The organism is Denitrobaculum tricleocarpae, from assembly GCF_007004665.1.
Lineage (GTDB): Bacteria > Pseudomonadota > Alphaproteobacteria > Kiloniellales > Kiloniellaceae > Denitrobaculum > Denitrobaculum tricleocarpae.
Genome location: NZ_ML660062.1, coordinates 1 through 57,018 on the forward strand (window position 1 = coordinate 1; position 57,018 = coordinate 57,018).

A 57,018-nucleotide genomic window follows, 5' to 3' on the forward strand; every position below is an offset into this window, starting at 1 on the left:
TCTTACGCATAGTTGTGTAACACAAGATGCGCAAAGCATAGGCCCTAAATATGAGACAATACCACCCCACACAGACCGCCGACCGCGCATCCCTTCCAAATCATATTCACTATGTCAAAGAACAGGCAACACGGCGTCCAATCTCCTTGCCGGTTCGATCCGGCGAGGCGACCCAGCCCCGTGCTGCGGGGCGGGTTATATGCCTGAGGCCCTAGGGTGTCAAACCCTTTTGTTGCATTTTTTTTGCCCTCGTCAGACAAACCGAAGACAAGATATCAAAAGCCTAGGATTTATGGGCTTTTTCGGCAAAATCGCCATTCGGTCTAACAGCTTTAGGGCAGATCGGCACTGCGGAAACAGTGCCGCTTTTGTAGACAGTAGATGGCGACTCGCCGGGTTCTTTTCAAGACCGATTCCGGAACTCGCACCAAGCCTTCCCTTCCAGGTGGTCATATGTCGGAATTTCACGCCTTAAAGTCATTGTCCGGCGCGCAAATCTCTCCGGTGCATTCGAAGTGGGGCGTCTTTACTGCTAGATTGATCCGACAATCGCCATGAGGAGAGCCGCTGTGAGCAAGATCGACCGAATCGAGATTCATGAGTTCACCTTTGACGTCGAGAATCTCGGTCTCGAGAGCGAATCGGAGAAGGCCGTTTACAACATCGGCTACAAACCGGGCGGTAAAATTGAGCTCTCGAAGTATGCCGTGGTGATTCGCGCCGACGACGGGACACGCGGCGAGTACGTCACCCATTGGGTCGGCACCAAGGCGGCTTTGGCTCAAAGCCTGATGATGGCCCCAAACCTGATCGGCCGGGATCCGGAACAGCGCGAGGGCATCTTCGATGATCTCAAACGCGAGTTCCGGCAATACGACCACATGGGACACGGACCTCTGGACATTGCCCTTTGGGACCTCGCCGGCAAGAAATACGGAACCTCCGTCGCAAAACTGCTCGGGGGTTACCGCGAGCGCCTGCCCGCCTATGCCAGCACTTACCATGCCGACCGCCGTGGCGGTCTGGACAGCAAAGAAGCCTTCGTCGCTTTCGCCGAACAGTGCTTTGAGACCGGCTACCGGGCTTTCAAAATCCACGGCTGGCATGACGGTGACACGCGTGAAGAAGCCGACAACGTACGCTACATGGGGGAACGGATGGGCGACCGCATGACCCTGATGATCGACCCTGCCTGCGAGCTGCGCACCTTCGCGGATGCACTCTATGTCGGACATGCCTGCGACGACGCCGGCTTCTTCTGGCTGGAAGATCCTTTTCGCGATGCGGGCACCTCCGCCTTCGCGCACAAGAGACTTCGGGAGAAGATCAAAACACCGCTCTTACAGACCGAACATATCCGCGGTATAGAGCCCAAGGCCGACTTCCTGATCGCGGGGGGCACCGATTTCCTGCGCGCCGACCCGGAGTACGATATGGGCATTACCGGCTGCATGAAGATCGCCCACCTGGCGGAGGCCATGGGGGTCGACTGCGAGATCCACGCCTGTGGCCCCGCCCACCGGGCCTGTATGTCGGCGATGCGGAATTCGAATTTCTACGAAGTCGCCCTGGTCGGACCGGATTGCCCCAACGCCGTGCCGCCGGTCTACGCCTGCGGCTACAGCGACGAATTGGACGCGGTCGATGCCCAGGGCTGCATGCCCGTACCACAGGGCCCGGGCCTGGGTGTCGTTTACGACTGGGACTTCATTCAACACAGAAGAACCGCGCGGCATTGCTTCGAATAACCCGACCGGTGACAATCAACCGTCCGTTTGATCAGTAAAGATCACCCTACGACAAGCAGTTAGATCCCGCCAATTGAGCGCATGACTTGTGCCGCCAATCTGTCATGCCCCAACAATAACACAGGGCAAATAGAGAGCGTACGCGGGGAAAGAGCGCTAAGGCGTTGCTTTCAATCGCAATTAACCTTGAGCCTTCATCGAAAATTAATGTATATGGTTAACCTTACAACGGGGGCCGAAACTCGGATTCGGCTGTAGTTTTACGGAGAGTTCGAGTTTTGACGTTCCGCCAACCAACGAGCCCGTCTGTCCTGGGCAAAGCCACAAGTATTTTCAGCAACGGCACTTTTCAAACGAACGGCGCCTCGCAGTTCAACCGCAAGCTCCTCGCGAGCGGTATCGTCACTGCAGGTCTAGTGGGCGTTTTCACACTCGGTGTCGGCGCATGGACCATCGGCGGATGGGTTTTCGGATCAGGTTCAGCCGACACGCAAAGCACGGAAATTGCTTCGTCCGGTCAAACCGCTCCGAAAGCTGCCGGTGAACTGGTGGTGAAAGTCACCGGGGAAAACGCGGAAAACCCCGCATCCACCGCAAAGCCTGAAATCAGTCAGACGGCTGCGCTTGCCGAAGTGGCGGATACTGAGCGGAAACAGAACGTGGTGCAGAAACAGGACGCGGACCAAGAGCAGGACCGGGACCAGCTCAGCGATAATGTCATCGCCCGCGCATCGAACATCGCCTCGCAATATGCCGAAGCCCTGGTGGGAATTGGCAGCGGCGCGCACTCCATCGCAGCGACGCAGCGCCCGAGCGCGCCTTCCATGGCTGACAGCCCCGATACGCCGGCCCTGGAGCCCAAGACGGTGAAGGTCTCACGGGGCGATACTTTGATGGGTCTGATGGTCGGCGCCGGTGCAGGACGCTCCGATGCCCACGAAGCCATCACGGCATTGCGCGAGGTCTACAGCCCGCGCCGTTTGCGGCCCGGCCAGGAAATCGAGCTGACCTTCTCGACGATTTCAGCAATCGACGAGGAAGAAGCAAACGCGCAAGGCAGCGCCGACGACACCAACGCCGACAGCCTGCTGATGGGCCTTAGCCTGCAGAGCGCGGTCGATGAAATCGTTCAGGTGGCGCGCGCTGCCGCGAGCGACGATTTCGTCGCGGAAGCCATTGCCCGTCCGCTTGAACGTCAGGTTCTGCACGGCAGCGGCACCATCGAGAGCAGCCTCTTTGTCGCAGCCCGAAATGCCGGCATTCCCAACTCGGTCATGATCGGGCTGATGCGTGCCTTCAGCTATGACGTGGACTTTCAGCGTGAGATTCAGCCAGGCGACAAATTCGACCTGGTTTACGAGGCCTTCTACGACAACGAAGGCAAGATGGCGAAGACCGGAAACATTCTGGTCGCGTCGCTGTCCCTGTCCGGCACGCCACTCAATCTTTACAGCTTCACGCCATCGAGCGGATTTACGGACTTTTTCGATGAAAAGGGTCAGGCCGTCCGCAAGGCCCTGCTGCGGACTCCGGTGGACGGTGCGCGACTGTCCTCAGGTTTCGGAGTTCGCAAGCATCCGATCCTGGGTTACAACAAGATGCACAAAGGTCTGGATTTCGCGGCGCCCAGCGGCACGCCGATCTACGCTGCGGGTGACGGTGTCATCGAGCGGATCGGCCGGAACGGCGGTTACGGCAAGTACATCCGTATTCGTCATCACTCCGGCTACAAGACCGCCTATGCGCACATGAAGGGCTACGGCAAAGGCGTGAAGAAGGGCAAGCGCGTCAAACAGGGCCAGATCATCGGCTACGTCGGCACCACCGGCCGTTCGACCGGTCCGCATCTGCACTACGAGGTCCTGGTCAACAACAAGCAGGTCAACCCCCGCAAGATCAAGCTGCCGGCCGGTGAAAAGCTGAAAAAGCAGGACCTGAAAAACTTCCAGGCGCACCGCGCCGACATGGACCAGTTGCGTCAGGACATCATCGCGGGCAACGCCCAGATCGTTCAAGCCGCCCCGGCCAACTGCAACGCGCCGCAGTCGGTGGACGAGAGCGGCACCGCAACAGCCAGTGCCGCAAGCCCTAACGGCTGCTAATCGAGTCCTGCCGGTCAACGTGCGATACAGCTCAGCGTGCCGACTGTAGAGGCCTTGGCCGCCGGTTCTTGATCCGCGTGGTAGGGGCCAAACATGATCTGATTTCCGGCCAATCTGAACGTCAGATGAACGGCGCATTCACCAAGGGCTCAGCTCCAACTCCCTAACATCCCGATCACAGTCCTCGACGGGGATCGCGATGTTTTGGGAACGAGAACGATGAAGCGTATTAAAACACCTGTCCTTTGCCTTCTGCTGGGAGTCATTTTGGCACTTACCGCCCTGCTCGATGCGTCAGGCGCACGTGCTGATTCCTGGGCCGATTCCTGGGCCGATTCCTGGGGCGACGACGATGACCGGCCAGGCTACCGGCAGAGTGCGTGGCATCCTCACGAGACGCATCGCGGCAAAGAACACTTCCATAAACACAAACACGGCCATAAACATGCTCATAGGCACAAACACGGGCATGGCCATAAACACGGGCACGGGCCACACCACGGCCATTGGTCAGATGATACGGACTACGTCCAAGATAACTACGCGTACGACGAAGCAGACAGCCCCCCGCTTGATATCCGGCCGGAGACCGCGGCCGTCTGGCGCAATCCGCCAGAGCCTGTCAGGCCCGACCAGAGCGTCTCCATTCCATCTCAAGAATTCGGAGCAGGTCCCTGCCGGGAGTACACCGCCACGGCACGGATTGCGGGGCGCGAACAACAGATCTATGGCCGGGCCTGCCGCCAGCCGGATGGTGCCTGGAAGTTTGAGCCGGAATAACAGGCCTCCGGCTCAAACACCTCAGCTTGCGGGCGTTAAGCGGCTGCCACCAACTCGCCATTGATGGTCAGACCGCTTTCGTCCGTGGAGACATGGACCGTATCGCCCTCGGCAACCTTGCCCCCGAGGATCATTCCCGCAAGCGGGTTCTGCAGTTCGCGCTGGATCACGCGCTTCAGAGGACGCGCGCCGTAGACCGGGTCATAACCCTTATCGGCCAGCCAGGCCAGGGCCTGCCCGTCCAGATCCAGCGTGATCTTGCGCTCAATGAGCATCTTGTGCAGACGCGCAAGCTGGACTTCGACGATACCACTCATCTGATCGCGGGTCAGGCGGTGGAACAGCAGGGTTTCGTCCAAACGGTTCAGGAACTCAGGCCGGAAAGACGCCCGGACAACCTCCATCACCTGGTCGCGCACCTCATCGCTGTCATGGCCCTCGGACTGCGCCGCGAGAATCTCGCCACCCAGATTGGAGGTCATGATGATCAGCGTGTTCTTGAAGTCGACGGTCCGGCCCTGCCCATCGGTCAGACGACCGTCATCCAGGACCTGAAGCAGAACGTTGAAGACATCCGGGTGCGCTTTTTCAATCTCGTCGAGCAGCACGACCTGATAGGGCCGCCGACGCACGCCCTCGGTCAGGGCGCCGCCCTCTTCGTAACCGACATAGCCCGGCGGAGCGCCAATCATCCGCGCCACACTGTGCTTTTCCATGTACTCGGACATATCGATCCGCAACATGGCGGTCTCGTCATCGAACAGAAACTGCGCGAGTGCCTTGGTCAGCTCGGTCTTACCGACACCGGTCGGGCCAAGGAACAGGAAGGAGCCAATCGGACGATCCGGATCCTGCAGACCGGCCCGCGCCCGGCGGACCGCATTGGAAACCGCGGAGATCGCCTCATCCTGGCCAATCACCCGCGCGCCCAGCACGGATTCCATACGCAGAAGCTTGTCACGCTCACCTTCGAGCATCTTATCGACCGGAATACCGGTCCAGCGGGAGACCACGGCGGCAATATCGCTCTGCGTGACCTCTTCGTTCAGCATCTTGCGGCCCTCGGCGTTCCGCGACTCTTCCAGCTGCCGCTCGAGATCGGGAATCACGCCGTACATCAGCTCGCCGGCGCGCTGAAGCTGTCCCTGCCGCTGCGCAATCTCCAATTCGCCGCGCGCGTGATCCAACTGTTCCTTGAGCTTTTGCGCACCCGCAAGTTTGTTCTTTTCCGCGGTCCAGCGGGCGGTCAGTTCAGCCGACTGCTTCTCCAGATCGCCGATCTCGGTTTCGAGCTTCTTCAGCCGCTCCTTGGAGGCCTCGTCGCTTTCCTTGCCCAGGGCCGCTTCCTCAATCTTCAACTGAATGAGACGCCGGTCCAACTCATCGATCTCTTCGGGCTTGGAGTCGACCTCCATGCGCAGCCGGCTGCCGGCTTCATCGACCAGATCGATGGCCTTATCGGGAAGGAAACGGTCCGAAATATAGCGGTTCGAGAGCGTCGCCGCAGCGACGATGGCCGCGTCGGTCATCCGCACCCCATGGTGCAGTTCGTACTTTTCCTTCAAGCCGCGCAGGATGGATACGGTTTCTTCGACCGAGGGCTCGCTGACGACCACGGGCTGGAAGCGGCGCGCGAGCGCCGCGTCTTTTTCGATGTGCTTACGGTATTCATCCAGCGTGGTCGCGCCGACACAATGCAGTTCGCCGCGCGCCAGCGCGGGCTTGAGCATGTTGGAGGCATCCATGGCGCCATCGGCCTTACCCGCCCCGACAAGGGTATGCAATTCGTCGATGAAAACGACGATTTCACCACCGGCTTCGGCGATTTCGTGCAGCACCGCTTTCAAGCGCTCTTCAAACTCGCCGCGGAACTTGGCACCGGCGATCATGGCCCCGAGATCCAGAGACATGAGCTGCTTGTCTTTCAGGGTCTCGGGAACGTCGCCGTTGACGATGCGCTGAGCCAGCCCCTCGACAATCGCCGTTTTACCAACGCCGGGTTCACCAATGAGAACCGGGTTGTTTTTGGTCCGCCGGGAGAGCACCTGCACGGTTCGGCGGATCTCTTCGTCACGGCCGATGACCGGATCCAGCTTGCCTTCGCGGGCCGCTGCGGTCAGGTCCTGCGCATATTTCTTCAGCGCATCGTAGTTGTCTTCGGCCGAGGCCGACTCGGCCTTACGGCCCTTACGGATGTCGTTAATTGCCGTATTGAGTTTTTGCGGCGTCACGCCTGACTCTTTTAAAGCCTTGCCGCTCGCCGTTTCCTCCGACATAGCGAGCGCCAGCAGCAGACGCTCAACCGTGACGTAACTGTCGCCGGCCTTGTCAGCGACCTGCTGTGCCTGATCCATCAAGCGCGCAAATTCAGGTGTCAGATACATCTGACCTGAGCCGCTGCCCTCGACTTTCGGCATCTTGCCTAGATCGAGCTCAACCATCTCCAGACATCTGGCGGGGTCGCCGCCAGCGGAGGCGATCAGCTTCGCAACCGTACCTTCACGGTCATCCAACAGGGTTTTCAGCAGGTGTTCCGGGGTCAGACGCTGATGATTGCTGCGCAGCGCCAAGCCTTGCGCGGCCTCGATAAAGCCGCGGGCCCGGTCGGTAAACTTGTTCAAGTCCATATAAGGTGCCTCCCTCGTCCGTGCCCGGTCCATGCGGCCCACAGTCGACGATGCAAAGGGTTTCTCTGACCATGCCCGCAGGATAGCAGCACACGGTAACCACGACGTTGATCAACATCACCCGTCCCACAGCATATGGGACTGTTGCAGAAAAGACACAAGGTGTGAATCACACTATTTCACCCCAACGTCCCGTCTCAACCCTTGTCCCCGGCAGACATATCACAATTGGACCTTATCTCTTTGAATTGTTAGGGTTCCTACCTTCAGAAGGAAAATCCGGCATTTCAATGAGAATTCCAACAGATCGCTGTCCGCAGCAATGCCTGTAGCCGATCGAACGGGCTGGAAAGAGATGGCATCTCCACGCGGAATTTTTGTGAGAGAGCCGGCGTTTTGTGAGAGAAAAGACATACAAGGAGCGCCGTTCGATGGCGATCAAGATCACTGATATTGTCCGCTATCCGGTCAAGGGAATGTCCGGCGAACATCTCAACGATGTTGCCTTGACCACCGGCCTGGGTCTCCCCGACGACCGCCGCTTTGCGCTGTCCCACGGCTCTACAGCCTTTGATATCAAAGCACCGCAATGGATGCCGAAAGCCAACTTCCTGATGCTGGCGAAGAACGAGAAGCTGGCTCAATTGCAGACCAGCTTCGATTCGGACAGCGGTCAATTGACGATCGAGCGCGGCGGCAAGCAGGTGGTGGCCGGCAAGATCACCGAACCCATGGGCCGGACGATCGTTGCGCAGTTTTTCGCGGGCTTCCTGGGCGATCAGGCCCGCGGCGCACCGAAACTGATCGAAGCGCCGGGGCATATGTTCAGCGATGTGCGCGAAAAATGCGTCTCCATCATCAATATCGCCTCGATCAAAGATCTCGAGCGGGTCGCGCGCAGCGAGCTTGATCCGCTACGCTTTCGCGGCAATGTCATGATCGAGGGCGCGCAGCCCTGGCAGGAGTTTGACTGGGTCGGGCAGGAGATCGAGATCTCCGGCGTTCGCCTGAAGGTCCTGAGCAAGATCCGGCGCTGCCCCGCAACCAGTGTCAATCCCTCGACGGCAGAACGGGATATCAACGTCCCGCAGACGCTCCAGCGCGGCTTCGGTCACGTTCACATGGGCATTTACGCCGAGGTTCTGAACGACGGCAGGATATCGGTCGGCGACGGCCTCCAGCTATAGGGCAGATCAAGTAGAGATCGAACGCCTTCGGCAATCTGCCGGGCTTGTGAACCTGCACAACCGGTCAGACCCGGGCACGCCGCGGATCACTCGCCGCCCTCTGAACATCAAAAAAGGCTCCGTCGGGCCACCAATAGAGTGACATGACAGAGCCTTGAGAGCCTGCGCATCCGCGATCACGCGAACGCCGTAATTTTCGGGCCGTCAAGCGTTAGCGGCGTTCGGCCCCTCGGAGGTCGCGTCCTCGCCTTCCGCCGCGGGTGCGGCCTCAACCACGACCTTGCGAGGGCGTCCACGGCGCTTGGGAGCCGGGGCGGCTTCCGCAGCATCGGTCGGAGCGTCCGACGCGGGCGCAGTCTCGCCGGCGCTGTCTTCGGACGAGGCAGTGCTTTGCATTTCTTCGACGGGCCGCTTGCGTGGCCGGCCGCGGCGGCGCGGTGCGGGTGCCTCTTCAGCAGGACTGTCCAACGGTACAATCGCCGCCGGGATGCTGTCTTCAAGCGAAGGTGCCGACGCGTCCGGAGCCGGCGACGGCTCGTCCTGGCGTGAAGCCATTTGCCTCGGCGCAGCTTGATCCGGCCGTCCAGAGGAGTCAGACGACTCAGCGGATCTGGACCTGTTCCGGTCACCATAGCGGCCACCCCGGGACCTGCGTTGCCCCTCACGCCCGTCAAGCGGGAGCTCATTTTGTGAAGCACGCTCCGCCCCTGCCGCTCCGTTACTGGGCGCGATGTCCGGCTGCGGCTCGAGTCCCGGCACTTCGGCATCGTCCCGTGCGGGTCCACGGCTGCGACGATCCTGATGATTGCGTCCCGACCGGTCATGCCGCTCTTGACGATCCTGATGACTGCGCCCGGATTGATTGCCGTGCGGCAGAGCCTGATTGCCTTCGACATCGGCGGTTGGCTGCTGTGCCGTGCTCGACTGGGTGCCGTGCGCCCGCTGCGATCCGGGCGATTCAGGGTCAGTGCTGTCGTTCACGATGCGATAGTAGTGCTCGGCATGCTGATAGTAGGCTTCCGCAGCAATCCTGTCGCTGGCCGAAGTCGCATCCCGCGCCAGCCCGATATACTTCTCGTAGACCTGACTCGCGTTGCCGCGAATTCGGCCATCGGGACCGTTGCTGTCATATGTACCAGAGCGACTCTGGCCACCACCGTGCTGTTTGCGGTTGTTCGTACGACCGCGCGGTCGCCGACCGCCATTAGAATTTTGCTGTCTCATCGTTCACTTACTTAAGAACGGAATAAATGCCGCTCGCATCACTGTCTTCGCTTCGAAAGCTCAGTCTAGCGAGATTGAACCACGCACACTTTTCAGGATCGTGGGGCGCCCTTAGGACGCGAGAGCAATTGCTCGGCGAATTCAAACTAGCGGTCCGACTCACCATTTCCAACTACTTTTTTACCTTGACTGCAAAACAACAGCGCTCAACACCCGAAAGATCGCGTTTCCGCCAGGGAGAATTCAATCCGGCGGCCAGAAGCATCTCCTCGACGCTGTTTGCCTGCCCCCGCCCCACTTCAAGCGCCAGCAGCCCGTGTGCAGGAAGCAAGTCCGCGGCACCGGGGATGAGAATCCTATAATCACGCAAACCATCGACGCCGGCGATCAGGGCTGCGGGCGGGTCGTAATCCGACACTTCGGGTTCAAGGAGCGCCGCTTCACCCTCTGTGATATAGGGCGGGTTGCTCAAAACGATATCCCATGCGCCGGTCAGGCCCTTTGTCCAATCGTGGCAGGCAAAGTCGGCACGCCCCGAGAGCTCCAGATTGCCGGCATTGTCTCTTGCCACCGCCAAAGCTTCTTCGGAGATATCCACGCCGAGCCCGCAGGCCGCGGGCAGCTCTGAGAGAAGCGCCAGGAGCAAGCAACCCGTCCCGGTTCCCAAATCCAGTATTCTCAGCGGCTTGGACGTATCCTGGACCCATTCCAGAATTCCCTCAATGAGGGTCTCGCTGTCGGGACGCGGGTCAAGTGTATCGGGCGAAACTCTGAAGGGGAGACTCCAGAATTCCCGCACTCCGACGACGCGCGATACCGGCTCGCGTTTCGCTCGGCGGCCAATTGCAGCCTGAAAGCGGCTCAGTTCACTGCCGCTCAGGACTTGCTCGGGTTCTCGAAGCAACGCCGAGGCTCCTCCAGGCAGAATCGTCGAGAGCAAAAGGCGGGCATCCCGCCGTGCCCCCTCGATCCCGGCGGCGGTGAGCCGGGCCGTGGCCACCCGCAGAGCCGAAGCCGCGGTCACGTGCTTTGACAGGTCCCAAGACGCCGTCAGAGGCTCCCCGGCTTCTTCAGTCCTGGAAATCATTGAATCTCCGCGAGTTTTGCCGCCTGGTCTTCGGCAATAAGAGGAGAGATCAGCTCGCCAAGCGCCTCACCGGTGATGACCTTGTCCAACTTGTAAAGCGTCAGATTGATCCGGTGATCCGTCACCCGTCCCTGCGGAAAGTTGTAAGTGCGAATCCGCTCGGACCGGTCGCCGCTGCCGACCTGACTGCGCCGGTTTTCCGCCAGTTCGTCCTCTTGCTGCTGACGCATGTGGTCGTAGAGGCGCGCCCGCAGGACCTTCATGGCCTTGGCTTTGTTCTTGTGCTGGGATTTTTCGTCCTGGCACTGAACCACCACGCCCGAGGGCAAATGGGTGATGCGAACAGCGGAGTCGGTGGTGTTCACATGCTGACCGCCGGCGCCCTGGGAACGATAGGTGTCAATGCGAAGGTCCTTCTCCTCCACATGCACATCGACATCTTCCGCTTCGGGCAAGACGGCGACTGTCGCCGCCGAAGTGTGAATCCGACCGCCCGACTCCGTGACGGGCACCCGTTGGACGCGATGCACGCCCGATTCGAACTTGAGTTCCGCGAAGACCCCGCGCCCGGCGATCGATGCGCTGGCCTCCTTGAGACCGCCGATACCGGTCTCGGACATGTCCAGAACTTCAAACCGCCAGCCATGGGAGTCCGCGAACCGCTGGTACATGCGGAAGAGTTCGGCTGCAAAAAGCGCCGCCTCATCGCCGCCGGTCCCGGCCCGGACCTCCAGGATCGCATTGCGCTCGTCATCTCTGTCTTTAGGCAGCAGAAGGACCTGGACGTCATGTTGCAGTTTCGGAATCCGCTCCTTGAGCTCATAGAACTCCTGCTCAGCCAGCGCCTTCATCTCCGCGTCGGAGTCCGAATCCGTCATCATTTCGGCCAGATCGGCCAACTCAGTCTGCGCCTGCCGGAGTTCCGCAATCGCCTCGACCACCGGCGTTATCTCGGAAAACTCCTTCAGCATCGCCGTATAATCGCTGGAGCCGGGATCGTGATGGGTGGCCAAGACATCGCGCAGTTCATCATGGCGCGCCGAAACGGCATCCAGTTTTTGGTCCAGGTTCACGCCCAACTACTCCTTCACACTCTCGCCGCCGCATCCGGATGCATCCTTGGGATGGCCGGCAGCGTCTTCATCTTTTTTTATCTCACCCGGCACCAGGTCAGCACACTCGCCCAACCCGAAAAGGTGGCTCGCCGCCCTCACCAGGGCGTCATGGTCCGGACCTTGGGTAACCTCCGCCGCATTCTCACGCAACGCCTTCGAAGGCTCATGCAGCAGCCTGTTGATCAACAGGCGGGTCGCAGCATCGGCGTCCAGCTTTCCTTCGCTCAAAACCTGGTCGCGCACGGCTTCGAAGTGACGCCGGAGCTGAGCGACACTGGGTGCAGCCGCCCGCTCCGCCCATTTGCGCTCGAAACGCAAAAGCTCTTCGCCCAGAATTTTCCAGGCCGCCATGGTCGCTGTCTCGCGCGAGACCTTACCGGCCAGCGCCAGACTCTCCAGATCGTCGAGATCGTAGACGTAAACGCCATCCATCTCTCCGACCGCAGGCGCGACGTCACCAGGAACCGACGCATCAACCAGGAACATCGGCTTTTTCCGCCGTTTCCGGAGCGCCGCATCGATCATGGCCGGCTCCAGGCTGTAGCGCCCGCCGCCGGCAGCGGTGATCACGACATCCGCCGCCTCCAATGCCCGATCCAGCTCCTGCCAGGGGCGGGTATGGCACCCAAAGCGATGGGATGCAATCTCGGCGCGCCGGTCCGAACTGTGCAGCACCGTCAGTTCCGACAAACCGGCAGCCTGAAATTCAATGGCCAGCAGCTCACCCATCTCGCCGAGCCCCACCAGCAGTCCCGCGCAGCGCGAGAGGTCACCATGCAGGTCGCGGGCGGTCTGGAGCGCCGACGCAATGAGAGACACAGGCTGCTGCGCGACAGGTGTCTCGCTGCGGACCCGCTTGGCGGTTCCGAAGGCTGCCTGCATCACCGCCTCGAGCAAGGGGCCCGACATATTCTGCTCGAGGGCTTGCCGATGGCTGGCCTTGACCTGACCGAGGATCTGCGGTTCGCCGATCACCTGACTGTCAAGCGACGAGGTCACCGCAAAGACATGACGTAAAGCCGCCCGTCCCCGGTGAAAGTAGCCTTCTTCATCCAAGACCCGCGGATCCTCACCGATCCGGCGCGCCATGACCAGGCGCAGGCGGGCTTCTATTCCCTGAAGCGGCGCCTGCGCGCTTGAGGCCTCATCGGCGTCCTGCACCGCAAGGATATCGAGCCGCTCGCAGGTCGAGATCACAAGGGCTTGCGAAACACCGGCCTCGCTCAACTCCTTCAGGATTTGCGATTGATCGGCCTCTTCAGCGAAAAGACGGTCGCGCAGCGTCATGGACGCTGTCCGCTGGCTTACGCCAATCACGACAAGACGGTCGGAAGAACTTTGGTCCGGGCCGACCACAATCGGTCCGCTATCGGAAGCGGACGAGGTACTCTACAACCGCGTCAAGGGATACGAGCTCTTGTTCGCCCGTGTCCAGATCCCGGATTGTAGCGGATTGCTTCGCCAATTCGTCCTCACCCAACAGCACGGCGGCGCGGGCACCCAGTTTGTTCGCCCGCTTCATCCGCTTGCCGACATTACCACTGAATCCAAGCTCAATGCCATATCCTGCGTGCCGAAGCTTGTGCGCAAGCGGCTGGGCCACAGCTTCCGAGGCCTGGCCGACCGGAATGACGGCGATCGGCCTCGGGGCCGGGATTTCCTTGTCCATCAGCATGGAAAGCCGCTCGATCCCCGCCGCCCATCCGACACCCGTTGTCGCGGGACCGCCCATGGTCTCGACCAAACCGTCATAACGGCCACCGGCCAGAACCGCGCTCTGCGCGCCCAGCATATCGGTCGTAAACTCAAAGGCAGTGTGGCAGTAGTAATCCAGGCCGCGGACCAGGCGCGGATTCAGATTATAAGCGATCCCCAGGGCTTCCAGGCCTTCCTTGACGGTCGCAAAGAACTCCCCGCTCTCGGCATTCAGGTAATCGCCAAAGACCGGGGCCCCGGCAACAATCTTACGGTCGCCCTCGTTCTTGGAGTCGAGGATCCGCAGAGGATTGCGTTCAAGCCGGTCCCGGCTGTCGCCTGACAGGTCATCTCTGTGATCCGAAAAGTACTCCACCAGGGCCGCGCGGTAGGCGGTCCGGCTGTCGCTGTCACCCAGAGTGTTGAGTTCCAACGACGTATTTTCGTAGACGCCGAGCCCGGTCAGGATATGTGCTCCCAGGGCGATCAGTTCGATATCGCCCTGGGCTTTCGGAACCCCGAGCAACTCAGCCCCGAACTGGTGAAACTGACGCTGTCGGCCCTTCTGGGGGCGTTCATGCCGGAACATGGGGCCGGCGTAGAAGAATTTCAGGGGAAGTTGCTGGCTCAGGCCCCCGGACATCAGGGCTCGCGCGACCCCGGCCGTATTCTCTGGCCGCAGGGTGATTTGCTCCCCTTCCTTCATGGAGAAGGTATACATTTCCTTGGTGACGATGTCCGAGGTGTCGCCAAGCGTGCGCTTGAAGACCTCGGTAAACTCGAAGATCGGCGTGGCCATCTCCAGGTACCCATAGCGTTCGGCGATCTCGCGCGCCGTCTCGATCACGGCCCGTTGGCGCCGCATCTCCTCAGGCAGTATATCGCGCGTGCCGCGAACAGGTTGCAGGGCTGACACTTTAACTTCTCCGGAATTCTCTGAATTGCATGTATCTTCTGGGCGGTCGCTTTTTTAGACAAACCGCACGCTATTCGGCAGCGGCGTTCCGTTCGGCCTCGGCAGTCGTCTCCGCCTCGATCTGGGCCGCCTTGGCCTCGACCAGTTCAACCAGATGGTCGACGATATCCTGATTTTTCAGCCGATGGTCCGGCAGGCCCGCGATGTAGACCTGATGGGTGTCGTTGCCGCCGCCGGTAAAGCCGATATCCGTTTCCCGCGCCTCTCCGGGACCATTGACCACACAGCCGATCACGGACACCGTCATCGGCGTCGTGATGTGGGCCAGGCGCTTTTCCAGAACCTCGACCGTTTTAATCACGTCGAACTGCTGCCGGGCACAGGACGGGCAGGAAATCACATTGACGCCTCTGTGCCGCAGGTTGAGGGATTTCAGGATATCGAACCCGACCTTAACCTCTTCAACGGGATCCGCGGAAAGCGAGACCCGAACCGTATCTCCGATACCCGCCCAGAGCAGAGCGCCCAGGCCGATCGAGGATTTGATGGTCCCGATGCGCAGTCCGCCGGCCTCCGTCACACCGATATGAAGCGGATAGTCGCAAGCATCGGCCAGCCCCTGATAAGCGGCGACGGCCAGGAAGACATCCGAGGCCTTGCAGGAGATCTTGAACTCGAAAAAGTCGTTATCTTCAAGAATACGGATGTGATTGAGGGCCGATTCGACCATCGCCTCGGGGCAGGGTTCGCCATGCTTTTCCAGCAGTTCGCGCTCCAGAGAGCCGGCGTTGACCCCGATCCGCATGGAGCAACCGTGGTCCTTCGCAGCCTTCACCACCTCCCGGACCCGCTCGCTGCTGCCGATGTTGCCCGGATTGATCCGAAGGCAGGCAGCGCCGGCCTCGGCGGCTTCGATGGCGCGTTTGTAGTGGAAATGGATATCGGCGACGATCGGAACCGAGACCTGCGGAATGATTTTGCCAAGCGCCTCGGTCGACTCCTCATCCGGGCAGGAAATCCGGACGATATCCGCACCTGCCGCCTCCATCTCCCGAACCTGCGCAACCGTCGCCGCAACATCGGTCGTCAGGGTATTGGTCATGGACTGCACCGTGATAGGCGCGTCCCCGCCCACCTTGACATCGCCAACAGAGATCTGACGTGACTTGCGGCGGTAGATATCGCGATAGGGCCGAACACTCATGATTTCGCTCTTATGCCTGGTCCTGAAGTCTGACCGTTTCCCTCAAGAGCAAACCCGCTGACCTCTGCGGATGCTCACGGCAACAGGCGCAGGCCCCGGACGTCTGACCGCCCAAAGCCTCCGGCCTGTCGATGACCGTCTCAACTCTTGGCGTACAAAAACCTGCCACATGGCCTGCGGCTGTTTTCAAGGCGGAAAATGCGCTCTTTGCACCCAAACTTCAAGGGCGCAGGGAGCGCGGCACAAGATCGCTTGTTGAATAGCGGGTGCTACTGCTGCGTGGCGCCGGCCAGGAGAACCTGGGGATCAAGCGCGAGATCCCGTCGGACCGAGCCTACGGGTCCCAATGGGGCCATCAGCGTGCCGTCGACAAGAACCTCGATGCCACCGGCATTTCCGGTCAAAAGGGTCAGCCCCTCCTCGTTCGGAACCCGGTAGACGTCACCTTCCCGCAGAACCCGGGTGAGCAGCAGTTCGTCGGAACGATCCCTGACCTGGACCCAGGCATCTTGCGTCGCACGTAGGATAATGCGCGCATCGGCATTGTCCTCGCCGTAAACCTGCGGCTGCGTTGCATCGGGAACCGACACGGTCTGGGTCGGAATGGGTGCAGCGGGCGCCGCGGGAATCTCGGTCTCGCTCGAGCTCAGGCTTGTGACCGTTTCAGACGAAATGACCGTCGTACCAGTCTGCGGCACCGTGCTCCCAGCCGCGGTAGCCGGCTGACTTTGGGCCTGGGTCTGGGCGGGGGCCTGGGCCTGGGTCTGGGCGGGGGCCGCAGGCACAGCGGCGATGCTCGCCGTGGTTTGCGTACTGGAGGGTTCGGAAGTGGTCGCCGCAGGCGCAGGCGTGGCCGCCGGCGCGGCGGTCTGGCTGGTCTGAGATGGCTCGGGGCTCGGTGCGGGTGCCGAAGGCTGTGCCGTGGCAACCGCCGCGACGGCGCTCTCCGCAGCAGCCGGAGCGCCGCCCGTCCCGGATTCGGCTGCGCTTTCCCCCGACGCGTTCTCCTCGGATTTGTTCTCCGCCACCGGGGCCTCGGCAGGCGTGTTCTCGACAGTGGCTATGGCGCTTTCGGGCTCTGCAGACTCATCCTGAAACAGAGCCTGCAAGCGATCCGGCAGGGCGGGGATGAAGTCCACCAACCTTGAGTCGCGGCTGGAAAGCCCGTACCAGCCGCCATAGGCCAGCGCGCCCATGATCAGCGCGACCAGCAGGATCGCGCCGCCGGGCACCTTGCCCTCAGGGACTGGAGACGGAAACACCAGCTGTGTTTGATCGTCGAGGCCATCGACGTCCTCTCGGAATCTCTGGACAATTTCTTCTTCGTCGAGATCGAGATATTCGGCATAAGTCTTAATGAAACCAAGCGCGTACGTCGATCCGGGCAGGGCATCGTAACGGCCCTGCTCAATCGCCTCGAGGTAGACATAGCGGATGCGCAATGCCTGGGCGACCGTCTTGAGGTCCTGGCCCGTTTGCTTGCGGTGACGTCGAAGGAGCGAAGAAACCGGTTCAGGGGCGGCAAGGCTCGTCTCGCCGGCGTTCAGAATGGGTTCTTGATTGTCTTTTTTAGGCTTCACAACAGGATTCACGCCATGATGTTAGTGACATGGAAAAGCTAAGCATCACAGAAAACTAAATCATCTTGGTTAACAATGGGTTTTTATTTTCAGTGTCAAAACCTCTGATGCAGTTTTCGGAAATTTGTGCGGATGTCCCATTTGAGCCGCGTTTATCCGTCTTTGTGTCCGGAATTTACCACAAAACCTGCCGCAAAACGCGAAAATTTGCAAAGCGGGCACTCAAGGGCCTGCGCTCGGGACAGGTCTGGATCGAGAAGTCGTCACCTTGGCATTTGTTGAGGCCGTGTTGCATGGCTTCTTGAGGTGGAGATCGATCTCCTGCCTAGAGATCAACCCTCTGCTCTTCGGCGTAGCTTTTCAGGTGACTCCGCAAGCTGTGGTCCGGCAGTTCCAGCCACGACGGCAGCAGATCGCGTAAAGGATCAAGCTTCAAACTGCGGACCATCGTTTTTATGGGGGCGATACTCGGTGCGGGCATGGACAGACTCTCGAATCCGCAACCGAGCAGGGCCATGGCCTCCAGCGGGTGCGAAGCCATGTCGCCGCAGAGCGAGAGGCTTACATCCTTTTCCTGTGCCTGATTGGCAACGCTGTGAAGGAGCTTCAGGAAACCCGGCGCAAGCACGTCATAGCGCCGTGCAAGCCGCGGATTCCCGCGGTCGGCGGCAAAGTGGAATTGAAAGAGGTCGTTACTGCCCACGGACAGGAAGTCGACTTTTTCCAGGAGCGCCGGCAGTTGCCAGACCAGCGACGGAACCTCCAGCATCAGCCCGACTTTCACCACCGTCGGCAGCTTCTCGTCTTTCTTCGCGGCCCGTTCGATTTCGCGCTCCAGCAAGGCCCGGGCATCGTCGAACTCGGCAACATCGCTGATCATGGGAAACATGATCCGCAATTCGCGCCCTTCGGACGCCCTCAGCAAGGCCCGGATCTGCTGCCGCAGAACCGCCGGACGGTCCAGACCGATTCGAATGGCCCGCCAGCCCATGGCCGGGTTCTCGTCCACCTCACCTTGCCAGTAAGGCAACACCTTGTCCCCGCCGACATCCAGCGTGCGGAAGACGACCGGCTTTCCCTCCGCCTGTTCCACGATCCGGCTGTAGAGCTCAGTCTGTGCCGTCACACCCGGAAAGGTATCGCGCACCATGAAGGGAATTTCCGTGCGATAAAGCCCGATCCCATCGGCGCCGCTGTCGTGGAGGTGCGGAATATCGATCAGAAGCCCGGCATTGATATTCAGGGAAACCCGCTGTCCGTCGGCGGTGACGGGCGGCAGGTCGCGTGTCGCCGCAAACATCTCCTGACGGCGGTCCCGCTCCGCGATCATGCTGGAGAAGCTCTCCTGAACCTCCTCGTTGGGCCGCAAGAGAACCTGTTCGTTGTCGGCGTCGACAACAACCTGATCACCAAAGCGCACTGAAGTGACGATATCCCGGCAACGCCCGATCACAGGAATGTTCAGGGCGCGTGCCATGATCACGACGTGAGCCGTCGGCGAGCCCTCCTCCAGCACCACAGCCCGCAAACGCTCGGCATCGTAGTCCAGAAGCTCCGCAGGCCCCAGGTTCCGTGCTATCAGGACCATATCTTCGGGCAGATCCTGCGTGTCCGTACCCTCGGGATCCAGGAGATGATGCAGCAGCCTGTTGCCGAGGTCTTCCAGATCGGAAAGGCGCTCTTTAAGGTAAGGGTCCTTGACCTTTGCCATGCGGGCGCGGGTTGCCACCTGAATCTTCTCAACGGCCGCTTCGGCCGTGAGGCCGCTGAGAATGGCTTCATCGATCCGGCCGATCCAGCCTCTATCCTCGGCGAACATGCGATAGACCTCGAGCACTTCCCGGTGCTCACCCAGCTCCGCGATGTCAGCGCGCGCCAGAAGGCCGTCAATTGCCCCGCGCATCTCGGCAACAGCCGTGATCAGGCGCCCACGTTCAACCTCGGGGTCATCGGCAATCACCTGAGAGATCACAATACCGCGTGTATGCGGAACGGCCTGCCCGGTCGCCAGCCCTTCGTTGAGCATCAAACCGTCCAGGCGCATCGGCCTGCCGCCGCCGGTACCAGCTGTTTCATCTTCCAGCAGGGCGATTTCACCGCCTGCAAAGAGCTCGGCCAGAAGCATGGCGACTGTCTCGAGCGCTTCGACTTCTTCGTCTGTGTAATTCCTGGAAGTTACATTCTGCACAGCCAGAACGCCGAGCACACGGCCGGCACGCAGGATCGGCACGCCAAGCAGCGACTGATAGATTTCTTCGCCTGTCTCGGGCCGATAAGCGAAATTCGGATGTTTCTGCGCATCGGACAAGGCCAAGGGCAAAGCCAGCGCAGCCACCTGTCCGACAATACCCTCTTCAACATGCAAGCGTGTCTGATGCACAGCTTCAGGCTTCAGACCCATGGTCGCGAAGAGTTCAAGCACATCGCCCGGGCGCAGGACATAGATGGAGCAGACCTCCGCCACGATATCCTGAGCGATCAGCTTGACGATATTATCGAGTTTGGCCTGGCTACTGCCGCGCTCCTTCATCAAATCCCGCAGCAGGCGCAGCAAGCGCCGCGATCCGGCCCACTCATGGGCCCGGCCATCGTGGGCTTTAATGTCCAGGGACTTTGGATCCGGTGTTTTGGTCAGGCGCTGCGGGCCCGGCGGCAACCGCTCCTCGACAGGCACAGGCGCGCCGGCAGGCGGCTTATCGCCCAGCGGTTCGGGAGTCGTAGAATCGCGCAAGGATGCCGATTTTCCCGCATCTTTCTGTGTCTTCGGATTGTGAGGCGGTGCATTCATGATGCGATGATCTTACACGAGATCGCGACAAAATGTGTTGCGTTTTATGCAGCATCAAGGCCGTAGGCTGTGTGAAGGCTGCGCAGAGCCAGCTCGGCGTACTCCTCCGCCAGCAGGACACTGACCTTGATCTCCGATGTGGAAATAACCTGCAGGTTGATGCCCTTGTCCGCCAATGTGGTGAACATTTTCTTGGCCACACCGGCGTGACTGCGCATTCCGACGCCGATCACCGAAACCTTGACGACGTTGGGATCGGAGGTCAAGGCGTCGTACTTCAGCTCATCCCGGAGCTCTTCCAGCACCGAAACGGCCCGATCCATATCGGTTTTCGTCACAGTGAAGGTCATATCGGTCGAGTTACCATCCGCGGAATAGCTCTGAACGATCATATCCACGTTAATCGAGGCGTCCGCCAGAGGTCCGAAAATCCCTGCGGCGATACCCGGGCGGTCGGGAACCCGGATCAGAGTGATCTTGGCCTCATCCCGGCTATAGGCGATTCCACTTACAAGTGCGTCTTCCACGATTTCATCCTCGTCAACAACCAGCGTGCCTTCGGCGTCGTTGAAACTCGAGCGCACCTGCACGCGCACCGAATGTTTCATGGCCATCTCAACCGAGCGCGTCTGTAGGACCTTTGCGCCCTGCGACGCCATCTCAAGCATCTCTTCGTAGGTTATTTTGTCCAGTTTGCGGGCTTTGGTAACGATGCGCGGGTCCGTCGTATAAACCCCATCGACATCGGTATAGATATCGCAGCGATCGGCCTTCAGCGCGGCGGCCAGCGCAACGGCGGAGGTGTCAGACCCGCCACGGCCAAGAGTTGAGATGCGGCCATCCGGGCCGATCCCCTGGAACCCGGCAAAAACCGCGACCTGGCCTTCGCCGAAGCGCCGGATCAGATCCTCCACCTCGATTTCGCGGATACGCGCGCTGCCGTGGCTGCCGTCGGTTCTGATCGGCGCCTGCCAGCCCAGCCAGGAACGGGCATTCACGCCGATCGACTGCAGGACGATGGCCAGCAGTCCGCTGGTCACCTGTTCACCGGAAGAGACAACGACGTCGTACTCCCGCAAATCAGCCAGTTTACCGGCAGAATCCACGTAGCCGATCAGTTGATTGGTGACACCGGACATGGCGGACACAACAACGGCGACCTCGTGGCCGGCATCCACCTCAGCCTTGACCCGTTGGGCGACGTGGCGGATGCGATCCAGATCAGCCACCGAAGTACCACCGAATTTCATCACGATTCGGGACATAACGACCTTGAAATAAAAAGAGAACGATCAGGTTGCCCGCAGTGCGGCGGCTATCCATACTCTTTACGAGGGGCTGGTGGCAAGTAAACCGCCCGGGCCCGGCTGTAATATTATCGGAACCAGGATATGACCAAGCTGCAGGACCACACGAGCGTCGACCCGCAGGAGATCGAGAAATTCTCAGCCATCGCCGCGGAATGGTGGGATCCGTCAGGTAAATTCAAACCCCTGCACCAGCTCAATCCAACCCGTCTGGGCTACATTCGCGATCTTGCCGCCCGGCACTTCGGGAAAGATCCTTTGTCGGACCAGCCTCTTGCCGGTCTCAGTATACTGGATATCGGCTGCGGCGGCGGCCTGCTGAGCGAGCCGCTCTGCCGGCTGGGCGCAGACGTAACCGCGATCGATGCAGCCGAAAAGAATATCAAAACCGCGAGCACCCATGCCGCCGAGAACGGCCTCCAAATCAACTACCGTCACACCTCCGCCGAAGATCTTGCTGCGGAAAAGCAGAGTTTCGATGTGGTCCTGAACATGGAGGTCATTGAGCATGTGGCTGACGTGACGTCTTTTTCCAAAGCCGCCTGTGCTCTGGTGAAAGAGGGCGGCGCGATGGTCGCCTCGACCCTTAACCGCACACCAAAATCCTATCTCATGGCCATTTTGGGGGCGGAGTACGTCCTGCGCTGGCTGCCGCGCGGGACCCATGACTGGCAAAAGTTCCTTCGCCCGTCGGAGCTGGCGGGCCTATTGCGCGCCCAGGGACTGGATATCGGTGATATGAGCGGTGTTGTTTACAACCCGGTCAACGGCCGCTGGCGTCTCTCCCGGCGGGATCTGGATGTGAACTATATGCTGTTCGCGACCAAGCCTTAGGTCTCTCTCTGGCGTGGCACGGGCGGCAGGTGCCGCGATTGAGCGCCAGAACTCAGGCTTCTTCAGGAGTCGTGACGGGGAACCCAAGGGACCCGGGCGAACTCAACCCCTTCTTCTTCCAGGGCTTTGGCGTCTTCATCGCTGGACTCGCCATAGATGCCGCGGGGCTCTCGCTCACCGTAGTGAATTTTGCGCGCTTCCTCGGCAAAGTCATCTCCCACGTAGTCGCACTCGCGCTCGACATTTTCGCGCAACTCGGTGAGTGCGCGCATAACCTCCGTCACCTTTTCCAGATCGGCGTTTGTGGTCACCGATCCCTGGGCCTGCAGGGAATTCGCGGGCGATGCCGCGGGTGCGATGACTTCCCCCATCTGCGCGGAGCTCTGGTCGGACTCAGCCTGCGCAGGCTCCTTATTCTGACGGCGCGTTGCGACGTTTGGCGCCATGAGAGCTTTTTCGACCCGGCTGGACCCGCAGACGGGACAACGCACAACGCCCGCTTCGACCTGTTCGTGGTAGGCGGCGCTGTCTTTAAACCATGCCTCGAAGACATGTTCTTTTTTACATCTCAGATCAAAAACTATCATTCCGCCAAATCCATCCGATCGAAGGCACTCAGATCCCTGGGCAGGTCAAAAAATGCTATCTCCAAGGCACTCAATCAATGATAAGACTCGCGATACACCATAGGATCAAGAAAAATGACACCTGAAACGCCCGCACCGCCCCCAAAATCCGAGTTAACGGGCAGCAATCCCTCGGAATGGGTCCGGCGTTTCGCGTGTCACGTTCCATCAGGCGGCCGCGTCCTGGACCTGGCCTGCGGCGGGGGCCGCCACAGCCGTCTATTCCTGGGGTTGGGACATCCCGTGCAGGCGGCCGATCGGGACCTGAGCCGCCTCGTTGATTTGCGGGAAAATGCGACACCGCCGGGCCGCTTCGAGACCCTTGAGTGCGATCTGGAAGGCGGCGGTCCCTTCCCATTCACGCCAGGCAGTTTCGCAGGCGTCGTCGTCACAAACTATCTTTACCGCCCAATACTGCCCCAGATCGTGGAATCCATCGCGCCGGGCGGCGTACTGATTTATGAGACTTTCGCTCGAGGTAACGAGCAGTTCGGGCGCCCCTCGAACCCGGATTTCCTGCTGGAACCGGGCGAACTGCTGGAGGCTGTCGCGGGACGACTGCGTGTCCTGGCTTACGAAGATCTCATCGTGGATAAGCCGAAACCGGCAGCAATCCAGCGTATCTGCGCCCAGCGGGAGGAAGGGTTTAGACCTCGGCCCCCTCAGTCCGGGGGTGCGTAGTCCCTCACGTTGGTCAGGGAAGGCACCATCGAGCGGGCTTTACCGACGGCCGCGGGGTCGATTTTCGCCATCACTACTCCGGGCTCCTCGCCTCCTTCTGCCAGCACCTCTCCCCAGGGCGATACGATCAGCGAATGGCCGTAGGTTTCCCGCCCGCCGGCATGTGTCCCGCACTGGGCCGGTGCGAAGATGTAGCAGCCGGTCTCGATCGCGCGCGCCTTCAGCAGCGTGTGCCAGTGGGCGGCACCGGTCAGTCGGGTAAAGGCGGACGGCACGGTGATAAATGACGCTCCCGCTTCCGCGAGAACCCGGTATAGCGGAGGAAAGCGAAGGTCGTAGCAGATCGTCAGTCCAAGCCGCCCCCACGGCAGATCGGTCACAACCGCCTTTTCGCCGGCCCGATAAGTCGCAGATTCCCGGTAGGTCTGGCCATCGGGAATCTCCACGTCGAACATGTGGATCTTGTCGTAGCGCGCCTTGACGTTGCCATCAGGACCGAACAGGAAGGAGCGGTTGGCAATCTTGTTGTCGCCCAAACCGATCCCGAAAGAACCGGCAAGCAGCCAGACCTGCAGCTCGGCGGCCAGCGCGCGAAAGAGGGGGATACCGGGGTGGCTCTCCTCCGGAAGTGACTTCTCCAGGGCGGCCGCGCGCCGTGACTCCAGGAGCGACGTCACCTCGGGGGTCATGATCAGGTCTGCACCTGCGCCATGCGCCTCACGAATCAGCGCCTCGGCGGCTTTGAGGCTCGGCGCATGATCAGGCCCGGTGTTCGTCTGGATGCAGGCCGCGGTAAAGGGCGCCCCGCTATTGGGCGTTGCGCTCAAGAGGCTTTCATCAAAAGCGGATCAAGACTGCCTTGCTGTTCAAGGGCATATAGGTCGTCGCAGCCGCCAATATGCCGGCCATCGATGAAGATCTGCGGCACACTTGTGCGGCCGCCCGCGCGCTGGATCATCTCAGGACGCCGCCTGGGCTGCAGCATGATATCGATTTCATCGTACTTCGCGCCCTTCGCTTCGAGCAGGCGTTTCGCCCGCGCGCAAAAACCGCACAGCATGCTTGAATAGACTTCGATCGCAGGTGACTGTTGTTCCGACATCGTACTCTCTAAATCTCAGTTACGCCCGTGGCGCGCAGCTTTTTCACTGCTTTAGCGAAAAAACCGCAAAGTAAAACAAAGTGTTAGGAGCGGACCACTCTCATAGGGGAGCGAACGCACTCCAGACACAGAATCTTATATAACCCTGGAGATTTGGGGTCGTCACCGCCAATTTACAGCTGCGAATGCTCAAATCACCTTAATTTTACCGCTTCCGGTCGCCCAGCGGCGCCTCAGCTGCGCAGAACCCGGGCGAGCGTCAAAACATCGACCGCCCCGGCGCCGTTCTTCCGCAACGAAGCGACACAGGCCGCGACCGTTGCGCCGCTTGTGTAGACATCGTCGATCAAGAGCACTCTGCGGTCCCGGATTTCCGGCACCATCGATCCTGGGACACGAAACGCGCCAGCCACGTTGTCGCGGCGTGCGGCGCGGCTGAGATGCCCTTGCGGCCGTGTCGCGCGCCGCCGTTCGAGAATCCGCGGATGAAAGGGTTTGTGACAGCGCTCAGCGAGCTTTTGCGCCAGCAGCGCAGACTGATTGTAGCGGCGCGTGAACAATCGCACCCAGTGCAGTGGGACAGGGACGATAAGATCCGCGTCATCGAGAAGCTCCGCGCCGGCGAGCGCCATCCAGCCCGCGAGGTTCAGAACCGTCTCTGTCCGATCAGCATGCTTGAACGCAAGGATCAAACTCCGGCTGGCATCATCGTAGGCCAGAGCCGATCTCGCCCGATCGAAGGCTTTGGGGCTCTGCAGGCAGTCGCCGCAGAGGGGAGCATTGCCGGTGGGATCCCGAGAGCTCGCAGTCCCAGACATACCAGCCTCGGCCCCGTCGAATTCAAAAGGGAAACCGCAACTCCGGCACCAGGGTGGGGCGAGAAAACGCAGATCCTTCCAACAATCGGCGCAGAGCGTGCCGTTGCGCTCCACCACCACGCGGCACTTGGCGCAGGTGGGCGGTAAAACGGCGTCCAGCACGCGGCGCCCGATCTCCACAACAGATTGCATGAATAGAAACATGCCCCGTGCAACCATGGGAAATCAATCGCTCAGTTCTTGCGGGCCGCGCCTGACGGCTGCGGCTTTTTTTTTTGGAAACTTCAATTGGGGCAGTGGCCGTTTGCCAAGACCCCGGAACTTTGATATCGCCCGAAACAGGCATAAGTAACGCTACTCAAGTAGAACAATCGGCCAGAGACAACGGATGTCGTCATGAGCGATGCAATGAACGTGTTCGACCGGTCACTGGTGCGCCGGCACCGGGATCGCGCCGCGGAGCGGATCGGCGACTTCAGCTTTCTCTTCGACGCCGTTGCCCAAAGCATGGCGGACCGGCTGCTGGATATCGCCCGGACCTTTCCAACCTGCCTGGACCTGGGCTCTCGCGGCAACGAACTGGCAGACATACTCGCGGAAAAGGCCGATACCGGCTTACTGGTGCGCAGCGACTTCTCCCCCGCGATGGCCGAGGCGGCGCAGCGGGGGCGTTCACCCCGTACAGTCGTTGCCGCGGATGAGGAACACCTGCCTTTTGCCGCGGCAAGCTTTGAGCTTGTGACCTCAAACCTCAATCTGCACTGGACCAATGATCTGCCCGGAGCACTGATCCAGATCCGGCAGGTTCTCAAGCCGGACGGTCTCTTTCTGGGCACAATGCTGGGCGGCGAGACCCTGCACGAGCTCAGAAACGCCTGGCTGCAGGCCGAGATCGAGCAGGAAGGCGGCGCCAGTCCGCGTCTCTCGCCCCTGGCGGACCTGCGCGACGCGGGGGCCCTGCTGCAACGCACTGGTTTTGCCCTGCCTGTCGCCGACGCGGACCGGATCACCGTGAGTTACCCGAATGCCCTGAAGCTGATGCAGGATCTGCGCGGCATGGGCGAGACCAATGCCATCCACGACCGGCGCCGGACGCTCACGCGGCGCGCCACACTCTTTCGCGCCGCAGAAATCTATCAGGAAGAGTATGGGGATTCCGAAGGCCGCATAGCGGCGACCTTCGATGTTCTGACGCTGACCGGCTGGGCCCCCGACGCTTCGCAGCAGCAGCCGCTGCGTCCGGGCAGTGCCCGCAGCAGGCTGGCCGACGCGCTGGGCGTGCCCGAACGGGGCACGGATGACAGCACCGGTTTACCGATCAGCAGCCGGGACAAACCGGACTGAACCCTGCGGTTATTATTTGAGAATCCGTTGCGCAAGTGCGCGGGGCCTAAAGCAGGTCGCGCAGTTGCGCGGTGACCTAAAGCAGGTCGCGCAGTTGCGCGGTGGCTTAGAGGAGGTCGCGCAGCTGCGCGACCAGGGGCACATCGGCTTCAGGCATAGGATAGTCGCCAATGCGCGCGGGACGTACCCATTTGAGCACCTGACCTTCCCTGGGTGTCACCGTGCCCTGCCAGATGCGGCAGACAAACAGCGGCATCAGCAGGTGAAAATCATCATAGCTGTGCGATGCAAAGGCCAAAGGGGCCAGGCAGCTCTCGCGGGTGTCGATCCCGAGCTCCTCCTCTAGCTCACGCACCAAAGCCTGCTCGGGGGTTTCCCCAGCATCCAGCTTGCCGCCCGGGAACTCCCATAGCCCGGCCATCGACTTGCCCGGCGGACGCTGCGCAATCAGGACACGGCCATCGGTATCGATCAACGCAACCGCCGCAACGAAAACCAGCGGCTTCGCCGTTGCCGTCGCCCGTTCACCGGCCGCCCAGCAGCCTCCAAGATCCGTTTCGTCTGCCATGTTATTTATCTCTAGCTGCGATAATCGGCGTTGATATCGATGTAGCCGTGACCGAGATCGCAGGTCCAGACCCGCGCCGCGCCCTCGCCGACGCCCACGTCCACTGCAATATCGATGTCCTGGCCCTTCATATGGGCCGCGACAGGGGTTTCATCGTATCCCGGAACAACCCAGCCGTTTTTCGCCACCTCAATCCCGCCGATTTGGATGGAGAGCCGGTCACGGTCCGCGCGCTCGCCGGCCTTGCCGACCGCCATAACGATGCGCCCCCAGTTGGGATCCTCGCCGGCCACCGCCGTCTTCACCAGCGGCGAATTGCCGATTGCAAGGCCAATGCGCCGCGCCGCGCTGGGCGTTTCGGCACCGGACACATCAATGGTCACGAACTTGCTGGCGCCCTCGCCGTCGCGCACCACCTGGATCGCCAGATCCTGCAGCAGATCCTCGAGCGCCTCCCGGAAAGCTGTGAGGGCGGGATCCTCCGCCGACGAGATCGCCTGATTATCTGCCTTACCGGTCGCGAAAAGCAAAAGCGTATCGCTTGTCGAGGTATCCCCATCCACCGTGATCGAATTGAACGTCCGCTCATTCGCTTGTGTCAAAAGGGACTGCAACACGGCCGAGGGCAGCGCGGCATCGGTGGCAATGAAGGAGAGCATGGTCGCCATATCCGGCGCGATCATACCGGAGCCCTTGGCAATGCCATTGATGGTGACCTGGGTTCCATTGATCTCGGTGCTGCGGGTTGCGCCCTTGGGGTAGGTGTCGGTGGTCATGATCGCCGCCGCCGCTTCCGGCCAGGCGTCCGTCCGCAGAAGCTTGGCCAGATCCGCGAGCGCCGAGGTCAGGCGATCGTCTGGCAGGGGCTCTCCAATGACGCCGGTCGAAGCGATAAAGACTTCTTCCGGCGCACAGCCGATAAGGTCCACCACAGCGCCAACGGTCCGCTCCACCGAGCCGGTCCCCGCCGCGCCCGTGAAGGCATTGGCGTTGCCGGAATTCACCACAAGCGCCCGGGCGCTGCCCTGGGATAAGGCCTCGCGGCACCAGAGCACGGGCGCCGAGGCAGTCAACGAACGGGTCAAGACCCCGGCCACCGTGGTGCCGGGATCGAAGACCATCACGCAGACGTCCGTGCGGTCCCGGTACTTCAGGCCGCAGGCCCCGGTCGTAACTTCCAGCCCGGCAAGCGGCGGCATCGCAGGGAATGCCGCCGGTGCGAGAGGAGAGACTTTCAAAGACATCGCACTTCCACTCCTGCGGCTATCGTGCTTGACAACGCGGCAACTTATCCCCGCCCTTCAGAAACCGGAAGGCCGGGACTCTTGAAACCGCGATTTCAGACGATACGAGCCGCCGATGCGGCGAACAACCGCCGAAATTTACTGGCTGGTCCCCTCGCCTGCGGGCGCCTCATCACCTTCCGCAGGCTCTGCAGCTTCAGGCGTTACGATTTCGATGTCGGCGTTTTCGCGGAGTTTCGCGATCATCTCCAGATACACACCGCGAGAGAGCTCGGAGCGCAGGTTCTCCTCCATCTCTTCGAAAGAGGGCTGCTCGGCAAGCCGGCTGTCTTCAACCTTGATGATGTGCCAGCCGAACTGAGTCTGTACCGGCGTTGCGCTGTGCTGACCGACTTCCATGGCAAAGGCGGCTTCGGAAAACTCCGGCACCATCTGCCCTTCGCCGAAATAGCCCAGATCACCGCCCTGCGCGCCGGAGGGACCGGTCGAATGCTCGCCGGCAAGAGCTGCGAAATCAGCGCCCCCATCAAGCTCCGTAATGAGCGCCTTGGCCTGCTCTTCTTCCTCGACCAGGATGTGGCGGGCCCGCACTTCCTTGGACGCCGGGTTCTCCTGCACGAACTTATCATACTCGGCCTGCAGCTTTTCGTCGGTCACCTGCGCCTCGATCTCACGCACGATGTAGGTTTGCGAGATAATGCGGTCTTCCGACTCCTTCACACGCTGGACGACCTCTTCATCCTCTGCCAGGCCGGCAGCACGTCCGGCATCCCCAACCAGCTTGAGATCGATCACCTGTTCGACGAGCTGTGGAAAAATCAGGGCAATCTGCGCCTGCTGCTGCGGCGGCAGGGTCTGGGCCAGTGCCAGAACCTCGGATTGCAGGATATCTTCACCGCCGACCCGGGCTACAACGGGATCTTCAGCCGCGCTGTCCTGTGCCTGAACCGGTGGTGCAAATGCGACCGAGAGGGCACAAAATGCTGGGACCAAAAGATGCTTGATGCGCATGTCAGCGACTCCTTTATCAGGCCAACCTTCGGAACAAAGCCGAAATCCGGACCTTTCTTCTTGAATTGAGCGTTTTTGTTGCACGCGGGCCGTCCGGGCACAAGCCCGCTCGTATAACAGTTGGGTGACTCCCGACGTTTCTCTCTCGCCGAATAAACCGGGAAGAACCCTGGAGGTTTGACAGCGCAATCAGTCAAACCGAGACCCCGCTTTACCCGCAACGACGTCTTAAGTTCCGGATCCGGGGCAGATGAGGGCTCTGTATCCGCGCGCTTCAGTTCTCGGGGAACAGATCCAGGTCCGCGTCGGCGCGCAATTTCTTCAGAACCGCGCCGATACGCTCTCTGGCCAACTCGTCACGCAGCTTGGGTGCCAGTTCCTCGTAGACCGGAAGGCTGGCCTTGCGCTCGGCCTCGACCTTGATCACGTGCCACCCGAATTCGGTCCTCAATGGCCGGCTGCTGTAGCTTCCGACAGTTAAATCAAAAGCGGCGGCCGCGAAGTCAGGAGCCAGGCTGTCCCGGCGCATAAAGCCAAGATCTCCACCGTCGGCCGCCGAGCCGCCAATCGAATAATTCTTCGCCAATTCGGAGAAATCCAGCCCGTCATTTAGAGATTGCACGACGGCCAAGGCTTCTTCGCGGCTCTCAACCACGACATGGCGCAAATGACGTTCCGTCATTCCGGCGTTGGCCCGCAAGACCTCGAAATAGCGGGCGCGGACATCCGCTTCGGCGATATCAGGCGCCACCGTCTGGGCCATATAGGCATCCCTGAGAAGGATATCCTCGTAGGACTTCACCCGGCGCCGCAGATCCTTGTCATCATCCAAATCCTTTTCCCGCGCGGCGTTGGCCAGCAACTTCAGGTCAATCAGGCGGTCCAAGAGGGCAGGAAAAACAGATTCGAGGCGGCTCTGATACTCCTCCGGCAGGTCGCCCGCGGACTCGATCACGTCTTTCCACCGGATTTCCTCGCCGTCTACTTCGGCAACGACGGGATTGCGCCTGATCATCTCCTGCATGGCGCTCCCCAGGGTCAGGACGTCAACATCCGCCGCACCACCCGGCTTACTTACGGCGTTGCCCACATAACCGGCTGGTGGCGCAATAGGCTCAATCACCAGAGGTGACGCGCGGCCTGCGGGCACGGAAGAGCCGGATTTCGGGATAGCACCGGAGCCGGGGATGTCCGATTCTGCCGAATACTCCAGGTTCGGCAGGCTTTCCGCGTTCGACGGAGCCAAATCCGACTCGGCCTGAGCCAGGGAAACAACCCGGACGTTCAAGCCGACCCCGTCCGCAAGCGTTTGAAGCCTAAGAGGCACCGCCAGGGCACATAAGCCCAGAAAAGCGGCCATGGCGGACTGGTGTGGGAGTCTCTGGCGCGAGGGGCTCCGGTCGTATGGTCGCGTCACAATGAGTTCCTTAAATTTCCAGATCCGCGGTGAAGGAAGTTACTGCCGACTGCGTCAAAGGGCGCCTTCGGCTGCTCAGAAGCGCATTCGCGCGCCCCTCAGCCATTGTACCGGAGCCGCCGATTACCCTTCTGCCATCTCATCTTGCATGTCAGACCAGCCTCGACAAGGGCATCGCACCCCCAACTCCAGTCCGGCGCGCGCCCCGTCACTGCGCAGTCAGGAAAATTACACAGAGAACTCAATTGCCTTCACGATTATGGTTAAATCCCGGCAGGTGGGAATCAAAAGGCCACTTGATCCCCTCTTGCTGCGGGCTGCCAGCGTTGACAGGCACCTCGCGGACGCCTATTTGTCACTCCGTGTTCTGCACAGTTCCCGATTAATTTCTGTTCGAGGTCATAAATGTTCGGCGCGCTTGCAAAGCGGCTGTTTGGTTCTGCTAACGACCGTTACGTCAAAGGTATGAGTCAGACTGTCGACGCCATCAACGCTCTCGAACCAGAGCTTGAAGCCCTTAGCGATGAAGATCTACGAGCAAAAACTGTCGAATTCCGCCAAAGGCTGAATGACGGCGCAAAGCTGGACGATCTGATGGTCGAGGCTTTTGCGACCGTTCGCGAGGCGGCGAAGCGAACCCTTGGACAGCGCCATTTCGATGTCCAGATGGTCGGCGCCATGGTTCTGCACCGCGGTCAGATCGCGGAAATGAAGACCGGTGAAGGTAAAACCCTGGTCGCGACTCTGGCGGTTTACCTCAATGCCCTTTCCGGTCAGGGCGTCCACGTCGTGACTGTGAACGACTATCTTGCCCAGCGCGACTCGGAATGGATGGGTCAGGTATACAAGTTCCTGGGTTTGACGGTCAGCTGCATCGTCTCCGGCCTCCCGGACGAGATGCGCCGCGCGGCTTACGGCTGTGACGTCACCTATGGAACCAATAACGAATTCGGCTTTGATTATCTGCGCGACAATATGAAGTTCCAGCTGGAAGACATGGTCCAGCGGGATTTCAACTACGCTATTGTCGACGAAGTGGACTCGATTCTCGTCGACGAAGCACGTACGCCTCTGATTATTTCGGGTCCTGCCGAAGACTCCTCGGAGCTCTACATCAAGATCAATGTTCTGATCCCGAAACTTGAGCCCGAACACTACGAGATGGACGAAAAGGCCCGCGCGGTTACCTTGACAGAGTCCGGCACGGAGCGGATGGAGGAGCTTCTGCAGGAAGTCGACATGCTGGAGGGCGGGTCGCTCTACGACATCGATAACGTCAGCGTGCTGCACCACGTCAATCAGGCCCTGCGCGCCCACAAGCTCTTCCAGCGCGACAAAGACTACATCGTCAAGGAAGACAAAGTCGTCATCATCGATGAATTCACAGGGCGAATGATGGAGGGCCGGCGCTTCTCCGAAGGCCTGCATCAGGCTTTGGAAGCCAAGGAAAACGCGAAGATCCAGCAAGAAAACCAGACTCTCGCGTCCATCACCTTCCAGAATTACTTCCGCCTCTATCCCAAGCTGGCAGGCATGACCGGTACGGCCATGACGGAAGCCGCGGAATTCTCGGACATCTACAATCTGGACGTTATCGAGATTCCCACCAATCTGCCCTTCATCCGTCTGGATCACGACGATGAGGTCTATCGCACCGCGACCGAGAAAGACAATGCGATCATCGAGTTGATCCGCGAATGCACGGCGCGTAAGCAACCGGTTCTGGTCGGCACCGTCTCAATCGAGAAGTCTGAGCATCTGGCCGCGCTGCTGAAGAAAGAGAAGATTGAGCACAAGGTCCTGAACGCCCGCTATCACGAGCAGGAAGCCTTCATCATCGCTCAGGCCGGAGCGCCAGGTGCTGTGACCATCGCCACCAACATGGCCGGCCGTGGTACCGATATTCAACTTGGCGGCAACGTCGATATGCGCGTCAAGCAGGAAGCAGAAGCGATCGAAGACGAGGCTCAACGCGCCGCCAAGATCGCCGAAATCGAAGCCGATGTGAAAGCCAAGGCCGCAGTCGCACGAGAAGCCGGGGGCTTGTTCGTGATCTCGAGCGAACGGCACGAAAGCCGCCGCATCGACAACCAGCTCCGTGGCCGTTCAGGCCGCCAGGCCGATCCGGGCGCTTCCAAGTTCTTCCTCAGCCTGGAAGACGATCTGATGCGCATTTTCGGTTCCGAGCGCATGGATTCCATGCTGAAGAAGCTCGGCCTGCAGGAGGGCGAGGCCATCGTCCACCCCTGGGTTAACAAAGCGCTCGAGAAAGCCCAGCAGAAGGTCGAAGCCCGCAACTTCGAAGTTCGTAAGAACCTCCTGAAGTTCGACGATGTCATGAATGATCAGCGTAAAGTCATTTATGAGCAGCGTAAGGACCTGATGCGGGCGACCGAAGTCCACGAAACCATCGTCGATATGCGCCACGAGGTGATCGAAGACCTTATCACCCGCTGTATCCCGGCCAATGCCTATGCCGAACAGTGGGAAGTCGGCAGCATTCACGAAGAAACCCTGCGCTTGTTCAATCTTGATTTGCCGGTTGCCGACTGGGCCAAGGAAGAAGGCATTGCGGATCAGGAAATCCGCCAGCGCATCACCGAAGCCGCCGACAAGAAAATGGCCGCCAGAACCGCTAACCACGGTGTTGAAATCTGGCACTCCGTGGAGAAGCAGGTCCTGCTGTCCGTACTCGACAAGCAGTGGAAAGACCATCTCCTGTCGTTGGACCACCTGCGTCACGGCATCGCGTTGCGCGCCTACGGTCAGCGTGATCCTCTCAACGAGTACAAAAAAGAAGCCTTTGAACTCTTCGAGGCCATGCTGTCCGAGGTCCGTGACGAGGTCACCATGATGCTCAGCCGTCTTGAACTGCGCGTCGCAGATCCGGAAGCCGTGCAGCTTCAGCGCGCGCCGCAGGAAATGCACGAAACCCGCCAGGACCCGGCCCTCGTCGGCGCCGGTGCGCCAGCCGGAGAAGCCGCGGAAAGTGCTCAACCAACCCAGACCCGTGCAGCCTCGGCTAATCTCAATCCAAACGACCCTACCACCTGGGGCAAAGTGCAACGTAACGCGCCCTGCCCCTGCGGGTCAGGCAAAAAGTACAAGCATTGCCACGGCAAACTCTAAGCATTTGCCGGCAAACAGACTCCGGTACTGAGATCACAGACAGTATCCGGGCCGCACAGCTTCTTGACGGCGCAACACTCACTCACTTTTTGACGGCTACAGTATCACCTGCAGCTCTATACACCCGGTCAGTACTTGCGCTATACAAACCGCTGTGATCTGGCAGCATCCAAGATGCACCATCCCCTTTTTCCGGCGGTTACCTCCAAAAATAATGAAACAGCGCCAACCGATCTGTCGTGTCCGGTTTAAACTCAGAACCATGAGGCCGGCAGGAATCGGTGATTTTGAGCAATAAAGGCTAAAGGCATGAGTAGTCTCGGCAACTGTTTTTTCATGTATAGAACGGGTGCGCCCGTTGCTTCGATTTGTAAGTACATGCTGGGGAAATTTCGGAAAATCCGGCTTTCAAAATTTCGCGACCTGCGGAAAGACTATCGCTCCAGGTATGCCAATGGAAATTTCTCTTCCGATTGGTTTTCAGTAAATATACCTAATTGGCTTTTGACGTTTGAAGACAAGAAGTTTCACGAAAAACAATCGATCAAAGCTCTCGAAGTCGGCTCATTCGAAGGCGCGTCGTCTGTTTTCCTGGTATCTGAATTTAAGAATATGCACCTGACATGCGTCGATACCTGGCAAGGCGGTGAAGAGAATATAGGCCACGACGGCCTTGAACTGATCGAACAGAAATTCGACGAGAACCTGAGCGAATACGCTTCTCGGATCGAGAAGTTTAAAGGCACTTCTTTCGCATTTTTCGAGAGCATCGACGGCAAACCGCAGTACGACTTCATCTACATTGATGGATCCCATCACGTTGACGATGTCGTGGTCGATGCCGTGAGGGCCTTCAAACTGCTCAAAGTCGGCGGCATCATGATATTCGATGACTACCTTTGGCATTTTTATTCACACGCATCCGATAACCCCTGCGCAGCCATCAACGCTTTCATGAGGCTAAAACGCAATGATCTGGACATCATCTACATCGGCAGGCAGGTTCATATCCAAAAGGTCCGAGACAGAAATTCCGACGCGTTGGATGCGGGCAGTTAACTCGCGCTTGACGGTTGGATCGTCGGTGAGAAGCCCCGTCAAACCGCCGGTTAGGGCGGCTCCATGGCGCCGGTCATGATGGCAACCGCGTCTGACATGGAACAGTCTTGCGGCCGGATGACAGCGATCCGCCGGCCCAGCCGGTGGACGTGAATGCGGTCCGCGATCTCGAAGACATGGGGCATGTTGTGCGAGATCAGGACGATGGGCAGGCCCCTGGCCTTGACGTCCAGGATCAGATCCAGGACCCGGCGGCTTTCCTTAACGCCGAGCGCGGCGGTCGGCTCATCCATAATGACCACCTTCGACCCGAAGGCGGTGGCCCGCGCGACGGCGACGCCCTGGCGTTGTCCGCCCGAGAGGGTTTCCACCGCCTGATCGATATTCTGAATGGTCGTGAGGCCCAGTTCACTGAGTTTCTCGCGGGCGATGCGCCGCATCTCTGACCGGTCAAGCTTGCGGAACAAAGACCCCGCCAGACCGCCGGCGCGGATTTCCCGCCCCAGAAAAAGATTGTCCGCAATGGAAAGCGCAGGCGAAAGGGCAAGGTTCTGATAAACCGTCTCGATGCCCGCCGCGCGAGCCTCCATCGGAGACCGGAACCGGATCGGCTGCCCATCAAGCCGGACCTCGCCCTGATCCGGGACCACAGCACCGCTCAGGCTTTTGATCAGGGTCGACTTACCCGCCCCGTTGTCGCCGATGACAGCGAGCACCTCGCCCGGATAGAGCTCGAATTCCGCATGATCAAGGGCGACCACGCGCCCGTAGCGCTTCACCAGTCCGCGCGCCTGCAGCACAGGTTGGGGCGCGCCAGGTTTTGGTTCGCGACCCGTCATGTCGAAACTTTCCGGATCCACTGGTCCAGGGCCACGGCGACGATGATGAGAAGTCCGACCGTAAATTCCTGCCACAGCACCTCGACGCCGGCGAGCTTGAGGCCCGAGCGGAAGACACCGACCGTCAGCGCCCCAATGAGCGTACCCAGGATCGAGCCGCGCCCGCCGAAGAGCGAGCAGCCGCCGATCACAACCGCTGTGATGGCATCAAGATTTCCCTCATAAAAGCTTTGCGGGCTGACCGATCCCAGACGCCCGATCGCGATCCATCCCCCCAGCGCACAGATTGCGCCGGCCACGGCGTAAACCGAAATCAGCGTTCGGTCTGTCCGGATTCCAGACAATTCGGCGGCGTCCTTATCATCGCCCACCGCGTAGATGTGCCTGCCCCAGGCGGTCCAGTTCAGGATGTACCAGAAGAGCGCGAAGAGGCCGATCATGAGGAAAGACCCGTAGGTGAATTGTGCGCCAAAGATCCCAACACGCTCGCCGAAAAACTTGAGCAGGGGCGCCAGGCGGTCGATGTCGGAACTGCGCAGGGTTTGCGCATCGGAATACCAGAGGTTCAGCGCAAAGAAGATCGACCAGGTACCGAGCGTCACAATAAACGGCGGTAGGCGCAAACGGGTGATGAGGAAACCATTCACCAGCCCGCAAAGCGTGCCCACGGCAAATCCCGCCATCAGGGCGAAGCCGACCGGCAGGCCGTAAACCACCCCCAAGCGCCCCATGACCACCGAACTCAGCACCATGATCGCTGCGACCGAAAGATCGATGCCGGCCGTGATGATGATCAGGGTCTGCGCAACACCCAGGATCCCGATCACGGTCACCTGCTGTATGATCAGGGAGAAATTGAAGGGAGTGAAAAAACGCTCCCCCGCGACGAGACCAAAGGCAAGCAGACTCAGCAGCAGCACGATTAAAGGCGCGGCCGTCGGGTTCGCATGGAGAAAGTAGTGCAGCCTGGCAAGCGGCCCATGGGCCTCGTCCTGGAAAGATGCGACCTCTGCCCTGTCGCGCGCCAGGCTGGGCGTTTCCCTATCCGACATGGAGACTGTCCCCCTCTCTCCTGGCTATTGCTGCGGCCGAAGTCCGCCAGTCGGTGCAGCCGAACCCCGGCCAAGCAAACTCCGGCGCAACACTGCGGCTGTCATGCCGTTAAGATCAGCCCCAGCACTGGGTCAGCCCTTCCTTGGAGGAGACTGATGGCACGCCCTCGACAGGCTGGTCGGTGATGAGAGTCACGCCGGTGTCGAGAAAATCGAGACCCGGTGTGTTCTTGGGTTTTGCGCCCGTGGCAGCGAAGTCGGCGATAGCCTCGACTCCGAGCGCCGCCATCTTGAGCGGGAACTGCATAGAGGTGGCCCCGATGATACCGTCGGCGACGTTCTGCACACCCGGGCAACCACCGTCGACGGAAACCACCAGAACATCCTGCTCTTTCCCGAAGGCCTTCAGCGCTTCATAAGCACCCGCCGCCGCCGGTTCGTTGATGGTGTGGATGAGATTGATCCCGGGATCTTTCTGTAGAAGGTTCTCCATGGCAGTGCGTCCGCCCTCCTCGGAGCCGCGGGTCGAATCGCCGCCGACGAGACGCGGATCGTCCTCGTCATACATCTTCTTCACGTCCTTGACGTCGATGCCAAAGCCGGTGAGAAATCCCTGATTGCGCAGCACGTCCACCGTAATCTGGGCTTCCGAAAGGTCCAGCGTCGCGATCTTGGCGTTGGCGGCATCAGCCCCCATCTTGGCCGCCGCCCACTGGCCGATCAACTCCCCCGCCTTGAAATTGTCGGTCGCAAAGGTGGCGTCCGCCGCATCGATCGGATCAAAGGGTGTATCCAGTGCGATCACCAGCACGCCCGCCTCACGGGCACGCCGGACCGTATCGGTCAAAGCCGCAGGATCGGAGGGCGTAATCAGAATCCCTTTGGCGCCGGCCGCAACCAGACTCTCGATCGCAGAGATCTGGGCTTCGTTGTCGCCATCGTATTTGCCGGCAAAGCTGCGCAGTTCCATCCCCAACTCCGCGGCCTTGGCTTCGGCGCCTTCCTTCATCTTGACGAAAAAGGGATTGGTATTGGTCTTGGTAATAAGGCCGACGATCTCACCCTCGGCATAAGCCGGGAATGAGGACCCCGCAAAGACTGCGGCGGCTATCAGCACGGCGCCTGTTGTCCTGCCGACAGTGAACTTAAGCTCTCTCAACATGTCTCTTCCTCCCGTATGTCGCGGGCGGACGGTGCTGTCCGCGATGCTTGTTCGTTCTTGTTCTGCTGAGTGCAATTCCAAGGCCGAGGCCTGCAACAGCCGTTGGTTGAGCACTCTTGCCATAGACTACCGGATGCGGCGGGAATGTCTATTCTCCAGAAGTATGCCCAGAACCATGCAGAGGGCTTTGGCCTGAGCACAATTAGTTGTACGATCAGGCAGGGATACGCGCGAGGGGGGGGACGAATCGGTGGCGAAGAACATTGTCATCTGCTGCGATGGCACCGGAAACCAGATCGAGACAAATCTCTCGAACGTCTTGAAGCTTTTCCGTGTGGTCAGCAAGAACCAGAAACAAAGCGTCTTCTATGACCCGGGGGTCGGCACCCTCGCCGTGCGGGATGCCTGGGCCGAGTTGCGGCAGGACACCAAGACCGTTCTGGGGCTGGCGACCGGCTATGGACTGGACGACAACGTCCTGGGCGCCTACCGCTTCCTGATCGACAATTACAAAACAGACGACAGCCTCTACCTTTTCGGTTTCAGCCGTGGTGCCTACACCGCGCGGGTCCTCGCCGGGCTGCTGCACACCATCGGCCTGCTGAGGCCGGAGCAGGCGAACCTCTGCGACTATGCCCTCGGTGCTTATAAGCAGGCAGGCGAGAACCACGATCTAAAAATTGCCTGGCACTTTCAACGCGTTGCTTCCGCGCGGCAAATCCGAATCAAGTTTCTCGGCGTTTGGGATACGGTCAGCTCGGTCCTGGTCCCGCGCCGGGACCGCTTCTTCATTCCCAGCCTGCAGAAACTGCCCTACACCCGGCGCAACCCCAGCGTCGAGATCTTCCGTCATGCCATGGCGATCGACGAGCGGCGACGTATGTTCCGTCTCAATCATTGGGAGCAGCCGCAAAAATTCGTCGCCAATCCCTTCGACAAAAGCGAGGAGGAGGTCGAACAAGACATCAAACAGGTTTGGTTTGCCGGCGTGCACTCGGACGTGGGCGGAGGTTATCCGGAGGAAGAAAGCGCACTCTCGAAGTATCCCCTGCAGTGGCTGCTGGACGAGGCCTCAGAACAAGGGCTGTCGGTGAACACCTCCATGATGAACCATCTGATCAAGGGCCATAAACGCAAAGGCAGCCAGCACAGCTATATCCCGCCGGATCCGGGCGGCACGCTGCATAACTCCATGCGCGGATTCTGGAAGCTGCTGGAGTGGATTCCCAAAAGCGACAAGCTGAAGGAGTGGCCGAAACGCAAATCCTGGATAGGCTGGTATCTGCCGAAGTCGGAGCCGCGGTTTATCGCTGAAGGCGCCCGGATACACTGGTCCGCGATCGAACGCGAGAGACGCGTCGGTGCTTACAAACCGCCAAACCTCCCGGAGAAATATGAGATCGAGGGCGAAGCGCCAAAGGCGGAAAATGAGGATTAATGCCCGCTAAACTGCCGTTCCTGACGCAGGCGTGATGCCAAAGCCCTGTCAATTCGGTGATAACCGACCTAAGTAATGTGTCGAGTAAACATAGCTTCGACCGTAGTCCAGAAGGAGGAACGAGATGACGGCAACAGCAACGCTCGCCGGTGGATGCTTCTGGGGCATGCAGGATCTGATCCGCAAACTGCCGGGCGTCGTCTCGACCCGCGTCGGTTACAGCGGCGGCACGACCTCGTCCCCGACTTACCCTGATATCCGCACCGGCATGACCGGGCATGCGGAGAGCATTGAGATCACCTTCGATCCCGAGCGCATCGGTTACCGCAACATTCTGGAGCTCTTCTTCCAGATCCATGACCCGACGACCGCAAACCGCCAGGGCAATGATATCGGCAGCCAGTACCGTTCGATCATCTTCTATGCGGACGCCGAGCAGGAGCGCGTCGCGCGCGAGACCATTGCCGATGTCGAGGCCTCCGGTCTCTGGCCCGGGAAAGTGGTGACCGAAGTGGTTCCGGCCAGCGACTTCTGGGAAGCCGAAGATGCGCACCAGGACTATCTGCAAAAGCACCCGGGCGGCTACACCTGCCATTTCCCGCGGCCGAACTGGCGTTTACCGCGCAGGGATGCCGCCGAATAGCGCAGACCGGTCAATCGTCAAAGCGGCCGTCAGAAGCGGCCGTCGTAAGCACGCGCACCGATCTCGGCGGCGATCAGGGTGAAGCCCTCTTCCGCCGCCAGTCCGGCCTCGACCGCGGCGGCCATATCGGCCCGGGTGTCGACTGAAAATCCTTTTCCGCCAAGGGCTTGAGCCAAGGCCGGGAAATCGGTGCCGCCGAAATCGACCGCCAGATTGCGCAGGCCCTGGGCCCGTTGTTTCAACTCGATCAGGCCCAGCGAGCGGTCGATGAAGACCACGATCACCAGCGGCAGCTTCAGATCCCGCAGGGTCGCGAGCTCGCCCAGGATCATCTCCAGACCGGCGTCACCGGTAAAAGCGACCACCGGTCGGTCCGGCGCGGCGAGCTTGAAACCCATGGCGACCGGCAGGGCGCAGCCCATGGTGCAGAGGCCGCTGGACTGAAGCAAACCGCGGGCTTGCGGGCAGTCCCAGAGCTGGCTGAGCAGAATACGATGAGCCCCGCTGTCGGCGGTGGCGACGCCGTTCTCCGGCAGCAGGCGGCGCATTTCCTCCATCGCCGCGCCGGGCCCCCAGTCCTCATTCGTGCGGAAGGCCGCGCGCAGGGCTTCGCGCACCGCCGCCGCCTCGCCCCCGAGCCAACGGACGGTGTCAAACTTCCCGGAATTGTTCCCAATCTCCCCCAATCCCAATTCGATATGACATACAAATGTCACAGTCACTTCGTGCATGCCGTGATGATTGGGCGCGGCGGTCAATTCGATCACCGGAGTCTTTTCCGGGTCCCAGGGACGGCACCAGTTCTGGCGCATCTCGATCGGATCGTACCCCGCGAGCAGAATCAGATCGGCCTGTTCCAGCAGCGGCAGCAGATGCCGGTCGGCGAGCGGCGAGAGTCCGGCGGCGCCGAGCGCGAGCGGATCGTCTTCCGGCAAAATCCCCTTGGCCTTGTAGGTCGTGATCACCGGAATCCGATGCCGGCGGGCAAAGTCGGCGACGCCCTCTTCGCAGCCCTGGGCCAGAACCTCCAGACCGGCCAGCAGGATCGGGCGCTCGGCGGCGGCAAAGAGCGCGCGGGCCTTCTCGAGATCGGGTCCCGGCGCAGGCACGACGGGCGCGTAGGTCACCGGAACGGCTTTGCGCGGGTTGACTTGTTCGGCGCCGGCGACCGACATGGGCACGTCGATGTGCACGGGACCGGGCCGTCCTTCCATCGCAATAGTCAGGGCCTTGGCAACGATGGTCTCGACCGCGCCGTCGACCAGGGTGAAGCTGGCCTTGGTGATCGGCGCCAACAATGCGCGGTGATCGAAGACCTGGTGGGTGTAGCCGGCGGCGGTGGCTTCATCGACGCAGCCGGTCAGGAAGATCAGCGGCACCCGGTCCTGTTCGGCGTTGGCGATCACGTTGACCGCGTTGGCCACGCCGGGTCCCAGGGTCGCGATCAGAACGCCGGGCGCGCCGGTCGCGTGATAGGTGCCTTCGGCCATGAAGCCGGCGGAGTTCTCGTGCTTGGTCAGGGTAAAGTCGAGACCGGCATCGGCCAGCGCGTGCATGACGGTCAGGACCTCACCGCCGGGTATCCCGAAGGCATGGCGGCAGCCTGCGTCGTAAAGTGCCTGAGCAAGAATCTCCGCGGCCGTGGTCATGGCGAAACTCCAAAAAGACAAAAGAGGCGGTGAAGCTACTTCGGCAGGTTCAGATAGCCGTCGCGGCTTTGCGGCAGCTTACGTTCCAGAATGTTGGAGGCGATGACCGTGCGCAGGATCTGGGCGGTGCCGCCGCCGATGGTGAACATGCGCGCGTCGCGGAGCATGCGCTCCATGGGATTGTTGCGCGAATAGCCCGCCGCGCCAAAGAGCTGCAGGGCATCGCTGGTGACCTTTATGGCCATCTCGGAGGCGAAGACCTTGGCCTGCGCGGCCTCCAAAACATCCGGGAAGCCTTCACTGGCGGCGGCCTTGTGCAGAAGCGCGCGGGCGGCGTCGATCTGGATCGACATATCCGCCAGCATCCACTGCAAACCCTGAAATTCGCAGATCGGACGGCCGAACTGCTCGCGGGCTTTGCTGTAGCCCAGCGCCTGCTCGTAAGCACCCGCCGCCAGTCCGAGGGCGACCGTGCCCGCCCCGACCCGCTGGGCATTGTAGGCGGTCATGAGTGCACCGAAGCCCCGGCGCAAGCCCTGCGGCGGCATCAGGAGCATATCTTTATGCACTGCCAGATCCTTGAACAGCACCTCGGTCTCGGGAATACCGCGCAACCCCATGGTGGGTTCCCGGCGGCCGATGATGAGGCCGGTTTCCGGCTGATCCGGTTCCAGGTCGGGCGCGCCCTGACGCACGACGATAAAGCCACCGATCCCCTGCTCGGCCCCGCCGTCGAAAACGCGGGCAAAAACCAGATGCAGCCGCGAGACACCGCCGCCGGTAATCCAGTGCTTGCCGCCATTGATGATGTAATAGTCACCCTTGCGGTCCGCGCGCGTGGTCATCTCGGTGGCCGCGCTGCCCGCCGCCGGCTCGGTGATGCAGATGGCGGGCTTGTCGCCGCTGAGCACGATCTCGGCGGCCAGTGTTTTTTGAGCCTCGCTGCCATAGGCCATGATGGCCCCGATGGCCCCCATGTTGGCCTCGACCGCGATGCGCCCGGTGACGCCGCAGACCTTGGCCATCTCCTCGATCACCAGCGCGGCGTCCAGGTAACTCAAACCGGGTCCGCCGTGGGTCTTCGGGATGGTCATGCCGAAAAACCCCGCTTCGTTCAGCGCGCGGACGTTGTCCCAGGGGTAGCTCTCCTCACGGTCAATGGCTGCGGCGCGGGGCGCGATGACATCCTGCGCCAACGCGCGCGCCCTGGCCCGCAGTTCCACTTGATCCCCGGACAAGATTTCCGGCATGGCAGCCTCCTTCAAGAATTCCTCCGGCATCAGTCCGCGCCGGTTCACGACTGTGGCAGTCTAGCGGCTGAGGTCTCGACTTGGCGAGGCCGCTTGATAGAATTTCACGATCAGCTTTGCTTCCCCACCGCATCGAAGACGGAGTTGATGTGATTGGAGACGGTCTCGCGCGCCGCCGCCGCATCGCCGGCCTGAATGAAGCGCAGCAGCTTTCGATGCTCCTCCAGAGCCAGTCCGATCCGGTTCTCGATGCCGCTCATCAGCTGCATGCGGGCCCGGTCCGTGTGGGCCTTGGCGGAATGGGCGAGCCGCCAGGCGGTGGGGATAGCGGCGAGGCGGGCGAGCTCGGCATGAAAGGCCTCATCGGCCCGGAAGAAGGCCACGGGATCGCCCATGAGGACAGCGCTTTCCTGTAGCGCCAGCAAGGGATTGAGGCTGTCGAGCGAGGGCTGCTTCTGCGCCAGAATCTGCACCACTTCGCACTCCAGCGCGCGGCGGACGATGATGCCCTCGATGACCCGGTTTTCATCCCGGGGCGCGACGATCGATCCGACCTGCGGGCGGCTCTGAATCAGCCCGTCCCCCACCAGACGCAGATAGGCCTCGCGCACCGGTGTGCGGCTGACGCCCAGATAGCCGGCGAGCTCGGGTTCGTTCAGGCGCGCGCCGGACGGCAGCTTGGAGAGGATAATCGCGAGACGCACGGCCTCGTAGACCTGTGGCCCAATGGGCTTGGTGCGGTCCAGCTCCAGGTGATCGAAATCCCGGCTGAAGTCGGGTTGGTCGCTCTGATCTTTGCGGGGCCTCGGCATGGGTTTCTCTCAGACTTGGTCTTGATTGAACGGGACGGGCTTTTTTCGCCTCTCGTCTCAGGAGGGTCCAGTCTTTTTCCGCCGCCCGAAGGGGATGAGCACCAGCGCGACGGACAGAAGCGTCACCCCCATCAGCACCGCGCTGATCGGGCGCGTCAGGAAGGGTTCCAGCGAACCATCGGAGAGAATGAGCCCCCGCCGCAGGTTCTTGTCCAGCAAGCTGCCCAGAACCAGACCCAGTACGATCGGCGCCATGGGAAATTTCATCTGCCTGAGCAGGAATCCGGCGATACCGAAACAGACCATCACCAGCACATCGAAGAGCCGATTGGCGATGGCGAAGGAGCCCACGGTGCAGAGCACGAAGATCACCGGCATCAGCCGCTCGCGGGGAATGCGCAGAACCTGAAGCAGGCTGCCGCTCAACAGCAGACCCAGAAACGTGATGGCGAAGGCCGCATAGATCAGGGTCGCCGCCACGTCATAAACGAAGCTTGGGTTTTCGATCATGATCAGCGGCCCCGGGCGGACCCCGTGGATCACCATGGCGGCCAGAAGAACGGCGGCGGGCGCGGAGCCGGGAACCGCGAGGGTCAGCACCGGAATGATCGCGCCGGGCACCGCCGCGGAGTTGCCGGTCTCCGCCGAGATCAGACCTTCCTCCGACCCCTTGCCGTAGCGGTCCTTCTCCCGGCTGAAGCGCTTGGCCAGCGCATAGGAAACCCAGGCGCCGATGTCCTCGCCCACCCCCGGGATCACGCCGATCAGAGTTCCCGCGGCCCCGGAACGCGGGATGGTCAGCCAGTGTTTTCTGAGCTTGGAGAAGGACGGCAGCAGGCGGCCCGAAGCCTTGGCCACGACCGGTCCCTCGCGTCCGGCAATGGAGGTCAGGATCTCGGCGAAACCGAAGGCCCCGACCATGGCCGGGATCAGATTGATCCCGCCGGTCAGGTCCGTGATCCCATAGGAAAAACGCGCGTAGGCGAAGACGCTTTCCTGCCCGATCATGGCAATGATCAGGCCCAGCAGACCCGCAATCCAGCCCTTGAGCGGATCCTCCATCGCTGTGAGGCGGCCTGAGATGACGATGCCGAACACCGCCAGCCAGAAGAATTCGAAAGCGCCGAACCTGAGGGCGTAGTCGGCGAGCAAAGGCGCGCCCAAGGCCAGGAGCGCCACGCCGACCAGGGTGCCGAAACAGGAGCCGATGGTCGCGAGCCCCAAGGCTTCGCGGGCGCGGCCCGATTGCGCCAGCGGGAAACCATCGAGGGTTGTGGCGGCGCTTGCGGGCGTGCCGGGCATGTTCAAAAGGATCGCGCTGCGGCTGCCGCCGAAGATCGCGCCCACATACATGCAGAGCAGCGAAACGATGGCCGTGTGACTGTCCATGTGGAAGGTCAGGGTCGTCAGCAGCGCGAGACCCATGGTCGCGGTCAGGCCCGGCAGCATGCCGATCAGGATCCCCAGCAGCGTCGCCCAGAGCATGGTGAAAAGCTGCAGGGGTGCGGCGGCATTCACCAGCGCATTTCCAATGAGATCGAGCGGCCCCATCTGTGCGGCTTACGGGAGTTGAACCAGGAAGAGATCCTGGAACAGAAAAGAGATAGCGACGCTCACGGCCGCCGCCAGGAGGGCGGCAATGGCGGCGCGCCTGGGCAGCTTGGCGCGGTCTTTGTCGATCAGGTGTTCGAAGCTGAGCGTAAAGCTGAAAACGAAGATGGCAGTCGCCGCGATGAAGGGAACGCGGCCCAAAAGGCCCAGGGCGTAGATCAGCGTCAGCACCACCGCCAGCAGAACCCGTTTCCGGGACTCCGGCATCCGCAGATCCGGAAGAGACTCTTCATGCGCCGTTCTGGACCGGCGGAACGCCAGCAGGAGACCCGAGACCGCCAGCGCAAACCCCAGGAGTGCAGGAGTAAGACCGGGGGCCTCATAGACCGAGGCCCCCTGCTCCTGAAAGTCCGGCATCGCCAGGGAGCCGCCGAGGACGGCGACCCCCAGCAGAAAGAAAAAGATGCCGGTGACTCTATCGGCCCGTTGATTCGCCATGGCCTAACGGTCTCTTCAGATCGCGCGTCAGGGGCGCGGAATGCCGAGTTCGTCGGGGCTCTTCACCGACTTGCCGCCGTCATGCAGCAACCAGGCGTTGGATTGGATGGAGGCCCAGACCCGGTCCTGCGCGTCGTCGCCGGCGTGGACCGTCATGACGGAGCCTTTGTTGGTGGTGTACTCCATCAGTGCGTCGGACTTGGCGATGTCCTTCATCCAGACCGACTCCAGCTTGGCGACCACTTCGTCGGGCACGCCCTTGGGCACGAAGATCCCGAAGTAGATCGGCGTGGGTTTGAAGTCCGGCAGGACGTCGGTGATGGCGGGAATGGTGCCGAGACCGGGAACCTCAATAGGTGCATCGGCCAGGACCGCCAGAGGACGCAGCCGCCCGGCTTTCAGCATCTCGATCTGTTCGGTGATGAGCTGGCTGGTGGCCTGGGTCTCGCCGGAGACGGTGGAAAGCACCGCCTTCGCACCGCCGTCGTAGGTGACGTGCTTGTAGCCGCCGCCCGAGGCCGTTATGAGCGCTTCCATCGCCGAATGACCGGCTGAGTTCACACCCGACGTACCGACAGCGGTGCCGTTGCCCGCCTTCAAAGCAGCGAGGAAGCCCGCCATGTCCTTGATGTCGGAATCCGGATTCACACTGATCACGTTGACCAGCGCCGAATTCAGGAAAAGGTGCCAGTCCTTGATCGAGGTATCGAGTTTTCCGGTGACCGCGTAGGTTCCCAGGTCCTTGGCCGCGCCCGCGGTCCAGGTGTAGCCGTCTTTCTCTGCATCCAGCGCGGCTTTTGAGCCGATGGAACCGGACGCGCCGGGCTGATTGACCACCACGACCTTCTGGCCAAGCGGCCCCTCGAGGGCACCCGCCGCGACCCGGGTGACCTGATCCGTCGCGCCGCCCGCGCCCCAGGGCACGATCAGGGTGATCGGTTTTTCCGGCCAACCCTCGGCCTGCGCGGATGTCGACAGGAGCGCAACGGCGAAAGCGCCGCCAAGAAGCGTTTTGAATTTCATGATGAGACCTCCCTCTCATTTATTTTTCGGCACCTTTGGCACCGTTCTTTTTACAAGAATACTAGTATACGCACAAAAATGAAAGCCACAATACCGGGAGTGCATCTCCTACAGCCTGTGGTAACCGGAGTTTGATAGGGCGAAAGGCGGCGCTTGACAGGAACGCACCGAGTCCGGGCGCGCAAAGCGGTCCAAGAAAAAAAGTGTAATCGGGCCTGAAAACACCACACTCACATAAACAAAACCAAGCAAAAACGGCACTTCACCTAATTGAAATAGCTTCACCTAAAGCACAACCCAAAATAATCTCAAGGCTTTGTATAGAAATTTTGCCGATAGTCCTGGAAGGAGACGAGCCGGATGGCAGCAAGCCCCGGAGTCATGAAAAGGCGGGATCATGAAAAAGCGGCGGCGACCCGGAAGAAACGCCCGGCACGACATCCCACTTGATTGGTCCGCCCGTCATGACTGTATCGCACGGTAATCATGAGAAGAGACTGGCCTGCTCAGAACCATGGAACTGAACATTAGGCCGGAGCGGAGACAGTATGCTCGGCGCGAGCAACAACATCGAGATCAGTCACCGCCGCATCACCGCGGAAGTATTGGCCAGGTTGAGGGTCGTTCAAGGACGCTTTGCGCGCGGCGACAGGAATGCCGGGCGGGTGATCCTGAAGGAATGCGATCTCTCGAACCTGGATTTCTCGTCCTCCTGTTTTGCCGGCGCCCACTTCATCGCCTGTAGCTTCGCGAACGCCAACCTGACCGATGCCGACTTCAGCAGAACAATGCTGTTCGGATCCAACTTCGAGCGCGCCAACCTGACCCGCACAAACTTCGAGAGCGCCAATCTCCAGGCGGCCACCTTCGATGAAGCCACCATGGAAGATACGCGTCTCGATCGGGCCGACATTCGCAAAGGCACGCTGATCCACGGCAGCGAGAAGGAAGGCACGGCGAGCTATCAGGAGATCGAAACCTCGTTCCGTGAGGCCGAGCTGCGCGGCACCAACTTCACAAACGCCTTCCTGCGGAACGCGAACTTCGACGGCGCAAAGCTCGATAACGTCAAGCTGAAGGGAGCCGACCTGAGAGGGTCGAGTTTTCACGGAGCCGAACTGAAAAATGTCGACGCATCCCAGGCGCTGATCCAGGACGCCGACTTCCGCTCTGCCTCCCTGGAGGGAGTCGAACTGGGCGAGAGCCTGTCGCTGCTGGCCGCCGCCCCGGCTGCACCGATGGAGAAAGAAAGTCTGGAGACCATCATCGCCGACCACGAACGTTGGGTGGCATCGGGCGGCAAAGATGGAAAGCGGGCCTCCTTTGCCGAACAAAATCTCTCCGGCCACGACCTGGCCGGACGGAACCTCGCGACGATCTGCTTTAACTACGCAAACCTCAGCGGGGCAAATTTCTCCCGAATGGTCCTGGCGGCCTGCAGTTTCCAGTATGCAAATCTGCGCGGCGCGGATCTGACGGGCAGCGATCTGCGCGGAGCGGATTTCAGCCATGCCGTGATCACCAATGCAAAGCTGGAGAGCTGCATCACTGGAGCGCTGCCGGGCACCGGGTTAAGCACAGTTATTGAGAGAAACGACTGAGATCGGGACCGGTCGGGACTAGCGCGTAGCTTTCGCCAGATCGATGAAGGCCCGCAGCCGGGCCGGCATGTGGCGTTTGCTGAGATAGTTGATGGTATAGCGGTGCTGGGGCGTGGTTTGGCCCTCGAGCAAGGCGACCACGCGACCTGCCGCAATCAAGGGTTCCGCTGCCTTCGTGTAGACGTAGCCCAGGCCGAGACCCGCCTCCGAGAAGCTCAGTAGCGTTGTTACGTCGTTCACCACGAAACGGGGTTTCGGCATCACACCGTAGGCCCCCTCGGGTCCATTGAAGCTCCAGGGAGCCAGGCGAGTCTCATCGCCGAAGGCATAGCAGATACCGTCGTGATCCGTGATATCGGCCGGTGTTTCCGGACGGCCTGCGCGCGCCAGGTATTCAGGCGCGGCGATGATCGACATCTCCAGCGTCGGGCCGATGGGCACCGCGTGGGTGTCTTGCTCCAGCAACGCGGTGGAGCGGATCGCAGCGTCGATGCCGCCACCAACCAGATCGACCTTCCGGTCGTCGTAGATCAGCGCGACGTCCACCCGGGGATAGGCTTTGGCAAAACGCGTGATCATCCGATCCAGGAAAAATGCACCGCAGCTGCGCGGCGCGCTCAGGCGCAGGGTGCCCGAAGGCACTGCGTCGTCTCTGTGGATTTCGCGCAGCGCCTTCTCCAATTCTGTCACCGCGGGCAGGCTCAGCTCGTAGAGCTTTGCCCCAGCCGGGGTCAACGCCACCTGACGCGAGGTCCGCTCGAAAAGGCGCGCACCGAGGTGATCTTCGAAGCGCTTGATCGCCTCGCTGACCGAGCCGGGTCCGATCTGCAGGCGGCCCGCCGCCGCGCGGAAGCCGCCGCTGCGCGCAACCTCCACAAAGACGCTCACGTCATTCAGCTGGTTTCGCTTCATTGTTCTATTTTTCGATCAATTTGTTCAATTTATATCGGGTTTATATAACGATAGAAGAGCGTAGATAGGAAGGGAAGCCAAAACACGAACCAAGTTGACCAGCAAATGAAAGGCCCCTGCCATGAACGACAAAGACGCCATCAACGCCGCATTGAACCAGTGGCTGACCAGCCTGGACAGCGGCAACCTGCAAGGCATGCTCGACACCTGCGATCCGGAGGTCGTGGTCGCCAACGAGAACACGCCCACCACCATCGGCCTCGACGCGATCCGCGACAAGTACGCGCCACGGATTGCCGCCCTGCGCTTCAAGTCCGGTTTCGAGACCGAACATCTGGCGGTTTACGGTGATTTCGCTGTCCTGATCGGGCATTTCGAAGCGCAAACCACCAACAAAAAAACCGGCGAGATCGGTGGCGGGTCCGGGCGCCTCGGGCTCATCTACCGCCGTCATCCCGACGGGTCCTGGAAAATGCTCCTCGATATGGACAACAACGCCTGATCTTGTTTCCGAGAGGAGCCCGCCATGACCGCTAAAACCGCCGAACGTCCCCGGGACATCGCCACCTGCGTCGCCGCCTGCCTGAAAGACGGAGACCTGGAGGGGATTGTGTCGCTCTTCCACCCGGCGTGTCAGATCTTCTTTCCGCCGAACGAAACGCCGAAGTACGGGCAGACCGGCGCACGCGAGGTTTTCGCGGAATTCGTTGCCCTGCGCCCAACCCTGATCTCAAAGGTTACGTCGGAAGTGATCAACGGGAACATCGCGCTCCTGCAGGCCGAATGGCAGCTTCTGGATGCGGAGGGCGGGATGCTCACAGCAGGCCGCTCGACGGAGGTCGCCAGGAAGCTGGAAAACGGCGGCTGGGGATACTTTATCGACTGCCCAACCGGTCTGCCGACAGGGTAGCGAATCTCTTGGGCGTTAAGACCTCGAGCCCGGTTTCATCGAACTTTTCCTAGCGCGACCGCCACAGAAATACCTAGGGTGTGTGGGAACCACCACCCTTGTTAGAGCTTTGTTTGCATTAATAGGTGTATATATGATGTTGACCCGACGCTGAAAAAGTAAACGCCGCTGGTCCCCGGCTGCTGACGATACTGGTGCCTATGCTGACCCTTCCCGAGTATGCCCTGGACAAGCGAGTCTTTGGGCCGGTTCCACCCGAAGAAGCGCAGTTCATCTCGCCATTGGTCAGCGATGCCCTCAGTCATTGGCACAGCCTCAAGGGCGGGCGGCCTTATCCGCTGCGCCGTGACTTCCTGCCCGAGAACGCGACCCGCTTCTGGCGCTACCTGGCGCTCATGGATGTGCTCAACGACGACTATCGCATCCGGTTTTTCGGCAGCAAGCTGGTTGAGACCTACGGCGAGCTGACCGGCCGGAAGATCTCGGAACTCGACCCGGCGATCAGGGACCGCAACCGCCTGATCTTTGACGCCTGCCGGGACAGCCAGCGGCCCGCCTACGCCTACTGGCCCATGAGCGCGGCGCGGGACAAGCCCTTTCTCGATGTGGAAGGGCTGTGCCTGCCGTTTTCAAAGGACGGCACCAGTCTGGATCTGATCGCGGGGCTCAACGTGAGCTCCTCGCGCCGGACATTGCGATAGGCGCGGCTATCCCGCCCGATGCCCTCTTGCCCTGCCATGCCGCCGCGCCAGGGCGAAACCCGCCAGACCCAGACCGAAGAGCGTCAGCGTGCCCGGCTCCGGAACCGCCGCCATGGCGGGCGCCGCAACCAACAGCAGGTTGTCCACGGCCATTAAGCTCTGAGTGTTACCTGGGGGAACGCTGAATTGGATCTGCGAAAAAGCCGCGGTGCTGTCGATCACCCCCAAGAACCCGGCGGTATCCCCCAGTGTGTCTATGACATCAACGACCAGGCCTAATTCGGGGATGGTCAATTGAAGCGGGCCCAGAAAAGCGAACCCCAGGCCGACTCCCGTCACAGGCTCGGGAAGGGTCCAGATCAGGTTCAAGGCCCCAGTGCTGGCATTACTGCTTAAGTCGGCTTGAAAGAAACCACTGCGAACAGTGTTTTGACTCGAACTCGGCTGCCCACCGGCCAAGGTTGAAACCACGCCGTTGCCGAAAGTGATTGAAGTGCCGTCTGCGATTTCAGTGTCAAATCCCTCGTTCGTAATCGGTGCCGGGCCAGCGGCGGTCACGAAATCAGAAATGTTAGTGAAGGTAATGGGCGCAGCCTGGGCGCTGCCGACCGACAGGGCGAAGCCGCAGAGGGCCAGGACGAGGCCCGCCGTCAGTGATTTAAGACGCCGCATTCTGCTGCCCCCGTGTCTTGCCGTGCCGCCGCGCCAGGGCGAAACCCGCCAGACCGAGACCGAAGAGCGCCAGCGTGCCCGGCTCCGGAACTGCCGCCATAGAGGGCGCCGCTGCGAAGCGCAGGTTATCGATTGAGAACCTGCCCAAACCAGTGCCCTGAATGCTGAACTGGATCTGGGTAAAGGGCGTCTGGCTGTTGATCAGACCGAATGCACCACTCGCGGCCCCCATCACTGTGTTGATATCGAAGAAGACATCCGACCCGGGGATGGTCACGTCGATGAGGCTGGTAGACCCAAAATCCGCGATGAAACCAATTGCCGGGACGGGAAAGGTCCAGGTCAGGGTCAAGGGCGCACCGCCGCCAGAGCCGTCCAGGCTCCCACGAAAGAGACCGTTAAGAACTGCGTTATCTAACACAACAGTCCCCAAGTTCCCGCCTGCCGCCGTTGAGACCACGCCGCTGTCGAAGGTTATTTCGACCGCGCCTGCGATGTTATTATTGAAGGTTTCAGTGGTTACCGGCGCGGCGCCGATGGCGCCATTGAAGTCATTCAGGCTGGTCACCGTTATGGGCGCTGCCTGGGCGCTTCCGACCGACAGGGCGAAGCCGCAGAGAGCCAGCAAAAGGCCAGCCGTCAGTGATTTAAGATGCCGCATTCTGCTGCCCCCGTGTCTTGCCGTGCCGCCGCGCGAGGGCGAAACCCGCCAGACCGAGACCGAAGAGCGCCAGCGTGCCCGGCTCCGGAACCGCCGCGATGGAGGGCGCCGCTGCGAAGCGCAAATTGTCGATGTCGAAGCTGTCACCACCATTACTATTCTGAACACTGAACTGGATCCGCCTGAAGGGCGTCAGGCTGTCGATCAGACCAAATGCGCCACTCCCGGCCCCTATCTCTGTGAAGATATCGAAGACCTCACCAGAACCAAGTATGGTCACCTCGAGGGCGCTGGTACGCCCAAAATCCGCGATGAAACCAATGACCGGGACGGGAAAGGTCCAGGTCAGGGTCCGGGGCGCGAAGATGCCATTGGGGTCCAAGCCCCCTCTGAAGAGACCGTTAGAAACTCCGTTATCACCAAACCCGCCTGCCGCCGTTGAGACCACGCCGCTGTCGAAGGTGATTTCGACCGCGCCTGGGATGTTATTACTGAAGGTTTCAGTGGTTACCGGCGCGGCGCCGACGGCACTGTTGAAGTCATTCAGGCTAGTCACGGGCATGGGCGCCGCCTGGGCGCCACCCAGGGTCGGGCCGGTCATCCCCAAGGCCAGAACCAAGCCCGCTGCGTATGATTTAAGACGCCGCATTCTGCTGCCCCCGCACCCTGCCATTCCGCCGCGCCAGGGCGAAACCCGCCAGACCGAGACCGAAGAGCGCCAGCGTGCCCGGCTCCGGAACTGTCACCACAGAGGGTGCCGCTGCGAAGCGCAAATTGTCGACAGAGAAAATCTCAATAAAAGAGCTATTCTGAATGCTGAACTGGATCTGGGTAAAGGGCGTCTGGCTATCGATCAGACCGAATGAACCATTCGCGGCCCCTATCACTGTGAAGATATCGAAGATCTCACCCGAACCGGGTATGGTTACGTCGATGAGGCTGTTAGACCCAAAATCCGCGATGAAACCGATCACCGGGACGGGAAAGGTCCAGGTCAGGGTCAAGGGCGCGGAGCTGCCATCGCCGTCCAGGGCCCCACGAAAGAGACCGTTAAAAACTGCGTTATCAGACCCAACCACCCCCGAAAGCCCGCCTGCCGCTGTTGAGGCCACGCCGCTGTCGAAGGTGATTTCGACCCCGCCCGTGATGCGATTGCCAAAGGTCTCAGTGGTCACCGGCGCGGCGCCGATGGCGCTGTTGAAGTCGTTCAAGCTGGTTACCGTTATGGGCGCCGCCTGGCTGCCACCCAGGGTTAGCCCGCTCATCCCAAGGGCCAGAACCAGGCCCGCTGCGTATGATTTAAATCCCTTCATTGAGTTCCCCTCGCCGCCGCAGCTTTCCGGTCTCTCTTGCGACAAGATTTCCGTGCTGGGCATTTATCATGGTTAAATTGGATCAAGGTTAGATTGGATCAAAGCCCGCCGGGAACTGAAAAAGCGCCGAAGCTCCCGCGAGCCTTAGATTGCGCGAGGGATCACATCAGAGTGACCCGGGGAAGTGAAGGGGGCGGGCGCAGTTTGTCCCAAATCTGCGCAATTTTGTCCAATATGGAACAGTGTCCGGGCGAAAGAGGCTGATCCAAGGGTGGAGGTGCCCCTCCGGACAGCCTGAAACGGGGCTCTGGCCTCAAACAAAGCGCGCAGGTCTGCGCCGCAGCCCGAAAAGCCTCTACAATTGTAGGCATACTCAACGTTTTACAAACACTTAGGGCTGATACTTCCGGGTTGGAGCTGCCTCTTCCAGGCAGCGTACGCCCCTATCTGCGCCTTGATCGCCGCCGGCCCGCGCCAAAAGCCGGCAGGACGGGTTGATAAGGGTGGATCGGCAACCTCCGTGGAGACGGCATGCTCAAAGAGAGCAACAACATCATCATCGTCGACCGCCGGATCACCACGGAAGCCCTGGAAAAGCTGATGGTGGTGCAGCGCGGCTTCGCCCGGGGCCGCAAGGCCGCGCGGCGGGTGATCCTGAAAAAGTGCGATCTGGCACACCTGGACCTCTCCTCGGCCTGTTTCGCGGGCGCCCACTTCATCGCCTGCGACTTCTCCAGCGCCAGCCTGCGCAATGCCGACTTCAGCCGCACCGTGCTGTTCGGCTCGAGCTTCGAGAACAGCGATCTGACCAGGACGAATTTCGAGATCGCGAACCTGCAGGCGGCGATCTTCGACAATGCCACCCTGCACGGCACGCGCCTGACCCGGGCGGACATTCGCAAGGGCACGCTGATCCACGGCCAGGAGCGCAACGGCACGGCGGTCTACCGGGAAATCGAAACCTCGTTCCGGGAAGCGGACCTGATCGGGGCCGATTTCGAGGATGCCTCGTTGCGCAACGTCAATTTCTCCAGCGCCCGGATCGATGACGTGAACCTAAAGGGCGCGGATCTGACCGGGTCGCGCTTTCACGGTGCGCAGATCCGCAACCTGGATGTCTCGCAGGCCCTGGTACAGAACGCGGATTTCCGCGCGGCCTCCTTCGAGAACGTCACTCTGGGGGACAGTGCGCTGGTTCTGGCCGCGGCGGCCCAGATGACTCCCACCAGCCGGCGGGACCTGGACGCCATTATTCAATGGCACGAGACCTGGGTGGCGTCCGACGGCCGGGAGGGCACCCGCGCCTGCTTCGACGAGCAGAACCTCTCGGGCCACGACCTGGCCGGCCATAACCTGGCCACGGTGTCCTTCGATTACGCGAATCTCAGCGGCGTGCGCTTTTCCAACATGGTGCTGGCCGCCTGCAGCTTTCAGCACGCGAACCTGCGCGGCGCCGATCTGAGCGGCAGCGACCTGCGCGGCGCGGACCTCAGCAGCGCCGTGCTCACCGGCGCGAACCTGGAGGGCTGCGACGTCGGCGAACTGCCGGAAACCGGGCTGGCCACGATTTTCCCCAGCAGCCGCAGCGAGCGCGCCGGCGCGCAGCAGCTCAGGCGCACGGGCTGAGGGACAGCCGGGCGGCGTTCAAGCGCGCGGCTTTAAAGGAAATGGCGGCTCTCGGAAAAACACTGCAGAGCGCGCGAGGCCGGGGTCAGGAGAGGCCCTTTTGGCCCATGCCGAGGAACTTGTCGCGGCGCTGCTGTTTCAGAACCGTGCCGTCCTTGCCGCGCATCCGCTCCAGCTCCGCCTCGATGGCGTTGCCCACGGCGGTGATGGTTTTCTCGACGCCCCGGTGGGCGCCGCCGAGCGGTTCGCTTACGATCTGATCGATCACGCCCAGCAGCTTGAGATCCTGCGCCGTAAGCTTCAGGGCCTCCGCGGCCTCCTTGGCCTGATCGCCGCTGCGCCAGAGGATAGAGGCGCAGCCCTCGGGCGAGATCACCGAATAGATCGAGTGCTCCAGCATGATGACCGCGTTGGCCGAGGCCAGAGCGATTGCGCCGCCGGAGCCGCCCTCGCCGATGATCACGGAGATCACCGGCACCTTCAGGCCGAGACAGACCTCGATGCTGCGCGCGATGGCCTGGGACTGGCCGCGCTCCTCGGCGCCGATGCCGGGGTAGGCCCCCGCGGTATCGACCAGGGTGACCAGCGGCAGGCCGAAACGGTCCGCCATCTCCATCAGGCGCTGGGCCTTGCGGTAACCCTCGGGCCGGGCCATGCCGAAGTTGTGCTTGACCCGGGCGTTGGTGTCGGAGCCCTTTTCCTGGCCGATCACCATGACCGAATGGCCCCGGAAACGGCCGATCCCGCCGACGATGGCGTGATCCTCGGCAAAAGCCCGGTCACCCGCCAGCGGGGTAAAGTCCTCGATCAGCTGTTCGACGTAGTCGTTGAAGTGCGGGCGGTCGGGATGGCGGGCCACCTGGCTCTTCTGCCAGGCGCTCAGGCGGGCGTAGCTCTGCCGCAGCAGCCGGTCCGACTTTTCCTGCAGCTTGGTGACTTCCTCGGCGATATTCATGTCGCCGCTGTCGGAGATATGCCGCAGCTCCTCGATCTTGCCCTCGAGTTCGGCGATCGGCTTTTCGAAATCCAAAAAGTTATGCATGACCTAATTCCCGACGATCCGGCGCGCGTTTGCTCCTCAAAGCCCGGCGCAGGCTCCTCAACCCATTTACCCCAACAGTCTCCTGCCCAGCCCTCTCCACGCGCACCCAACGCGCGGCTCTCACCGCTGATGTCACCGGGTTAAGACGAAGGCTTCGACAGAAGAAACACACAGTGCGGGCCTGTCTAACACAGGCCGGCGCCAGCGTAAAAGCAATCGCGGCAAAGATTCTGTAACAATTCGCGAAAAAATGGATCCTGAAAATTCCTCCCCCGTCTCCGGGAGAGTGATGGCCTTGCGTGGAACCTGCATCCGGCCCTCGCCCCCACCCGGCCAGGCCGCTTGGTTTGACCAGGTTTCGACGCGTGTCGAAACCGGCACCGGCCCTCACCCCCACCCGGCCACATGTGTGGTTTGGTTAGGTTTCGACATATGTCGAAACCGGCACCGGCCCGCACCCCCACCCGGCC

At 60.9% G+C, this 57,018-nt stretch carries 49 protein-coding genes; 16 read left to right on the top strand and 33 right to left on the bottom strand.

The genetic code is table 11. The annotated features are described in order from the left end of the window. Positions 1–569: 569 nt before the first annotated feature. The 3 genes from FKG95_RS24670 (at position 570) to FKG95_RS24680 (ending at position 4,630) form a co-directional block, all read left to right on the top strand. Positions 570–1,748: an enolase C-terminal domain-like protein gene (locus FKG95_RS24670; RefSeq protein WP_218940359.1), complete on the top strand. Its 1,179-nt coding sequence runs from the start codon at positions 570–572 to the stop codon at positions 1,746–1,748. A 278-nt stretch (positions 1,749–2,026) separates the two neighbouring features. Beyond that, entirely contained in the window at positions 2,027–3,850 is a 1,824-nt protein-coding gene (locus tag FKG95_RS24675) for a M23 family metallopeptidase (protein ID WP_246116887.1), read from the top strand. Between the two features lie 219 nt (positions 3,851–4,069). Further along, positions 4,070–4,630: a hypothetical protein gene (locus tag FKG95_RS24680; protein ID WP_142899119.1), complete on the top strand. Its 561-nt coding sequence runs from the start codon at positions 4,070–4,072 to the stop codon at positions 4,628–4,630. A 35-nt stretch (positions 4,631–4,665) separates the two neighbouring features. Here FKG95_RS24680 and clpB read toward each other — a convergent pair whose 3' ends face one another. Continuing rightward, complete coding sequence (gene clpB / locus FKG95_RS24685) at positions 4,666–7,257, bottom strand: ATP-dependent chaperone ClpB (protein ID WP_142899120.1); 2,592 nt, start codon at positions 7,255–7,257, stop codon at positions 4,666–4,668. 431 nt (positions 7,258–7,688) lie between these two features. On the opposite strand from clpB, the gene FKG95_RS24690 reads away from it, so the two are divergent. Beyond that, entirely contained in the window at positions 7,689–8,444 is a 756-nt protein-coding gene (locus FKG95_RS24690) for an MOSC domain-containing protein (RefSeq protein ID WP_142899121.1), read from the top strand. A gap of 204 nt (positions 8,445–8,648) precedes the next feature. Here FKG95_RS24690 and FKG95_RS30395 read toward each other — a convergent pair whose 3' ends face one another. The 9 genes from FKG95_RS30395 to FKG95_RS24735 form a co-directional block, all read right to left on the bottom strand. Further along, positions 8,649–9,668: a DUF4167 domain-containing protein gene (locus FKG95_RS30395; RefSeq protein WP_142899122.1), complete on the bottom strand. Its 1,020-nt coding sequence runs from the start codon at positions 9,666–9,668 to the stop codon at positions 8,649–8,651. Positions 9,669–9,840: 172 nt separating this feature from the next. Beyond that, positions 9,841–10,755: a peptide chain release factor N(5)-glutamine methyltransferase gene (prmC, locus tag FKG95_RS24700; protein WP_142899123.1), complete on the bottom strand. Its 915-nt coding sequence runs from the start codon at positions 10,753–10,755 to the stop codon at positions 9,841–9,843. Beyond that, positions 10,752–11,828, bottom strand: coding sequence for a peptide chain release factor 1 (prfA, locus tag FKG95_RS24705; RefSeq protein WP_142899124.1), 1,077 nt, complete (start codon positions 11,826–11,828; stop codon positions 10,752–10,754). Before prfA ends, prmC begins: the two co-directional genes overlap by 4 nt. Positions 11,829–11,834: 6 nt before the next feature. Then, on the bottom strand, positions 11,835–13,226 hold the full coding sequence (gene hemA / locus FKG95_RS24710; protein ID WP_342779272.1) for a glutamyl-tRNA reductase: 1,392 nt from the start codon (positions 13,224–13,226) through the stop codon (positions 11,835–11,837). Positions 13,227–13,236: 10 nt separating this feature from the next. After that, complete coding sequence (hisS, locus tag FKG95_RS24715; protein WP_142899126.1) at positions 13,237–14,481, bottom strand: histidine--tRNA ligase; 1,245 nt, start codon at positions 14,479–14,481, stop codon at positions 13,237–13,239. A 70-nt stretch (positions 14,482–14,551) separates the two neighbouring features. After that, positions 14,552–15,685 (bottom strand): flavodoxin-dependent (E)-4-hydroxy-3-methylbut-2-enyl-diphosphate synthase, encoded by a 1,134-nt coding sequence (gene ispG, locus FKG95_RS24720; protein WP_142899127.1) that lies wholly within the window; start codon positions 15,683–15,685, stop codon positions 14,552–14,554. 269 nt (positions 15,686–15,954) lie between these two features. Beyond that, entirely contained in the window at positions 15,955–17,265 is a 1,311-nt protein-coding gene (locus FKG95_RS24725) for a helix-turn-helix domain-containing protein (RefSeq protein ID WP_179954270.1), read from the bottom strand. A gap of 325 nt (positions 17,266–17,590) precedes the next feature. Further along, positions 17,591–20,053, bottom strand: a complete 2,463-nt coding sequence (gene ptsP / locus FKG95_RS24730) for a phosphoenolpyruvate--protein phosphotransferase (protein ID WP_246116888.1) — start codon at positions 20,051–20,053, stop codon at positions 17,591–17,593. A 44-nt stretch (positions 20,054–20,097) separates the two neighbouring features. After that, a complete protein-coding gene (locus tag FKG95_RS24735; RefSeq protein ID WP_142899129.1) occupies positions 20,098–21,318 on the bottom strand; it encodes an aspartate kinase in 1,221 nt (406 codons plus the stop codon). A gap of 126 nt (positions 21,319–21,444) precedes the next feature. On the opposite strand from FKG95_RS24735, the gene ubiG reads away from it, so the two are divergent. Continuing rightward, positions 21,445–22,194, top strand: a complete 750-nt coding sequence (ubiG, locus tag FKG95_RS24740) for a bifunctional 2-polyprenyl-6-hydroxyphenol methylase/3-demethylubiquinol 3-O-methyltransferase UbiG (RefSeq protein WP_142899130.1) — start codon at positions 21,445–21,447, stop codon at positions 22,192–22,194. Positions 22,195–22,256: 62 nt separating this feature from the next. Here the strand turns inward: ubiG and FKG95_RS24745 are convergent, their stop codons facing one another. Next, positions 22,257–22,781, bottom strand: coding sequence for a DUF1178 family protein (locus tag FKG95_RS24745; protein WP_142899131.1), 525 nt, complete (start codon positions 22,779–22,781; stop codon positions 22,257–22,259). A gap of 114 nt (positions 22,782–22,895) precedes the next feature. Here FKG95_RS24745 and FKG95_RS24750 point away from each other — a divergent pair, with 114 nt between their 5' ends. Continuing rightward, the gene (locus FKG95_RS24750) at positions 22,896–23,501 is read left to right on the top strand and encodes a class I SAM-dependent methyltransferase (protein WP_142899132.1); all 606 of its coding nucleotides are present in this window, start codon (positions 22,896–22,898) and stop codon (positions 23,499–23,501) included. On the opposite strand, the gene FKG95_RS24755 is transcribed toward FKG95_RS24750, so the two are convergent. From FKG95_RS24755 to FKG95_RS24765, 3 genes are all read right to left on the bottom strand, one after another. Then, positions 23,483–24,328, bottom strand: coding sequence for a carbon-nitrogen hydrolase family protein (locus FKG95_RS24755; protein ID WP_142899133.1), 846 nt, complete (start codon positions 24,326–24,328; stop codon positions 23,483–23,485). The two genes, FKG95_RS24750 and FKG95_RS24755, sit on opposite strands and share 19 nt — an antisense overlap. Further along, entirely contained in the window at positions 24,325–24,603 is a 279-nt protein-coding gene (gene grxC, locus FKG95_RS24760) for a glutaredoxin 3 (protein WP_142899134.1), read from the bottom strand. The genes FKG95_RS24755 and grxC overlap by 4 nt, the downstream gene beginning before the upstream one ends. 233 nt (positions 24,604–24,836) lie before the next feature. Continuing rightward, positions 24,837–25,613: a ComF family protein gene (locus tag FKG95_RS24765; protein WP_142899135.1), complete on the bottom strand. Its 777-nt coding sequence runs from the start codon at positions 25,611–25,613 to the stop codon at positions 24,837–24,839. Between the two features lie 204 nt (positions 25,614–25,817). Here FKG95_RS24765 and FKG95_RS24770 point away from each other — a divergent pair, with 204 nt between their 5' ends. Next, positions 25,818–26,765 (top strand): methyltransferase domain-containing protein, encoded by a 948-nt coding sequence (locus tag FKG95_RS24770; protein WP_142899136.1) that lies wholly within the window; start codon positions 25,818–25,820, stop codon positions 26,763–26,765. A 106-nt stretch (positions 26,766–26,871) separates the two neighbouring features. On the opposite strand, the gene FKG95_RS24775 is transcribed toward FKG95_RS24770, so the two are convergent. From FKG95_RS24775 to FKG95_RS24790, 4 genes are all read right to left on the bottom strand, one after another. After that, positions 26,872–27,333 carry a (deoxy)nucleoside triphosphate pyrophosphohydrolase gene (locus FKG95_RS24775; protein ID WP_142899137.1) on the bottom strand — a complete coding sequence of 154 codons (462 nt, stop codon included), beginning with the start codon at positions 27,331–27,333 and terminating at the stop codon, positions 26,872–26,874. Between the two features lie 11 nt (positions 27,334–27,344). Beyond that, positions 27,345–28,577 carry a bifunctional glutamate N-acetyltransferase/amino-acid acetyltransferase ArgJ gene (argJ, locus tag FKG95_RS24780; RefSeq protein WP_142899138.1) on the bottom strand — a complete coding sequence of 411 codons (1,233 nt, stop codon included), beginning with the start codon at positions 28,575–28,577 and terminating at the stop codon, positions 27,345–27,347. Positions 28,578–28,715: 138 nt separating this feature from the next. Continuing rightward, positions 28,716–29,588: a peptidylprolyl isomerase gene (locus tag FKG95_RS24785; RefSeq protein WP_142899139.1), complete on the bottom strand. Its 873-nt coding sequence runs from the start codon at positions 29,586–29,588 to the stop codon at positions 28,716–28,718. Between the two features lie 274 nt (positions 29,589–29,862). Next, a complete protein-coding gene (locus FKG95_RS24790) occupies positions 29,863–31,005 on the bottom strand; it encodes a peptidylprolyl isomerase (RefSeq protein WP_142899140.1) in 1,143 nt (380 codons plus the stop codon). 405 nt (positions 31,006–31,410) lie between these two features. On the opposite strand from FKG95_RS24790, the gene secA reads away from it, so the two are divergent. Beyond that, positions 31,411–34,134, top strand: a complete 2,724-nt coding sequence (gene secA / locus FKG95_RS24795; RefSeq protein ID WP_142899141.1) for a preprotein translocase subunit SecA — start codon at positions 31,411–31,413, stop codon at positions 34,132–34,134. Between the two features lie 309 nt (positions 34,135–34,443). Beyond that, positions 34,444–35,193 carry a class I SAM-dependent methyltransferase gene (locus FKG95_RS24800; protein WP_142899142.1) on the top strand — a complete coding sequence of 250 codons (750 nt, stop codon included), beginning with the start codon at positions 34,444–34,446 and terminating at the stop codon, positions 35,191–35,193. 50 nt (positions 35,194–35,243) lie between these two features. Here FKG95_RS24800 and FKG95_RS24805 read toward each other — a convergent pair whose 3' ends face one another. From FKG95_RS24805 to FKG95_RS24815, 3 genes are all read right to left on the bottom strand, one after another. Beyond that, on the bottom strand, positions 35,244–36,032 hold the full coding sequence (locus FKG95_RS24805; protein ID WP_142899143.1) for an ATP-binding cassette domain-containing protein: 789 nt from the start codon (positions 36,030–36,032) through the stop codon (positions 35,244–35,246). Beyond that, positions 36,029–37,084, bottom strand: coding sequence for an ABC transporter permease (locus tag FKG95_RS24810; RefSeq protein ID WP_142899144.1), 1,056 nt, complete (start codon positions 37,082–37,084; stop codon positions 36,029–36,031). Before FKG95_RS24810 ends, FKG95_RS24805 begins: the two co-directional genes overlap by 4 nt. Before the next feature lie 115 nt (positions 37,085–37,199). Further along, on the bottom strand, positions 37,200–38,246 hold the full coding sequence (locus FKG95_RS24815) for a sugar ABC transporter substrate-binding protein (protein WP_142899145.1): 1,047 nt from the start codon (positions 38,244–38,246) through the stop codon (positions 37,200–37,202). A gap of 250 nt (positions 38,247–38,496) precedes the next feature. Between FKG95_RS24815 and FKG95_RS24820 the strand changes: the two genes are divergently transcribed. Both FKG95_RS24820 and msrA read left to right on the top strand, forming a co-directional pair. Then, a complete protein-coding gene (locus tag FKG95_RS24820) occupies positions 38,497–39,684 on the top strand; it encodes a DUF2235 domain-containing protein (RefSeq protein WP_142899146.1) in 1,188 nt (395 codons plus the stop codon). 124 nt (positions 39,685–39,808) lie between these two features. Then, positions 39,809–40,327, top strand: a complete 519-nt coding sequence (msrA, locus tag FKG95_RS24825) for a peptide-methionine (S)-S-oxide reductase MsrA (RefSeq protein ID WP_142899147.1) — start codon at positions 39,809–39,811, stop codon at positions 40,325–40,327. Positions 40,328–40,356: 29 nt separating this feature from the next. Here the strand turns inward: msrA and FKG95_RS24830 are convergent, their stop codons facing one another. From FKG95_RS24830 to FKG95_RS24855, 6 genes are all read right to left on the bottom strand, one after another. After that, positions 40,357–41,976 carry a thiamine pyrophosphate-binding protein gene (locus FKG95_RS24830; RefSeq protein WP_142899148.1) on the bottom strand — a complete coding sequence of 540 codons (1,620 nt, stop codon included), beginning with the start codon at positions 41,974–41,976 and terminating at the stop codon, positions 40,357–40,359. 35 nt (positions 41,977–42,011) lie between these two features. After that, the gene (gene acdA / locus FKG95_RS24835) at positions 42,012–43,226 is read right to left on the bottom strand and encodes a 3-sulfinopropanoyl-CoA desulfinase (RefSeq protein ID WP_142899149.1); all 1,215 of its coding nucleotides are present in this window, start codon (positions 43,224–43,226) and stop codon (positions 42,012–42,014) included. A 110-nt stretch (positions 43,227–43,336) separates the two neighbouring features. Next, positions 43,337–44,038, bottom strand: a complete 702-nt coding sequence (locus tag FKG95_RS24840; RefSeq protein ID WP_142899150.1) for a GntR family transcriptional regulator — start codon at positions 44,036–44,038, stop codon at positions 43,337–43,339. Positions 44,039–44,095: 57 nt separating this feature from the next. Beyond that, the gene (locus FKG95_RS24845) at positions 44,096–45,589 is read right to left on the bottom strand and encodes a tripartite tricarboxylate transporter permease (RefSeq protein ID WP_142899151.1); all 1,494 of its coding nucleotides are present in this window, start codon (positions 45,587–45,589) and stop codon (positions 44,096–44,098) included. Between the two features lie 9 nt (positions 45,590–45,598). Then, positions 45,599–46,087, bottom strand: coding sequence for a tripartite tricarboxylate transporter TctB family protein (locus FKG95_RS24850; protein WP_142899152.1), 489 nt, complete (start codon positions 46,085–46,087; stop codon positions 45,599–45,601). A gap of 27 nt (positions 46,088–46,114) precedes the next feature. Next, positions 46,115–47,110 carry a Bug family tripartite tricarboxylate transporter substrate binding protein gene (locus tag FKG95_RS24855; RefSeq protein WP_142899153.1) on the bottom strand — a complete coding sequence of 332 codons (996 nt, stop codon included), beginning with the start codon at positions 47,108–47,110 and terminating at the stop codon, positions 46,115–46,117. 548 nt (positions 47,111–47,658) lie between these two features. Here FKG95_RS24855 and FKG95_RS24860 point away from each other — a divergent pair. Then, entirely contained in the window at positions 47,659–48,711 is a 1,053-nt protein-coding gene (locus FKG95_RS24860) for a pentapeptide repeat-containing protein (protein WP_142899154.1), read from the top strand. Between the two features lie 18 nt (positions 48,712–48,729). On the opposite strand, the gene FKG95_RS24865 is transcribed toward FKG95_RS24860, so the two are convergent. After that, positions 48,730–49,623 carry a LysR family transcriptional regulator gene (locus FKG95_RS24865; RefSeq protein WP_142899155.1) on the bottom strand — a complete coding sequence of 298 codons (894 nt, stop codon included), beginning with the start codon at positions 49,621–49,623 and terminating at the stop codon, positions 48,730–48,732. Between the two features lie 121 nt (positions 49,624–49,744). On the opposite strand from FKG95_RS24865, the gene FKG95_RS24870 reads away from it, so the two are divergent. The 3 genes from FKG95_RS24870 to FKG95_RS24880 all read left to right on the top strand — a co-directional run bounded on the left by FKG95_RS24870 (position 49,745) and on the right by FKG95_RS24880 (position 51,234). Beyond that, positions 49,745–50,125 carry a YybH family protein gene (locus FKG95_RS24870; RefSeq protein WP_142899156.1) on the top strand — a complete coding sequence of 127 codons (381 nt, stop codon included), beginning with the start codon at positions 49,745–49,747 and terminating at the stop codon, positions 50,123–50,125. 24 nt (positions 50,126–50,149) lie between these two features. After that, on the top strand, positions 50,150–50,533 hold the full coding sequence (locus FKG95_RS24875; protein ID WP_142899157.1) for a YybH family protein: 384 nt from the start codon (positions 50,150–50,152) through the stop codon (positions 50,531–50,533). 200 nt (positions 50,534–50,733) lie between these two features. Continuing rightward, positions 50,734–51,234, top strand: a complete 501-nt coding sequence (locus tag FKG95_RS24880; RefSeq protein WP_142899158.1) for a PAS domain-containing protein — start codon at positions 50,734–50,736, stop codon at positions 51,232–51,234. Between the two features lie 6 nt (positions 51,235–51,240). Here FKG95_RS24880 and FKG95_RS24885 read toward each other — a convergent pair whose 3' ends face one another. From FKG95_RS24885 to FKG95_RS24900, 4 genes are read right to left on the bottom strand one after another with little or no spacing between them, the layout of a single operon-like run. After that, positions 51,241–51,906 carry a PEP-CTERM sorting domain-containing protein gene (locus tag FKG95_RS24885; protein WP_142899159.1) on the bottom strand — a complete coding sequence of 222 codons (666 nt, stop codon included), beginning with the start codon at positions 51,904–51,906 and terminating at the stop codon, positions 51,241–51,243. After that, a complete protein-coding gene (locus tag FKG95_RS24890) occupies positions 51,893–52,567 on the bottom strand; it encodes a PEP-CTERM sorting domain-containing protein (protein ID WP_142899160.1) in 675 nt (224 codons plus the stop codon). The genes FKG95_RS24885 and FKG95_RS24890 overlap by 14 nt, the downstream gene beginning before the upstream one ends. Continuing rightward, positions 52,554–53,216: a PEP-CTERM sorting domain-containing protein gene (locus tag FKG95_RS24895; RefSeq protein WP_179954271.1), complete on the bottom strand. Its 663-nt coding sequence runs from the start codon at positions 53,214–53,216 to the stop codon at positions 52,554–52,556. The genes FKG95_RS24890 and FKG95_RS24895 overlap by 14 nt, the downstream gene beginning before the upstream one ends. Next, positions 53,203–53,880, bottom strand: coding sequence for a PEP-CTERM sorting domain-containing protein (locus tag FKG95_RS24900; RefSeq protein ID WP_179954272.1), 678 nt, complete (start codon positions 53,878–53,880; stop codon positions 53,203–53,205). The genes FKG95_RS24895 and FKG95_RS24900 overlap by 14 nt, the downstream gene beginning before the upstream one ends. A gap of 531 nt (positions 53,881–54,411) precedes the next feature. On the opposite strand from FKG95_RS24900, the gene FKG95_RS24905 reads away from it, so the two are divergent. After that, entirely contained in the window at positions 54,412–55,506 is a 1,095-nt protein-coding gene (locus FKG95_RS24905) for a pentapeptide repeat-containing protein (RefSeq protein ID WP_142899163.1), read from the top strand. Between the two features lie 85 nt (positions 55,507–55,591). Here the strand turns inward: FKG95_RS24905 and FKG95_RS24910 are convergent, their stop codons facing one another. Next, positions 55,592–56,548: an acetyl-CoA carboxylase carboxyltransferase subunit alpha gene (locus FKG95_RS24910; RefSeq protein ID WP_142899164.1), complete on the bottom strand. Its 957-nt coding sequence runs from the start codon at positions 56,546–56,548 to the stop codon at positions 55,592–55,594. Positions 56,549–57,018 lie beyond the last annotated feature (470 nt).

What these genes read in the sequence shown, in the direction of transcription:
- FKG95_RS24680 (WP_142899119.1), top strand. Translation starts at nt 4,070, where the DNA reads ATGAAGCGTATTAAAACACCTGTCCTTTGCCTTCTGCTGGGAGTCATT.
- clpB (WP_142899120.1), bottom strand. Translation starts at nt 7,257, where the DNA reads ATGGACTTGAACAAGTTTACCGACCGGGCCCGCGGCTTTATCGAGGCC.
- FKG95_RS24690 (WP_142899121.1), top strand. Translation starts at nt 7,689, where the DNA reads ATGGCGATCAAGATCACTGATATTGTCCGCTATCCGGTCAAGGGAATG.
- FKG95_RS30395 (WP_142899122.1), bottom strand. Translation starts at nt 9,668, where the DNA reads ATGAGACAGCAAAATTCTAATGGCGGTCGGCGACCGCGCGGTCGTACG.
- prmC (WP_142899123.1), bottom strand. Translation starts at nt 10,755, where the DNA reads ATGATTTCCAGGACTGAAGAAGCCGGGGAGCCTCTGACGGCGTCTTGG.
- ispG (WP_142899127.1), bottom strand. Translation starts at nt 15,685, where the DNA reads ATGAGTGTTCGGCCCTATCGCGATATCTACCGCCGCAAGTCACGTCAG.
- ptsP (WP_246116888.1), bottom strand. Translation starts at nt 20,053, where the DNA reads ATGAATGCACCGCCTCACAATCCGAAGACACAGAAAGATGCGGGAAAA.
- FKG95_RS24735 (WP_142899129.1), bottom strand. Translation starts at nt 21,318, where the DNA reads ATGTCCCGAATCGTGATGAAATTCGGTGGTACTTCGGTGGCTGATCTG.
- ubiG (WP_142899130.1), top strand. Translation starts at nt 21,445, where the DNA reads ATGACCAAGCTGCAGGACCACACGAGCGTCGACCCGCAGGAGATCGAG.
- FKG95_RS24745 (WP_142899131.1), bottom strand. Translation starts at nt 22,781, where the DNA reads ATGATAGTTTTTGATCTGAGATGTAAAAAAGAACATGTCTTCGAGGCA.
- FKG95_RS24750 (WP_142899132.1), top strand. Translation starts at nt 22,896, where the DNA reads ATGACACCTGAAACGCCCGCACCGCCCCCAAAATCCGAGTTAACGGGC.
- grxC (WP_142899134.1), bottom strand. Translation starts at nt 24,603, where the DNA reads ATGTCGGAACAACAGTCACCTGCGATCGAAGTCTATTCAAGCATGCTG.
- FKG95_RS24765 (WP_142899135.1), bottom strand. Translation starts at nt 25,613, where the DNA reads ATGCAATCTGTTGTGGAGATCGGGCGCCGCGTGCTGGACGCCGTTTTA.
- FKG95_RS24770 (WP_142899136.1), top strand. Translation starts at nt 25,818, where the DNA reads ATGAGCGATGCAATGAACGTGTTCGACCGGTCACTGGTGCGCCGGCAC.
- FKG95_RS24775 (WP_142899137.1), bottom strand. Translation starts at nt 27,333, where the DNA reads ATGGCAGACGAAACGGATCTTGGAGGCTGCTGGGCGGCCGGTGAACGG.
- argJ (WP_142899138.1), bottom strand. Translation starts at nt 28,577, where the DNA reads ATGTCTTTGAAAGTCTCTCCTCTCGCACCGGCGGCATTCCCTGCGATG.
- FKG95_RS24785 (WP_142899139.1), bottom strand. Translation starts at nt 29,588, where the DNA reads ATGCGCATCAAGCATCTTTTGGTCCCAGCATTTTGTGCCCTCTCGGTC.
- secA (WP_142899141.1), top strand. Translation starts at nt 31,411, where the DNA reads ATGTTCGGCGCGCTTGCAAAGCGGCTGTTTGGTTCTGCTAACGACCGT.
- FKG95_RS24800 (WP_142899142.1), top strand. Translation starts at nt 34,444, where the DNA reads ATGAGTAGTCTCGGCAACTGTTTTTTCATGTATAGAACGGGTGCGCCC.
- FKG95_RS24805 (WP_142899143.1), bottom strand. Translation starts at nt 36,032, where the DNA reads ATGACGGGTCGCGAACCAAAACCTGGCGCGCCCCAACCTGTGCTGCAG.
- FKG95_RS24810 (WP_142899144.1), bottom strand. Translation starts at nt 37,084, where the DNA reads ATGTCGGATAGGGAAACGCCCAGCCTGGCGCGCGACAGGGCAGAGGTC.
- FKG95_RS24815 (WP_142899145.1), bottom strand. Translation starts at nt 38,246, where the DNA reads ATGTTGAGAGAGCTTAAGTTCACTGTCGGCAGGACAACAGGCGCCGTG.
- msrA (WP_142899147.1), top strand. Translation starts at nt 39,809, where the DNA reads ATGACGGCAACAGCAACGCTCGCCGGTGGATGCTTCTGGGGCATGCAG.
- FKG95_RS24830 (WP_142899148.1), bottom strand. Translation starts at nt 41,976, where the DNA reads ATGACCACGGCCGCGGAGATTCTTGCTCAGGCACTTTACGACGCAGGC.
- acdA (WP_142899149.1), bottom strand. Translation starts at nt 43,226, where the DNA reads ATGCCGGAAATCTTGTCCGGGGATCAAGTGGAACTGCGGGCCAGGGCG.
- FKG95_RS24840 (WP_142899150.1), bottom strand. Translation starts at nt 44,038, where the DNA reads ATGCCGAGGCCCCGCAAAGATCAGAGCGACCAACCCGACTTCAGCCGG.
- FKG95_RS24845 (WP_142899151.1), bottom strand. Translation starts at nt 45,589, where the DNA reads ATGGGGCCGCTCGATCTCATTGGAAATGCGCTGGTGAATGCCGCCGCA.
- FKG95_RS24850 (WP_142899152.1), bottom strand. Translation starts at nt 46,087, where the DNA reads ATGGCGAATCAACGGGCCGATAGAGTCACCGGCATCTTTTTCTTTCTG.
- FKG95_RS24855 (WP_142899153.1), bottom strand. Translation starts at nt 47,110, where the DNA reads ATGAAATTCAAAACGCTTCTTGGCGGCGCTTTCGCCGTTGCGCTCCTG.
- FKG95_RS24860 (WP_142899154.1), top strand. Translation starts at nt 47,659, where the DNA reads ATGCTCGGCGCGAGCAACAACATCGAGATCAGTCACCGCCGCATCACC.
- FKG95_RS24865 (WP_142899155.1), bottom strand. Translation starts at nt 49,623, where the DNA reads ATGAAGCGAAACCAGCTGAATGACGTGAGCGTCTTTGTGGAGGTTGCG.
- FKG95_RS24870 (WP_142899156.1), top strand. Translation starts at nt 49,745, where the DNA reads ATGAACGACAAAGACGCCATCAACGCCGCATTGAACCAGTGGCTGACC.
- FKG95_RS24875 (WP_142899157.1), top strand. Translation starts at nt 50,150, where the DNA reads ATGACCGCTAAAACCGCCGAACGTCCCCGGGACATCGCCACCTGCGTC.
- FKG95_RS24880 (WP_142899158.1), top strand. Translation starts at nt 50,734, where the DNA reads ATGCTGACCCTTCCCGAGTATGCCCTGGACAAGCGAGTCTTTGGGCCG.
- FKG95_RS24885 (WP_142899159.1), bottom strand. Translation starts at nt 51,906, where the DNA reads ATGCGGCGTCTTAAATCACTGACGGCGGGCCTCGTCCTGGCCCTCTGC.
- FKG95_RS24890 (WP_142899160.1), bottom strand. Translation starts at nt 52,567, where the DNA reads ATGCGGCATCTTAAATCACTGACGGCTGGCCTTTTGCTGGCTCTCTGC.
- FKG95_RS24895 (WP_179954271.1), bottom strand. Translation starts at nt 53,216, where the DNA reads ATGCGGCGTCTTAAATCATACGCAGCGGGCTTGGTTCTGGCCTTGGGG.
- FKG95_RS24900 (WP_179954272.1), bottom strand. Translation starts at nt 53,880, where the DNA reads ATGAAGGGATTTAAATCATACGCAGCGGGCCTGGTTCTGGCCCTTGGG.
- FKG95_RS24905 (WP_142899163.1), top strand. Translation starts at nt 54,412, where the DNA reads ATGCTCAAAGAGAGCAACAACATCATCATCGTCGACCGCCGGATCACC.
- FKG95_RS24910 (WP_142899164.1), bottom strand. Translation starts at nt 56,548, where the DNA reads ATGCATAACTTTTTGGATTTCGAAAAGCCGATCGCCGAACTCGAGGGC.